A 56018-nucleotide genomic window follows, 5' to 3' on the forward strand; every position below is an offset into this window, starting at 1 on the left:
GGGTGGTCCGGGACGCGGGCCCGGGCGCGCCGCTGCTGGTCGCGGTGGGTCCGGTGCTGGACGCGGCGCTGTCGGCGGTGGCCGGCCTTCAGGTGACGGTGGCCTACACCCACCGGCCGCGGCCGTTCGACACTGCGGGGCTGCGGGCGCTGGCCGGCGACACGGTGATCCTGGTCGAGCCCTACCTGGCCGGGACGTCGGCCCGGGTGGTGTCTGCGGCGCTGGCAGACCGACCGCACCGGCTGCTGGCGCTCGGGGTGGGACGCGAGGAGTTGCGCCGCTACGGCTCGGCCGAGGACCACACGCGCTGGCACGGGCTGGACGCCGCCGGGCTGCGCCGGTCGGTCGCTGGGTTCCTGGAGCCGGTGCTGGTGCCAGCCGGCCGCTGAGTCTCGCCCGCACGTCGACCGCATCGACGTGCGGGCGGGCGCGAGGGGTCGCGCCGTCGGGCGGCGCGGGAGGGATCAGCGGGTCGGGGCGCCGAGGGGGCGGCGGCGGGTGCGCTCGCGGCCGAGAATCCAGAGCGCCTCGACGCCGTCCTTCCAGGTGATCTTCTTGCCCTCTTCGCGGCCCCGGGCGCGGTAGCTGATCGGGACCTCGTACGGGCGGATGCGACGGCGCAGCAGCTTGCCGGTGACCTCGGCTTCCATGCCGAAGCCGCGCGAGCGGATGTCGAGCGAGCGGTAGAGCGCGACCGGCATCAGCTTGAAGCAGGTCTCCAGGTCGCCGATGTAGGAGTTGAACAGGACGTTCGCGGCCATCGTGACGCCCCTGTTGCCCATCACGTACCAGAAGCTGTAGGCGCTGTGGCTGCCGAAGGTGCGGTTGCCGTAGACCACCGTGGCCCGCCCGTCGAGCACCGGGTCGAGCAGCTTGGGGATGTCCAGCGGGTCGTACTCCAGGTCGGCGTCGAGGATGACCATGTAGTCGCCCTCGGCCTTGTCGACCGCCGTCCTGATGGCCGCGCCCTTGCCCGCGTTGCGCAGGTGGGTGATGACCCGCAGGCGCGTGTCGTCGGCCCGACCGAGGATCTCACCGGTGCCGTCCCGGCTGCCGTCGTCGACCACGACCAGCTCGATCTCACACGGGTAGTCGACCGCCAACGCCTGCTTGAGGGCATCCGCGATGCGTTCTTCCTCGTTGTAGACCGGCATGAGGATCGAGAGCTTCACGGAAATCTCCACGGTGGCGACGATATGTCGGCCCTAGCCTAGCCTGGCTGGCAGCGACGTAATGCTCAGCAATGCGGGCAGCGGGCGCGGCAACCTCAGGTTCATGGTGTTTACTGCCGCCATGTCGGCAGTCGGCTACCTGCTCGCCCTGGCGCCGGTCGCCGCCATCGGACTGCTCGCCGTCGCGCTCCGGCCGGTCGCGGCCGGGGCCGTGGCGGGGCGGCGCCTCGCGGTGGTCCGGGCGGCTCTGGTCACCGGCGCGTTCGCGGTGCTCACGGTGGAACTGCTCGGCGCGCTGCGGCTGCTCACCCTGCCGGCGTTCGCCGTGGCCTGGCTGTCCTTCCTCGCGGGCGCGGGCGCCGCCGCCAGCTGGCGACGCCGCCGGGACGCCGCTCGCCGCACGGTCCAGGTCGTCGCCGCGCACCGCGCGGTCGAGGTCGTCGCCGCGCCGGAGCCGGCGCTGGTCGGCGCGACGGCCGGCCCGACCGCCGGCACTCCGGCCCCTCCACCGCGGCCGGACAGCGCCGCGCCGCGCGCCGGCTCCCGCCGCGCCGGCTGGCCGACCCGACTGGCGGACGCCTGGCGTACGGCGGGTCGGGGCGAGCGGCTGCTGGCCGGCACGATCGGCGGACTGCTGCTGGTCGAGTTCCTGATCGCCCTGCTGGCCGAGCCGAACAACTTCGACTCGCAGACCTACCACCTGCCCAAGGTGGAGCACTGGGTGGCCCAGGGCGGCCTGGGCTTCTGGCCCACCGCCATCCACCGGCAGGTGACCATCCCGCCCGGCGCCGAGTACCTGCTGCTGCACCTGCGCCTGTTCACCGGCGGGGACGCGCTGCACAACCTGGTGCAGTGGGCGGCCGGCGTCGGCGTACTGCTGGCGGCCACCCGGATCACCGCGCAGCTCGGCGGGGGGCGGCGGGCCCAGTTGTTCACCGCGTTCGTGCTCGCCACCACCCCGATGGTGGCGCTCCAGGCGACCAGCACGCAGACCGACCTGGTCTGCGCCGCGTGGGCGGCCTGCGCGGCCACGCTGGCGCTCGACGGGCTGCGCCGGCGCGCCGGTTTCGGCGAGATGCTGGCGTTGGGGGCGGCCACCGGGCTGACCGCGCTGACCAAGACCAGCGGCCTGGTCGCGGTCGGGCCGATGCTGCTGCTCTGGGGGCTGGCCCAGCTCCGGCTGGCCCGGGCCGGCTCCGCTCCGGAGCCCGCCGGGCCGCCCGGCCGGGGCACCGAATCCCCCGACGGGTCCGAGCCCGACGCCGGCCGGACCGACACCGACCGGACCGGAGCGTCCCGGACCGGCGCGTCCCGGCCGTGGCGCCAGGTGCGCCGGACGGTCGCCGGTTCGGCGCTGATCCTGCTGGTCGCCGCAGTGGTGATCGGTCCGTTCCTGGCCCGGGTGACCGCCGAGTTCGGGCATCCGCTCGGGCCGCCCCGGCTGCGCGAGTCCATCCCGATGGAACGGCACGATCCGGCGTCTGTGCTGGTCAACGCGCTGCGGATCGCGCACACCGCGTTCGACACGCCGCTCGCGCCGCTGCGCCAGGCGGGTGCCGAGGCGATCGTCAACGGCGCCGGGGTGATCGGGGTGGACCCGCAGGACCGGGCCATCACCTTCGGACGGGAGCGGTTCCCGGTGCCGTCCTGGTATCCGGACGAGGACCGGGTGGCCTTTCCGCTGGCCGGGGCGCTGGCGGTGATCGGGGCGGTATTCGCGCTGACCCGGCCGGGCCGGATCAGCCCGACCCGGGCGGGGCCGCTGCGCGCGTACGCGGTGGTCGTGGTGACGGCCGTGCTGCTGCACACCGCCATGATCAAGTGGCAGCCGTGGGGCAACCGCCTGCTGCTCTACGCGCTGGTGTTGGCCGTACCGCTGGCGGGGCTCTGGCTGGACGCGCTGTTGCGACGCCGGGCCGGCGGGGCGGGAGGACGGCGGTCGGTGGCGGCCGGGCTCGCGGTGAGCGTGCTGGCCACCTGCGCGCTGGCCGGGGTGCTTGCCGTGTCGTACGGCTTCCCGCGCCGCCTCGTCGGCGCGGGATCGGTCTTCACCACCTCCGACTGGGACACCCGGTTCCTGCGGCGTCCCCAGTGGGCGGAGGAGTTCCGCTGGGCGGCCGACGCGGTACGCGCGACGGAGGCCCGCCGGATCGGCCTGGTGCAGCAGAACGACAACTGGGAGTACCCCTGGTGGCTGCTGCTACGGGACGCGGACGGGCGCCCGCCGGAACTGGTGGCGCTCCAGTCGGTGCTGCCCGGGCGACCGCCGGCCGACCCGGCATCGGTGGACGCCGTCGTCTGCACCGGCAGCCGGCCGGCGTGCACGGCGTTGGTGCCGGCGGGCTGGCAGGTGCAGTTCCGGAGCTACGTGGGTTACGCCCTCCCGCCGGAAGGCTGACCCGCCCGGCGAGCCCGGCCGACTGACCGTCGGGGAGCCCCGACCGATCTCTCCGCCGCCCCGCGTGCCGCGGCTTTCGCCCGGTTCGCCCGGTTCTGCACTCTGTGCGCAACGATTCCGAGACGCATTCACATACCTCGAAGCCGACGCTACCGTCTGGTAACTCGATCGACGTCCCGCGATCGACCCGAAAGGAGTGCGTCGATGCTTGGTTTCCCCGCCAGGCGCGAACGCGCGACCCGACGACGGGCCCTCACCGTCGTCGCCGCCGCCGCTCTCGTCCTGCCGATGCTCGCCGGAACGGCCTCTCCCGCCACCGCGGCCGACCGCCCGGCCGTCCAGCCGCTCCCCGCCAACCTGGAGGCGATCCGCGCCACCGAGGCCACCGCGCTCTACGGCGCGCCCGGCATCCGCCCGATCGAACAACGCCGCACCGCGCTGATCACCATGGGCGACAGCGAGATCTCGGGCGAGGGGGTCGGCAACTACGTCCCCGGCACCCACCAGCCCGGCAACTGGTGTGACCGCTCGTACGACCAGGCGGTGTTCCGCACCGGCATCACCGCCGACGAGAAATACAACATCGCCTGCTCCGGGGCGACCCCGTGGAACCTGATCCGGGGCGGACCGACCCAGCACAACGAGCTGAACCAGGGTGACCACCTGGCCATCAAGGCACGCAACACGCACATCAAGCTGATCTGGGTGGTGGTCGGCGCCAACGGCGACGGCACGATCCAGTTCGGCCCGGTCGCCACCGACTGCGCCGTCCGCCGGGTCTTCCTCCAGGGCGCCTGCTACCCCACCTACACCGACCAGTGGGCCATCCGCACCGATGGCAGCCGGCAGGCGGTCGAGGACGCGCTCGGCGACATCCGGCAGACGATGACCGGCGCCGGCTACCTGCGGTCGGACTACGAACTGGTACTGATGTCGTATCCGAGCCCCGGCAGCCCGGACGTGGAGGACAACCCGAACTTCCCCGGCTGGTACGGCGGCGGCTGCCTGCTCTACCTGGCCGACGCCGCGTTCGCACGCAACAAGGCGGTGCCGATGTTCGAGTCGGCGCTACGGGCGGCGGCGGCCAACACGGGCACCCGCTACCTGGACGCCAGCCGGCTCTTCCACGGCCGCGAGGTGTGCACGGACAGCACCGCGGTACGCGGGCTCCACATCGAGATCGGCATCTGGGACGAGAACGCGGCCCGGCAGTCGTTCCACCCGAACAAGCAGGGGCACGGGATGTTCGCCCAGTGCGTCACCCAGTTCTGGAACTCCGGGCAGCAGCGGGCGACCTGCGTGGACCCGGCCAGCACCGGCAACGGCGTGCTCTACAACGGGCTGTTCGAGTTCAAGCAGCTGCGCAACGCCGCGACCGGCACCTGCCTCGACGGCAAGGGCTACGACTCACGCAACAACACCCCCCAGCAGTCGTACGGCTGCCACGGTGGGCGCAACCAGGGCTTCTGGTACGACCCGACCCGCCAGTCGCTGCACTCGGAGCTCTCCCACGACCGCTGCCTGGACGTCTCGGGCGGGTCGCTGAGCGCCGGCACGGCGGTGAACATCTACAACTGCCACGGTGGCACCAACCAGAAGTTCGTCCTCGCCGGCAACCAGCTCAAGGCGGCCGGCAACAGCAACCTCTGCCTGGCGTTCGACAGCCCGGGATCGGGCGCCCCCAGGCTGCGCCTGGCGACCTGCTCCACCAGCACCCGCCAGCAGTGGTCCTTCGAGTCCCGCAACTTCGCCAACCCGGTGGGCTACGGGCACGACGACTTCATCGGTTCCCGCGTCTACTGAGATCGGCCCTCGCACGCGAGCGGTGCCACCCTCCCCGGGCGGCACCGCTCGCGCCGACGGGCACGGTCTGCCCGCCGTCGCCGGCGGGCAGACCGGTCAGCGCACCACGGCGGGACGGAAGGCGGCGGGCCGCGCTGCTGCCGGCACCTCGCCGATGGTGGCGACGAGGCGCTCCCGGGGCGTCCGCAGCCGGGTCCGGAAGGCGTGGTTGAGCAGCGCGTCGAACTGCCACACCTGCTTCGGGTGGCGGGTGCGGATGAGGAACCGCTCGCGGATCCCGTCGATCGCGGTGGCGGCCAACTCGACCGAGTGCAGGCGCGGGTCGGGGCTCCAGGTGACGTTGCTGAGCTCCCGCAACTCCGTGTTGAGGTGCAGGCGCAGCCGGTGCAGCACGCGGGTCTGCTGGGTGACGACCAGCCGTCGGTGGGTCAGCAGGAGGAGGTACTCACCGGCCGGGCGGTCCGGCCGGACACACCGGGTGACGAGGATGGTGGCGTCGCCGGAACCGACACAGCGGCGGAACACCGGCATGTGCCGGGTGACGGTCTGCGCCGCCAGCCCGGCCTCGGAGGCCGCCGGGAGGAACGTTCGGGAGAAGACGTCCATGCCCTGCCCAACGAGGCGCGACCTGGAGTGACATGGGTCACGCAGGAATTCTGGAACTTCCACGCGGGCGCGTCGCACCGCCTGTCCGACTTCCCGCCGCCGCCGACGAGTCGCCCGACCGGCATCCGGCCGCGCCGGCTCAGACCGGATCCGGCGCGAACAACTCCTGCAACCAGCCGGGCACCGCGGCCGCGTACTCCGCGCGGGCCGGGTCGGGGGTCTCAAGGGCGCGGCGCCAGGAGAGCGCCCGGCTGACCCGGGTGACGCGGATGGCCAGGCGGGCCGCCTCGCGTAGCGCCCCCGGATCGTGCCCGGCCGACCACGGCTCCAGGTAGGCGTCGCGCAGCCGCGCCAGCGCCGGGTCGCCGTCGGGCAGCCCGAACGCGTCCGCGACCGAGTTCAGCGTCACCAGCAGGGTGCCGAACGGATGGGCCACCGAGGCGTCGCCCCAGTCGAAGAAGCGGTACCCGTCTCCGGCCACGAAGACGTTGCCGTCGTGCAGGTCGTCGTGCTGGATGGTCGGCGCGACACCCGAACCGGCCAGCCGCCGGCAGTCCTCGGCGAACCCGGCCCGGTGGGCGCGCAACCGCTCGTACGCCTCGACGGTGAGCCCGTCCTCCGCCCCGAACAGCAGCGCCTCCTCGTCGTCCAGCAGCGCCTCGAACAGCTCCGGCAGCGCCTCCGGCCGGTGGTCGGGCACGCCGAGGGCGAGCAGTTCGCCGGCCCGGGGCGCGACGGCACGCTGAAGGTCGGCGTACTCCGACAGGACCCGCTCCCAGCGGGTCAGCAGGCTCCGGTCGCCACCCGACGCGTCGCGCAGCGTTTGGCCGCCGTCCGGCAGCAGGGACCAGCCACGGTCGGCGTCCACGGCGAGCGGATCGAGCACCCGGCCGGGGGCGAGCCGGGCCAGCTCGGCCAGCAGCGCGGCCTCGTGCCGGGTGCCGGGGTTGTTCGCCTTGAACCAGACGTCCCCGGCGTCGGTGGGCACCCGCCAGACCAGCGACCAGGGCCGGAGCCGGGGCTCGACCGGCCCGACGACGCGCCGGCCGTGCCGGCCGAGCCGGTCGCCGATCCAGTCGAGGGCGGCATCCTGCCAGTGCGGGTCGACCCAGTCGGTGCGCGGGGTGGCGGCGGCGTCAGTCACGCCCGGCAACCTAGCCGCCACCCCGCCCACCGGGCCAGGAATTTTCCTCGGCCGGCTACAGCAGCTCGACGATGGTGGCGTTGGCCATGCCACCGCCCTCGCACATCGTCTGGAGGCCGTAGCGGATGTCGTTGTCCCGCATGTGGGCGAGCATGGTGGTCATGATCCGGGCGCCGGAGCCGCCGAGCGGGTGGCCGAGGGCGATCGCACCGCCCCGCGGGTTGAGTCGCTCCGGGTCCGCCTCGGTCTCCGCCAGCCACGCCAGCGGCACCGGCGCGAACGCCTCGTTCACCTCGTACACCCCGATCTCCTCGATTCCCAGCCCCGCGCGGCGCAGCGCCTTCGCGGTGGCCGGGATGGGCGCGGTGAGCATGGTGACGGGGTCGTCGGCGGCGACAACGGCGGTGTGCACCCGGGCCAGCGGGCGCAGGCCGTGCCGGCTGGCCCACTCGCTGGTGGTGACGGCGAGCGCCGCCGCGCCGTCCGAGATCTGCGACGCGGAGCCGGCGGTGACGACCCCGTCGGGGCGGAACGGGGTGGCCAGTTCGCCGAGCTTCTCCAGCGAGGTGTCCCGCCGGATGCCCTCGTCGGCGGTGAACTTGCCGCCGTCGGCCAGGGCGACCGGGGCGATCTCGGCGTCGAAGGCGCCGGCGTCCTGCGCGGCGGCGGCCTTCTCGTGGCTGGCCAGGGCGAACTCGTCGAGCTGTGCGCGGGAGAAGCGCCAGCGCTCGGCGATCAGCTCCGCCCCGACGCCCTGGTTGAACGGCAGCGGCGCGTCGTCGGCGAAGCCCTCGACACCCCGGTAGCGGTCGCGCAACTGGTCGCTGAAGGGTGATCCGCCGGCCACGCTGGAGCCCATCGCGACCCGGGTCATCGACTCGACGCCGCCGGCCACGACCAGGTCGGCCTGGCCGGAGAGGACGGTGGCGGCGGCGAAGTGCAGGGCCTGCTGGCTGGAGCCGCACTGCCGGTCGAGCGTGGTGCCGGGCACCGACTCGGGCCAGCCGGCGGCGAGCACGGCGTTGCGGGCGACGTTCCACGACTGGTCGCCGACCTGGGAGACGCAGCCCCAGACCACGTCGTCGACCTGCGCCGGATCGATGCCGGTGCGCTCGGTGAGGGCGCGCAGCACGTGCGCCGAGAGGTCGACCGGGTGCACGGCGGCCAGGCTGCCCTTGCGCCGCCCGACCGGGGTGCGTACCGCGCCGACGATGACTGCGTCACTCATGACTACTCCCCGGTAACTTAGGCTGGCCCCGATCCTACGTCGTCGGCGGGCCGGGCGTCCTCCCCCGACGCCCTGGCATGCTGAACGGATGCGTCCACACCCGGCCCCGGCCCGGCAGTGGCGGGTGCCGCCCGCCCTCCCGGCGCTCAAGCTGACCGGCGCGGTCGCGCTGCTCGCGCTGGCCCTGCTCCTCGACGGGAGCGACCGGGTCCGGCTGGCGCTGGCCGTGCTCACGGCCGCCGCGCTCGCCGGCTGGGCGACGCGCGACCTGATCGCGCCGGTCCGGCTCGCGGTCGACCCGGACGGGATCACCGTCATCCAGGGCTTCGCGGGGCACCGGCGGCTGCCCTGGTCGGCCGTCGAAAAGGTGACCGTGGACCGCCGCGCGCGGCGGGGCCTGGCCAGCGAAATGCTGGAAATCGACGCGGGCGAGTCGCTGCACCTCTTCGGCCGCCACGACCTCGGCGCGGATCCCGTCGAGGTGGCCGAGGCCCTGCACGAGGCCCGCCCGCGCTGAGCGGGGCCACGCTCATGCGTGCGGTCAGCCGCCGAGGATGGCCGCGGTGCGGATCAGGGCCAGGCCGAGCAGCGCCACCACGATCACCGCGCCGCCCGCGAACTGCACCAGCGTCCGCCGCGACCGGGGGGCGTACGCGAACACGAGCGCCAGCAGCCCCCCGACCACCAGGCCGCCCAGGTGCCCGGGAATCGAGATGCCCGGCACGGTGAACGTGAAGACCAGGTTGATCACCAGGACGGGGAGCACCTGGGAGATGTCCCGCCCCATCCTCCGCTCGATGACCACCAGCGCGGCGAACAAGCCGAAGATCGACGTGGAGGCGCCGGCGGTGAGCTGGTTCTGCGCGCTGAACAGGTAGGCGGCGACGTTCCCGCCCAGCCCTGCGACCAGATAGAGCGCTCCGAAACGCAGCGGGCCGAGGCTGGCCTCCAGCGACCGGCCGAGCACCCACAGTGCCCACATGTTCAGCAGCAGGTGCACCACGCCGTAGTGCAGGAACATCGCGGTGACCAGGCGGTACCACTCGCCCTCGGCGATGCCCCCGACCGTGCCGTCCGGGAAGAGCGCGCCGCCGAGCACCGAGCCCCAGTCGGTCAGCGGGGTGCTGCCGCCCATCAGGCCACCGAAGCCGGAGCCGCCGACCGCCGCGTCCCCACCCCGGTCGGAGGCGATGGAGAGCAGCATCATCAGCACGTTCAGCGCGAGCAGCGCCCTGGTGACGTAGCCGTGCCGACCGGCGGCACCACCACCGAAGGCGGTACGCGCCGGCCGCACGCTACGACGTCCCTCCGCCACACACTCCGGGCACTGGAACCCGACCGATGCCTCCCGCATGCAGTCCGGGCAGATCGACCGGTCACAGCGGGTGCACCGCACATACGTCTCCCGGCCAGGGTGCCGGAAACAGACCGGGGTGGTGGGCGGAGACTCGCTCACCGCACCAGCCCGCCGTCACCGGCCGCGCGGCCCACCAACCGGTCCCGACCCTCGGAGCGCTCAGTCATGTCGGCAAAGGTACCTCGCGGACCGCTCAGGCAGCGGACCGCTCGATCTCGACCCGCTCGATGACGACGTCCTGCAACGGCCGGTCGTTCGGCCCGGTCGGGGTGTTCGCGATCGCGTCGACGACCTTCGCGGACTGCTCGTCGGCCACCTGACCGAAGATGGTGTGCCGGTTGTTCAGGTGCGGCGTCGGCGACACGGTGATGAAGAACTGCGAGCCGTTGGTGCCCGGCCCGGCGTTCGCCATCGCCAGCAGGTACGGCCGGTCGAAGCGCAGCTCCGGGTGGAACTCGTCACCGAACTTGTAGCCCGGGCCGCCACGACCGGTGCCCGTCGGGTCACCCATCTGGACCATGAAACCGCTGATCACCCGGTGCGAGATGGTGCCGTCGTAGTACGGCCCGTTGCCCGGCTGGTTCGTACGCGGGTCGGTGTATTCGCGGGTGCCCTCGGCCAGCTCGACGAAGTTCTTCACGGTCTTCGGGGCGTGGTTGCCGAAGAGCTCCAGCCGGATCGGGCCGGCGTTGGTGTGCAGGGTGGCGTAGACAGCCTCGGCCACGGGTACTCCTCACTCGTTGGTCAGTTCCATGCGGATCCTCCCATGTGCCCGATCTGGCAGTGCGGAGGCATCCGAAGGTGGAGGATGACGAAGGAACAACTCCCAGGAGGTGGGACCGTGTTTGGAATCGGGCGGCGTAAGACCCAGGGGCAGCTGGCCAAGGTGGAGCTGAACCAGGGCCTCGGTCACCTGAGGCAGGCGGCGACGTACGCCGCGAAGGGCGCCGGCGCCACCGTCGGCCCGCGGGTCCAGGCGGCCCGGGGCGCCGTCGCGCCGACCGCCGTCCTGGTGCGCGACCGCGCGTCCAGCGGCCTCGCGTCCACGGTCGCCGCGCTCGCGCCCCTGGCCCTGGCCGTCCGCAAGGCGCAGGCCGAGGCGGCGGAGAAGGCCGTCACCGGCAGGAAGGCCGTCGCAGCCAAGCAGGCCGCGGCCACCAGGAAGGTCAAGGCGAAGAACATGAAGGCTGGCCGGAAGAAGAACTCCCGCCGGGGCGGGTCCATGATGACGGGCCTGCTCGCGGCCGGCGCGGTGGCCGGGGTCGCCGCCATCGCGATGCGGCGTCGCCGGGAGCAGCAGGAGTGGGCCGAGTACGACCCGACCCGCAGCAAGCTGGAGCCGATGCGTGACGAGGTCGACAGCATCGAGATCAAGACCCCGTCGGTGACCAAGGCCTCGACGATGTCGAGCGGTACTGGCGTGGCCGGCGGCCCGACCGGCGCCGGCGGCTCGGCGATGGCCGGCGGCTCGACTACGGCTGGTGGCTCGGCGGTCGCAGGTGGCTCGGCGGTCGCAGGTGGCTCGGCGGTCGCAGGTGGCGACAGCGCCTCCACCGCCCCCGGCAAGCAGCCGACGGTGCACGCGACGGACAAGGTCCCGTCGGTGGCCGAGGGCGCGAAGGACACCTCGGGCCGCCCGGCGGCCGACCTCACCGAGGCTCTCGGCAAGAGCGGCGCCAAGACCAACGGCCGCCGCTGACCCCCGGTCAGTCCCGGAAAGCGCCGGCGCAGGCGGCTCCCCGCCTCCCGCCGGCGCTTCCGCCTGCCCCCGCCTTTCCCGCGCGCCCTCCCCGCCCCCGCCCTGCCCAGCCGGCCCGGCCCTGCCCACCCGGCCCAGCCGGGCTGGGCCGGGCCGGGCTGGGCTGGCTGGGCTGGCCCGGATCCCGCGATCTTGCACTTCCTGCCCCTGCGGCGCCCTATTAGTCCCTTATACCCGGGCACAAACTGCAAGATCGCGTGGCGTGGCGTGGTGGGCGCGAGGCAGGGTGGCGCGAGGCGCTAGGCAGGGCGGGGCGCGTGGCGTGGCGTGGTGGGCGCGAGGCAGCGCGGGGCGGGGCGCTAGGCAGGGCAGGGCGGGGTGGGAGGGCTTGTGCGGGGTGGGGGGTGCGGGGTGCAGGGGCGGTCGGGGTGGGAACGGGGCGCGGGTCTACGGGGTCAGAGCCAGCCGTTGCGGCGGAACCAGCGGTACAGGGCCAGCGAGATCGCGAGCATCAGGGCGAGAACGACCGGATAGCCGTACGTCATCCCCAGTTCCGGCATGACGTCGAAGTTCATTCCGTAGATGCCGGCGATGGCGGTCCAGACGGCGGCGATGGCGGCCCACGCGGCGATCTTGCGCATGTCGTTGTTCTGGTCGACCGTGACCTGTGCCAACCGCGCCTGGAGGATGGAGTTGAGCAGGTCGTCGTAGGAGTTGACCTGCTCGACGGTGCGGCTGAGGTGATCCTGCACGTCGCGGAAGTAGCGGCGGATCTCCTTCGGCACGTCGCGGTTCATCTGCGCGGTGAGCGTCATCAGGGGGCGTTGCAGGGGCATCACCGCCCGCTTGAACTCCACCAGTTCCCGCTTCATCTGGTAGATCCGCTGGATCCGGCCGCTGGACTGGCGGTCGAACACGTCGGCCTCCAGCGTGTCGAGGTCGTCTTCCAGCCGGTCGGCGACCTCCAGGTAGAGGTCCACCACCCGGTCGGTGACCGCGTACGCCACCGCCCAGGGTCCCTGGAGCAGCAGGTCCTGCTTCGTCTCCAGGTCGGCCCGGACGGGAGCCAGCCGGCAGGCGTCCCCGTGCCGGACGCTGATCAGGAAGTTCGGGCCGATGAAGAGCATCACCTGGCCGGTCTCGACGACCTCGGAGTGCTCGGTCAGCTCGGCGTGCTCGCAGTAGCGGGCGGTCCGCAGCACCAGGAAGCTGACCTCACCGAACTGCTCCAGCTTGGGGCGCTGCTGCGCCTTGACGGCGTCCTCGACGGCCAGTTCGTGCAGCCCGTACGTGGCGGCGATGGCGGTCATCTCGTCCAGCTCGGGCTCGTGCAGGCCGAGCCAGACGAAGCCGTGCTCCTCTCGGCGGGCCGCGGCGAGGGCCTCGGCGTACCGGCAGTCGCCGGGCTGCCGTTGGCCGTCGACGTAGAGGGCACAGTCGACGACCGCGCTGCGTTGGGGGCCGGACGGCGCGGGGAGCTGCTGCGGGTTGTCGGAGTTGAGCCGGCGGGTCATCGCCCGCACCGGTGCCACCCAGTCCCGGGGCCTGAGCACCCGTCCGCCGTTCGGCGAGGCCGTCCGCCCCTGCTGTCCCTGGTCCGTCATCACGCCCCCTCCCCACGCGCTGCCGGTGGTAGACAGTACGCCGCCGCCGCCGATCACCGCCGGTGACGATCGACGGGAGGGTGGGGCCGGGCGGGCCGGGTCGCTTCAGGGGGGTGAGGGGACGACTCGGCCCACCCGGCGCCCTTGGGGGCGGGGGTTGTGCTGGTCGCGCCACTCCACGTGCGGCCGGTCGGGCCGAGGCTCGTCGTCGGGCGCGGGCGGGGGCCGGCGCCGGACGGTGAGTTCCGCTACACGTGGTGAGTGACGCTCGCAGCATTGTGGGCCGCCGGCCGCCCCGGCGGGAGACCCGGGACGGCCGCGATCGTCGAACTGTCAGAAATCTGACAGAAATTCAGCCCCGTACGGCTGCCATGGCCTCCGCCAGCCGCCGCACGCCCTCGTCGATCTGGTCGGCGGTGACCGCCGAGTACGCCAGCCGCAGCGCGTGCCGCCCACCGTCGACGACGAAGTCACTGCCCTTGACCACGGCGACCCCGCGCTCGGCGGCGGCCGGCGCGAGCCTGTCGACCTCCACGTCCTCGGGCAGCTCGACCCAGAGGAAGTAGCCGCCGTCCGGCTCCACGAAACGGGCCTCCGGGATGTGCCGGCGCAGCGACTCGGCCAGCACCCGCGCCCGCTCGCCGAGCGCGGCGCGCACGGTCCCGATGGAACGCTCGATGTCGCCGGAGACGCAGAACTGGTGCACGATCGCCTCGGAGACCATGCCCGGCGAGATGTAGAGGCTGGTCGCCTTCTTCGCGATGTCGCCGATCAGGTCCGCCGGACCGACCAGGTAGCCGACCCGTACGCCCGGGCAGACCGTCTTGGTGAAGCTGGAGGCGTGCACCACGACGTCGCGGGTGTCCAGCGAGAGCATCGACGGCAGCGCCTCGCCCCGGAACCGGATGTCGGCGTACGGGTCGTCCTCGAAGATCGTGAACTCGTACTCGGCGGCGAGGTCGAGCAGCTCGCGGCGCTTCTCCAGGCTGAGGGTCACACCGGCCGGGTTCTGGTAGTTCGGGATCACGTGCGCCAGCCGGGGGCGCACTCCCGACTCCAGCAGCTTGCGCAGCTCTGCGGTGTCGAGCCCGTCCGGCTGGATGGAGACGCCGTGCAGCTCGCTGCCCATCCGCTGGAGGTTGAGCAGGGTCCGGTCGTACGTCGGGCGCTCCACCACCACCGCGTCGCCGGGGCGTACCAGGTGGTCGAAGAGGAACGCGTCCGCCTGCAACGACCCGTTGGTGATCAGCACCTGGTCGGCGGCGACCCCGTGCTTCTCGGCGATCCACTTCCGCAGCGGAAGGTAGCCGACGGAGGTGCCGTACGCCGTCACCCCGGCGGGGTCGGCGTCGAACGCGCGGACGGCGGCGGCCTTGAGCCCCTCGACATCGACGATGTCCAGCGAGGGAGCGCCACGGGCGAAGGAGATCAGCTGCTGGGCGGTCATGGCTGTTCAGCGTACGGAAGGCGACGGGGTGCGTGCGGACGGCACGGCGATGTCCGCATCCTGAGCCACCGGGACGGGTGACCGGCGTCGGCCGGTCGGCGGAAGATCAGACCGGAAGGCCGAGCGGGTCGTGCTGCGCTTCCCGGGAAAGCCCGTCCACGTGCAGGCCGAGCGTCGCGATCAGCTGCCCCCAGTCGAAGTACGACCGCCAGGCCGCGATCCGGCCACGCCGGACCCGCACGACGTCCACCACGTCCCAGCTCACCACCCGGCCGGTCGGCGCGACGGTGCCGAACGGGGTGTGCAGCACCCCGGTGTGGGTGCCGGTCAGCCGCTGCTCGACGGCCGCGCCACCGGCCGTCTGCACCGACCCGATCGGGTCGACGACCAGGTCCGGGAAGGCCCCGGTCCAGGTGCGCAACAGGGCGGGCAACTCGATCGGGCGCACCGTGACGCCGGGCATGGAGTAGAAGGCGTCGGTCGCGTAGAGGTCCGGCAGCCGGGCCACGTCCCGCCGCAGGAGCATCGCGTACTGCTGCTCGACCAGCCGATCCGCGCCACGCATGAGGACCTCCGTCGCGGGTCGCGGCCCGTCCGCGCCCGCACCGGATCCTTACCCGTCGATCGGCGCGCCACACCTTGCGACGGAGTCGCCGCTCAGGGCGCCTCGACCATCCGGCTGGCCGCCCAGACCCGCATGATGTCCCGTACGGAGATCACCCCGGCCACCTCGCGCCCGTCGAGCACCACCAGGTGCCGGAAGCCGCCCCGGGCCATGGCCGCGGCTGCCTCCTCCACCGTCCACTCCGGCGCGGCGTAGACCACGTCCCACGTGAGGTGGGCGGACGTCCGCTCGACGTCGCAGTCCAGGTCGGCCCCGATGGCCTTGAGCACGTCACGTTCGGTCATGATGCCGACCCCCTCGGAATCGGGGTCGATCACGACCGCCGACCCGACACCACGGGCCGACATCATCCGGGCCGCCTGACGGAGCGTGTGCTCCGGGCCGACCACGAGAACCTCGCTGGACATCGCTTCCCGAACCTGCATCACGCATCACCCCTGTGGGACGGTGGCACCCGGTAGGGGACATGGTGCGCCCGTGCGGTGCCCCGGACAAGACCGGGCATCGCCGAAACGCCCGAGCGCTCGCTACTGTCGTGGCGTGTCCACCGAGCCTCTGCGCTGCGCCGGCGCGCTGATCGTCGGCGACGACGGTCGAATCTTCATCCAGCGACGGTCCGCCCAACGGCGCATTTTTCCCAACTGCTGGGACATCGCCGGCGGCCACCTGGAGCCGGGCGAGGACTGGATGGACGCGCTGCGCCGGGAGGTGACCGAGGAGACCGGCTGGACGGTGTCGCACGTGCTCGGCCACGTCGGCGACTACCGCTACGTCGCCGACGACGGCCTGGCGCGGATCGAGCGCGACTGGCTGGTCCGGGTGGACGGCGACCTGGCCCGGCCGAGGCTGGAGGTGGACAGGCACACCGAGTTCCGGTGGCTCGCCGCCGACGAGCTCGACCTGCTCGACGAGCACCGCGACGTCAACGACGGGCTCATCCGGCGGATCGTGGCCGAAGGCTTCGCCGCCCTGCGCTCGATCGGTCTGTGAACGACACCGTCGAGCTGGCGCCGCACCGGTTCGCCGGCCTGGTCGCCCCGGCGGTCGACCGGGCGTTCGTCGCCGGCATCCTCGCCGGCCGCGACGGCGGCGGCGCCGAGCTGAGCCAGCGGTACGGCGGGCCGGCCGCCACCGGCTTCCTGCTGGAGTTCCGCACCCGCCTCGCGGCGCCGGGCGGGACGGTCGACGAGGCCGGATTCGCGGCGGTCACCCGCTACCGGGACCCGGTCGACTGCCGGCGGGCCCTGGACAAACAGGTGGCGTACGGGATGATCCACCGCAGCCCCGAGGGCGAACTCTCCGCCACCGAACGCGGCCTGGCCTTCCTCGCCGAGATCTGGCAGGTGCACGCGGAGGTGACCGAGGAACTCTGGGCGGGGCACGACGACCGGGTGGTGCGGCTGGTGGAGGCGTTCGGCCGGGTGCTCGCGTACGCGCTGGTGCTCACCGACGAGGAGGGCGCCGACGCTGGTGCGGCCTTCGCCGCGACGGCGCCGCCGTACGAGCCGGACGGCACCCCGCCCGGCGTGCTGCTGCTGAACCGGCTCGGCACGATGCGCTACCACCGGGCCGACGCGCACGCCGCCGCGTGGACCGCCGCCGGACACGACGCGACGAGCGCCGCCGCCCTGCCGCCCGGCCCGGAGCTGCTCGCCATCGAACTGGAGACCGACCGGCGGGCCGCCGGCCCGTACGCCGTGCTGACCGCCGAGGAGCGGCTGGCGGTGCTGGCGGACCTGGCGGCGCTGCCCGGCTGACCCGGTTGGCCACAGCGCCGCGGGCACGCGGGGCTATCCTCCAGCGGTGACCGGGAGTCGTACGAGGGAGGACGCCTCAATGATCGGGATGGTGCTCGCAGCCGGGGCGGGGCGTCGGCTGCGCCCGTACACCGACACCCTGCCCAAGGCGCTGGTGCCGGTGGACGGTGACACCACCATCCTGGACATCTCGCTGCGCAACCTGGCCGAGGTGGGGCTCACCGACGTCGTGATCGTGGTCGGCTACGCCGCCGACGCGGTCGTCTCCCGCCAGGCGGAACTGGAGAAGAAGTACGGCGTCACGATCACCCTCGTGCACAACGACAAGGCCGAGGAGTGGAACAACGCCTACTCCCTCTGGCTGGCCAGGGAGTACTTCGCCCGGGGCGTGCTGCTGGTCAACGGCGACACCGTGCACCCGGTGAGCGTGGAGAAGACCCTGCTGGCCGAGCGCGGCCCGGGCATCCTGCTCGCCGTCGACACCATCAAGCCGCTGGCCGAGGAGGAGATGAAGACCACCTTCGACGCCGCCGGCCAGCTCACCCGGATCACCAAGATCATGGACCCGGGCGACGCGTACGGGGAGTACATCGGCGCGACGCTGATCGAACCGCAGGTGGCCGACGCCCTCGCCGACGCCCTGGAGGCGACGTGGCGGCGCGACCCGAACCTCTACTACGAGGACGGCTACCAGGAGTTCGCCGACCGGGGTGGCGAGGTTCGGGCGGCGCCGATCGGCGACGTCTCCTGGGTCGAGGTCGACAACCACGCCGACCTGGCCCGGGCACGGGAGATCGCGTGCCGCTACTAGCCCGTAGCGTGCTGACCCCGCTGCACATCGACGTGCGCCGGGGGGCGGTGGCCGACCTCGGCGCGATCCTGGCCGACGGGCGGATCTCCGCCGGCGGTGACGTGGCGGTGGTGGTCGGTCCCGGGCAGGGGGAGAAGGTCGCCGACCTGATTCGGCCGTCGCTCCGGTCGGCCGACCTGTTCACCGTCACCGGGGGCAGCCTCGACGCCGCAGACGACCTGGGCGGCAAGCTCCGCGCCCGCTCGTACGACGCGGTGATCGGCATCGGCGGTGGCAAGACCATCGACGTGGCCAAGTACGCGGCGACCCGGCGGGGCCTGCCGATGGTCTCGGTCGCCACCAGCCTGGCCAACGACGGCATCGCCTCCCCCGTGGCGAGCTTGATCACCGACGGGATCAAGGGCTCCTACGGGGTGCACATCCCGATCGCCGTGATCGTCGATCTGGATTTCGTGGAGAGCGGTCCGGACCGGCACAACCGGGCCGGCATCGGGGACGTGGTGAGCAACATCAGCGCGCTGGCCGACTGGGAGTTGTCCCGGCAGGTACGCGGAGAACCGTTCGACGGGCTCGCCGCCTCGCTCTCCCGGGCGGGCGCCGAAGCGGTGCTCAACCACCCGGGCGACATGAGCGACGACGCCTTCGTCACCGTGCTGGCCGAGGCGTTGATCTCCAGCGGCCTGGCCATGGCGATCGAGGGCACCAGCCGCCCGTGCAGCGGCGGCTGCCACGAGATCATGCACGCGGTGGACGCGCTCTTCCCGGGTACCGCCTCGCACGGCGAGCTGGCCGGGCTGGGCGCGCTCTTCTGCACCTGGTTGCGGGGCGACCTGCGCCGGTTCCGGGACATGTCGGCCTGCCTGGCCCGGCACGGCCTGCCCCGGCTCCCCGCTGACGTGGGGCTCAGCGACGACCAGTTCGTGGAGGCGGTGCAGTTCGCGCCCCGGACCCGGCCGGACCGCTACACCATCCTCGAACACCTGGCGCTGTCGCCTACCGAGACGCGCAAGCGGCTGGCAGACTACGCCGGTGCAATCCGCGACCACCTTGGCTGAGTCCCGCCCCACCGTCGCCGACTTCCACCGGGTGAACCGGGGTGGCGGCCTGTTCAGCGAATCGATCAGCCAGTGGCTGGGCGCGGTCTTCGCGCTCGTCGCCCAGCGTCTCGGGCTGCGCCCGACCGCGCTGACCATCGCCAACCTGGTGCTCGGCCTGGCCACCTCGGTCACCGTGGTCGGGCTCGCCGGGCCGGTGGCCGCCGGCGACGTGCCGGCCTGGGCGGTCGGGCTGCTCGCCCTGGTCGGCTGGCAGGTGGCGTACTGCCTGGACTGCGCCGACGGCCAGCTGGCCCGGGTGACGGGGCAGGGCAGCGCCGCCGGGGCCCGGGTCGACGTGCTCTGCGACGTGGCCGCCCAGATCGCCCTGGTCGCCGCCCTGTCCGCGACGGCGGTGGCGCAGGAGCCGTCGACGCCGAGCTGGCTGGTCGCGACCTTCGCCGGCACCTGGATGGTCAACCTGGTCACGTCGGTGATGCAGGCCGGCCCGAACGCCGCCAGCATGGTCACCTCGACCTCGCTGCCCGTACGCCTCGTGAAGCTGGTCCGCGACTACGGTGCGGTGATCTTCGCCGCCGGCCTGGTGCTGGCCATCGCCCCCGCCCTCGTCCTCTGGGTGATGGTCGCGTTCACGGTCGTCAACGGTGGCTTCCTGCTGGCCAGCATCGCCTTCTCCGCCCGCGCCTCCCTGCGCTGAGCTACTGCCCGGCCGCCCTGCACCGCTCCGACCTGCCGCTCCGCCCCCTGTCGAGCTGCCCCACCTGTGCGACCGACTGATCAGCCCCACCCAACGGGCTGATCATGAAGTTAGCGGCACTGTTCGCGATCAACATCGCCGCCAACTTCATGATCAACGCATTGGGCGGGGGTGGGCGAGGGTTTTGGCGCTCTAACCATTGAGCTTTTGCAGCACGGCCAGGCGAGAGCGCCCGGCGGCGGTCAACGGTCCGGAAAGCCACTCGCTCCGGGGCATGGTGAAGGCAATCATGTCGGCGTGAAGCAGTACCGGAACCTTGTTCCCCCGCTCGACGGCGCCGATGTCGTACTCGTTGCGGGCTGTCGCTACCGCCCCAAGATCGTTTGTCGTTTACCCGGGTCCCGCCTGCGTACAGGGCCGGGTGAGCAGCAAACGATCGAGGCGCAGCCCACAGTCAAGGGACAGCCGGAGGGGGCGCGAGGTGGCTCAGCGGGGCGTGGCGGTGGCCGAGACGCCCGCGTACACGTCGATCAACTGGCGGGTGACCACGTCCGGGTGGAACGTGCGCTCGTAGCGGGCGCGCGCCGCCGGGGCGAGACGCGCCGCGCCGGCCCGGGCCACCGGCAGGGCGTCGGCCATCGCGGCCGGCTCCGGGGGCACCACCCAGCCCGCCTCGCCCGCCTGCACGCCGGTGGGCAGCGCGACGCGGCCCTCCCCCGGCGCGGCCGTGGCGACGGCGGCCGGGCCGGTGCCGGCGGGCTCGCGCGGGGCGTCCGCGCCGAGCAGGTACGGGATGCCGCCGAGGGCGGTGCCGAGCACCGGCCGGCCGCTGGCCAGCGCCTCGATGATCACCGTGGGCAGCACGTCGTGCCAGGTGGAGGCAGCGATGACGACCGCGCTGGCCTCGATCGCGGCGCGTACTCCGGCGCGGTCCAGCGGCCCGAGGTAGGTCACGTCGGCACGCTCCGCGGCGGCGGCCTCGGCCAGCGGGCGCAGTTCGCCGTCCCCGGCGATGCGCAGCGGGCCGAGCGCGCCGTCCGGGTGTCGCCGCCAGGCGTCCAGCAGCAGGGCCAGCCCCTTCTCCGGGGAGAGCCGGGCCATGTAGAGGAAGCCGTCGCCGAGCGGCGCGGGCGCCCCCGGGTCAGGAATACCGTTCGGCTTGACCACGATCCGCTCCGCCGGGATGCCGTAGTCGCGCAGGTGGTCGGCGACCGCCGAGGTGAGCGCGATGAACCGGTCCACCGACCGCCAGGTGCCCCGGTGCACGGCGAGCGTGGTCGCCATCAGGGCGCTCTGCGCCCGGGAGCCCCGGTAGCAGCGGTGCACGATCGCCGGCACGCCCAGGGCGCGGCCCCGGCAGTCCTGGCAGATCATCCCGTCCCGGAAGTAGAGCCCGGAGGAGCAGACCTGACGGTAGTTGTGCACCGTCTGCACCACCGGCACGCCGTGCCGGTGCGCGGTCCGCACGATCCACGGGGAGATCAGGGGGTACGGGTTGTGCAGGTGCAGCACGTCCGGCCGGTGCTCGCTGATGAGCCGGCTCAGGTCCTCCTGAGCGCGGGGCGCCCAGATCGGGGAGATCGGCAGCAGCGCCTTGGCCGACTTCGGCATCGTCGGGATCTCGTCCGAGCTGCGGATGAACGGCAGCACCTCGACGCCGGCCGCGGTGAGCTGGGCCATCTCCACGTCGACGATGGTGTTCTCGCCGGAGGGCTGAGCCTCCCGGTACCGGTTGTGCGCCACCACGATTCTCACTGAGCTCGCCTTTCGTTCGCGACTGCGGGACTCGCAAGCTCATTCCTCGCGCTCACGGGAAAGAAGGCTACCGTTGGCTGGTGCCCGAACTACCGGAGGTTGAGGCGCTCGCGGGCTACCTGCGTGAGCGCGCGGTGGGGCGGCGCGTCGACCGGTTGGAGGTCGCCGCGATCAGCGCCCTGAAGACGTACGATCCGGCGCCGACCGCCGCCGCCGGACGGGTGGTGACCGACGCCCGCCGGCACGGCAAGTTCCTCGACGTGGTGCTCGACGGCGACCTGCACGTGGTGGTCCACCTGGCCCGGGCAGGCTGGCTGCACTACCGGGAGGCGTTCGGATCCGCCGCCCCGCTGCGGCCCGGCAAGGGCCCGGTCGCGCTGCGGGTACGCCTCGACGACGGCTCCGGCTTCGACCTGACCGAGGCCGGCACCCAGAAGAGCCTCGCCGTCTACCTGGTCACCGACCCTCGGGCGGTGCCCGGGGTGGCCCGGCTGGGCCCGGACGCCCTCGCCGCCGACCTGGCCACCTTCGCCGAGCGGATGCGTAGCCGTAAGGGCCAGGTCAAGGGCGTGCTCACCGACCAGACGGTGCTGGCCGGGGTCGGCAACGCGTACTCCGACGAGATCCTGCACGCGGCGAAGCTGTCGCCGTTCGCGCTGACCAACCGGTTGACCGACGACCAGCTCGCGACCCTGCACGTGGCGACGCGGGAGGTGCTCGGCGACGCGGTGCGCCGGTCGGTCGGGCAGAAGGCCGCCGAACTGAAGGGCGAGAAGCGCTCGGGTCTGAGGGTGCACGCCCGTACGGGGCAGCCCTGCCCGGTGTGCGGGGACACCGTCCGTCAGGTCTCGTTCGCCGATTCCAGCCTCCAGTACTGCGCCACCTGCCAGACCGGCGGCAAGCCTCTCGCTGACCGAAGGCTGTCGCGACTTGTACGGTGAGTGACAACACTGCCGGCTACAGAACGGATTCGGCCATCCCGCGCCGAAGGTCGGAGTTGTGGCTCTACCCGGCCCGTCATCCATCGGTATAGTGGCTCGGTCCCCGGCTCCTGAATGGCGTGGAGCCGGCCAGACGCCCGGCGGCTTCCACACCGGCGCGTTGTCCCTCGGGTCAGCGCGCGGGTCGGTTCCCGCGTGGGAGACTGGAACGGTGGGCGACCCGGGCCCTCACGGCGAGTGAGCGGCCCGTGTCATGCGGGAGGACATGGATGAGGTGACGACAAGCCTCCAGCGCCCGGAGACCAACACAGGCCGGAGCAAACTCGTGCGGCACGTCGACAGCTTCGAGATCCAGCCGCCGGCGGCGCCCCACAACGGCGTACCCCGGTCCGCGTGGGCTCGGGCCCGCCGTCGGGTGTCGCGCTGGCACCGCCCCTACATCGCCCTCCTGCTGCTGCTCGACTTCGCAGCCGCCGCGGTCGCCAGCATGATCGCCATCGAGACGTTCGACCAGTCGCGGGCGGGCTTCTACAACGCCGAGCAGGACCCGACGTGGTTCCACACGGTGGCGTTCGTGCTGCTGCCGCTCGGCTGGGTGGTCAGCCTCTGGGCCAACCGCTCGTACGACCGGCGCTACCTCGGCCTCGGTCCCGACGAGTACAAGCGGGTGATCCGGGCCGGCGTCGCCGTCACCGCGACGGTGTCCTTCCTCGCCTTCGCCACCAAGACCGACCTGTCCCGGTACACGGTCGGCACCGCCCTGCTCGCGGCGCTGCTGCTGATCCTGTTGAACCGGATCCTCTGCCGCTTCGTGCTGCACGTGGTCCGGCGCAACATCGGCCAGGCCGGTCACCGGATGGTGCTGGTCGGCACCCTGCCGGAGTGCCTGGAGGTCTACACCGCGGTCACCCGCAACCCGTCCGCCGGGCTGGTGCCGGTCGCCATCCACGTCACCGACGGCTACGCCGCCGCCAAGGGCATCGAGACCCCGGTCCCGGTGTACGCGGGCCGCGACGTCCTCGCCCTGGTCCGGGAGGTCGGCGGCGACACGATCGCGGTCTGCGGCTCGGCGAGCGCGGAGCCGGGCGAGCTGCGCCGGCTGGCCTGGCAGTTGGAGGGCTCGGGCGTCGACCTGGTCGTCGCCCCGCAGCTGACCGACATCGCCGGTCCCCGGGTGCACATCCGGCCGATCGAGGGCCTGCCGCTGCTGCACGTCGAGGAGCCGACCCTCTCCGGGCCGGCGCTGCTCGCCAAGAACCTGATGGACCGGGTCGCCGCCGGGCTCGGCCTGCTGATGCTGACCCCGGTCTTCCTGTTCATCGCGATCGCGATCCGGGTCTCCGACCCCGGCCCGGTCTTCTTCCGCCAGCCCAGGGTCGGCCACGAGGGCCGCACCTTCCGGGTCTGGAAGTTCCGCACCATGTACGTGGACGCGGAGGACCGGCTGGCGAGCCTCGTCGACCGCAACGAGACCGACGGCATGCTGTTCAAGATGAAGGAGGACCCGCGGGTCTTCCCGGTGGGCCGCTTCCTGCGCGCCTCCTCGCTGGACGAGCTGCCGCAGTTGATCAACGTGCTGAAGGGCGAGATGTCGCTGGTCGGGCCGCGCCCGCTGCCCGCCGACGACGGCGACTTCCTCGGTGACGTCCGCCGTCGGCTGCTGGTCCGGCCGGGCATGACCGGGCTGTGGCAGGTCTCCGGCCGCTCCGACCTGTCCTGGGACGAGGCGGTCCGGCTCGACCTCTACTACGTCGACAACTGGTCGCTGGCGTACGACCTGAGCATTCTGTGGCGCACCGTCGGGGTGGTGCTCGCCCGCAAGGGCGCGTACTGACCCTTGGCGTCCGGGCCGGCAGGGGCCAGGATCGCTGCGTGGGTGGCAACCTCTCGGGCTTGTTCGGCGTCGTCTCGCTGGTCGCCGCATTGGGCGCGGCCCTGTTCGCCGTGATCCGGTTGCGCGCGCGGCGGGGCATCGCCACGGCCACCCAGCGGGCCACGTACGAGGTGCTGCACACCGCCGGGCTGGCCGCCGAGCCGCTGCGCGCCGGCCTGAGTGCCGCGAACGCGGCGAAGGCCGTACGCCATCTGCGGACGCTGGTGGGGGCGGCCGGGCTGGCGCTGACCGACCGGGAGGAGCTGCTCGCCCTGGACGGGCGGGGCGGGCACCATCACGCGCAACTGGTCGCGGCGGCCCGGCGGGCCGTGGCGTCGGGCCGCTCGACGGTCCTCGGCGACTCCGAGCTGCACTGCGACCGGGTCGACTGCCCGGTGCGCGGCGCGGTGGTGGCCCCGCTGACCGGCGCCGACGGGCGCAGGGTAGGTGCGCTGGTCGCGGTGGCCGACGGCCAGCCGGCGCCCGGCCTGGTGCAGGCCACCCTGGAGACGGCGCACTGGGCGGGCAACCAGCTCGCCCTGGCCGAGCTGGACTCCTCCCGGGAGCGGCTGGCCCGCGCCGAGGTACGCGCCCTGCGTGCCCAGATCAGCCCGCACTTCATCTACAACGCGCTGACCGCGATCGGCTCCTTCGTCCGCACCGACCCGGACCGGGCGCGGGAGCTGATCCTGGAGTTCGCCGAGTTCACCCGGTACTCGTTCCGGGCGCACGGCGAGTTCACCACGCTGGCCGAGGAGCTGCGCTCGATCGACCGCTACCTGACGATCGAGCGGGCGCGGTTCGGTGACCGGCTCCAGGTGCGCCTCCAGATCGCCCCCGAGGTGCTGCCGGTGACGCTGCCCTTCCTCTGCCTGCAACCGCTGGTGGAGAACGCCGTCCGGCACGGGTTGTCCCGCAAGCCGGGCACGGGCATGGTGAGCATCGAGGCCCGGGACGCGGGCACCGAGTGCCACATCACCGTGGAGGACGACGGAGTGGGGATGGATCCGACCACGCTGACCGCCGGCATCGCCGAGCTGGCCGGCGCCGCCGGGGACCCGGGCGACGACCCGGGCCAGCACGTCGGGCTCTCCAACGTCGACGAGCGGCTCCGGTCGGTCTTCGGCGACGGCTTCGGCCTCGTCGTCGAGACGGGCCTCAATTCGGGTACGAAGGTGAGCATGCGGGTGCCGAAGTTCCACCCCGGCGTACGGGCCGGCTCGTGACCGAGCGTGGCGACCGGGCCGACCGGATCGGCGCGGTGAGCGCGTCCGGGTTCCTCCGGGTGCTGGCGGTCGACGACGAGCCGCCGGCGCTGGACGAGTTGGCGTACCACCTGCGGGCCGATCCCCGGGTGGCCCGGCTGCACACGGCGGGGGACGCGACGGAGGCGCTGCGGTTGCTCCGCGACGGCGACGTGGACGTGGTCTTCCTCGACATCCGGATGCCCGGGCTGGACGGCATGGAGCTGGCCCGGGTACTGCGCCGGTTCGCCCGGCCACCGGCGATCGTCTTCGTCACCGCGTACGACGACGGGGCGGTCGACGCGTTCGACCTGGGCGCCACCGACTACGTCCGCAAGCCCGTACGCGCCGAACGGCTCGCCGAGTCGCTGCGCCGGGTGATCGGCTCCCGGGTGGTGCCGTCGCACCCGGCGGCGCTGGCCCGCGCGGAGGAGGACCCGACCATCCCGATCGAGCTGGCCGGCACCACCCGGATGCTGCCCCGCTCGGCGGTGCGCTGGGTGGAGGCGCAGGGCGACTACGCCCGGCTGCACACCGCCGACGGCTCGCACCTGGTGCGGGTGTCGCTGGCGACCCTCGCGGAACGCTGGGCGGATGCCGGTTTCGTCCGGATCCACCGGTCCTACCTGGTGCAGCTCAAGCTGATCGCCGAGCTGCGGCTGGTCAACTCCGGCTACGTGGTGGTGATCGACTCGGCGGAGCTGCCGGTCAGCCGCCGGCACACCCGCGAGTTGAAGGACAAGCTGGTCCGCGCAGCAAAGCAGGACTGGAACCGCTGACCCGTCCCGCGCGCCGCCGACGGTCAGGACGCGAGCCGGGCGACGACGTGCAGGGCCACCGCCCTGGCCTCCTCCATCAGCAGCGGGGAGTCCGACAGCTCCGACCGGGCCCGGGCGTCGTTGGCGACGTCCAGCCGGAGCCGGCCGGCATTCCGCAACTCGACGTCGACCAGGTGCCGGACCGACCCATCCGCGCCGACGCTCGTCTGGGCCCTGGTCCGCGCGCCGGCGGGCGCATCCGACGCCTCGCACATGACGCTTCCGCCCCGGCCCACAGCCTTGCAGGACCAGTCGAACGGGGCGGACGGCCCGGACCCGCCGAGGGTCAGCGCCACCGTCAGGACGCCCTGACGCCCTTGGTGCCGCAGGGTCGAGCCGACCTGGACGGTGACCGGGCCGTTGCGCGCCGTCCGGTCGTGCACCTGGGCCCGGCTCGGCCGGCGGATCCACGCCGCACCGGGCGCCTCCGCATGCAGGGCCTGGTCCACCGCCGCGACCAGCCGTCGCGCCGTGGCCCCGGGCGGTTCCCCGCGCCGATCGGAAGCCCGCCGCACGCCGACCTCGCCGGGTGTCGGGTCGAGGCGGCGCGACCTGTCGGGGGCAACCTCCCGAATGCTGGTCCCGGACGGGTACGCGGCCCACATGGTGACACGTCGGTCGTCCGCCCCCCGGTCGATCGCGACGACCGCGCCGGCCCCGACCAGACCCAGCACGAGAGCGAGCGGTACGCCGAGCCGTCTCCCAGTGATCTGCACGCCCCTCACCACGGATTTCTCCCCGGAAGGTTGCATCAGGACTTGACCCGCCCCTCCAGGTACCACGCGATGGCGGTCACCTGTTCCTGGGACAGCGGGGATTCCGGCTGCGCCGGCACCACCGACTCGTCGACCCCGACCATGTTCGTGATGCTCACCTCGAGCCTCCGCTTGTCGGGCAACTCAACGATGATCAGGTGCTGCACGCTCAACTGCCGTCGACCCGTGTAGGTCTGGGTCTGGGTCTTCGTCCGGCCGCCGCTCGGGGACCTCCCCTCCGCGCACACCCAGCGGTACCGGCTGTCCTCCTGGATGCCCGGCGGAAGCCGGCACGGCCAGTGAAATCCGGCGTCGTCCTGGCTGCGGAGGTCCGCTGAGATGGAGATGCCCAGCGCCCCCCTCCGCCCCTGGTAGCTCACCCCGGAGTTGCCCACGACCAGGTCGGTGGTGCCGTTGTGGATGAACGTCGGCGGCTGCCCGTCGGGCTTGCGTTCCTCGCCGACGTACTCCGGCATCCAGAACCACGTCGCACCGGGCGCCACCTCTTGCAGCGCCCGGTCCAGTTCCTGGCTGAGCCGCCGGGCGGTGACGTCGGCCGACTCCGAGGTGTCGAAGAGCAGCCGAAACCGGGTGTCCGGGGCGGCCGCGACCGGCGGCGGGCCGGACTGCTGCCCGGGTACGGCAACGGCGACGCCGCCGGCCAGCACCAGCACGGCGGCCAGCGAGCCGCCGAGTCGCCGGGCGGCCCGGCCGCGCCGTTCCCGCCGGACGATGCCCGGCACGTCCACCCGGACCGGCGGCGGCGTGCCGATCAACTCGTCGAACAACTGGTGACTCATCGGGTTGCCTCCCGCTCAGAAGTGGCCGCTGACGGCGGTACGCAGGTTTGCCAGTCCGCGTGCCGACTGGCTCTTGACGGTGCCGGCGGAGATGCCGAGCATCCGGGCCGTCTCCTCCACCGAGTAGTCGAGGTAGAAACGCAGGACGAGCACCGCCCGCTGTCTCGGGGCGAGCGAGCGCAGCAACGTGGCCAGTCCGTCCCGGTCGGTCACCGTCTCGGGCACCGCGCCGGCCGCTTCCGGCACCGCCGCGCTGGGCTGCTCTCGGTTGTGCCAGGGGCGGCGCCGCTCGTCGAGCCAGCAGCGGGTCAGCACCCGCTGGGCGTACGCGTCCCGGTTGTCCGCCCGACTCACCTTCCGCCAGCTCCGGTAGAGCTTCGCGACGGAGACCGACACGACGTCGTCGGCGGTGTGCCAGTCCTGGCAGAGCAGGTACGCGCTGCGTCGCCAACGATCCATCCGCTCGGCGACGAAGGCGTTGAAGTCCTCCTCGTCGGCTCGCCTCACCGCGGTCTTTCCTCTCCGCTGACCATCACGGCCGTACGACGGAGCGATGTGCCGCGCAGGTTGCATCGGTCCGTCGGGAACAGCAGCGGCATGTCGTACGTTGTACGGTATCCCGTACGACAAAGGAGACCGCCTTGTTCGACGCCGCGACCGAATTCGACCGCCAACTCGACCGGCTGGTGGAGCTTGGCTACCCGGCCCTCGCCGAGCTGACCGAGGACGCCTTCCGGGGCCTGGTGACCCCGCTGCGCGCGGCGGCCGTCGCCGGGTCGGCGGGCCTGCCCGCACCCACCGAGGGGCGGGTGCCGTTCCTGCTGGTGATCACCCGCGACCTGGTGCCGGTGGCGGAGCGCGTCGCCCTGACCACCCTCGCCGGCAAGCGGAAACCGGGGATCGTCGACCGGCACTACGCCGAGGGCGACCTGCCGAAGTTCGACCCGATCAAGGAACTGGAGGTGCCGGCCGGGCCGGCGTACCTGCTCTTCGACGTCGACCGGGGCGCGGAGCACGTGAACCTGGCTCCCGCCGCCGCGATGGAGGTGATCACCGGCCAGGGCCGGCTGCCGCTCACCATCGACGAGGGGCTCGCCTTCGTCACCCTGCACCCCGAGGCGCTCGCCAAGAACAAGTGCTTCTCGCTGGTCGGCTCCCGCTGCGGCGACAAGCGGGTGCCGGCGATCTGGATCAGCCAGAACGCGCCGAAGCTCGGCTGGTGCTGGTACGGCAACCCGCACACCTGGCTCGGCTCCGCCTCCGCCCGCCCCGAGCGCATCGGCCTCGATTGAGCAGCACGCCCGGCGGCCACGGGCGGCGTTTCCACGGAGTTATCCACAGGGGTGAGGTGTTCTCCACAGGTTATGCACAGCCCGGTGTGGACAGCTCCGGGGCGGGTGTGGCGCCGCCGGCCGCTCTTGACAATCGCGGCGATCGGGCGAGACTGCGCAGGTGGCCGCTGCCGACGATTCCGTCCCGGCGCCCCGGGCGGGCCGGCCCGAGGTGTCGGGGCAGACTCCGGCCGCCCAGCCCCGGGCCCGGATCGTGCTGGCCGAGGTGTCCCGCCGGGAGGACCGGGCGGAACGCACCCGCGCCGAGTTGGCCGAGCAGACCCGGGTCGGCGACGCGCTCGTCCGGGGGCTGGTGCGGGCCCAGTTCGCGCTGGCCCTGCGGCTCTCCCTGGTGGTGGCGATCGGGCTCGGCGGGCTGCCGTGGCTCTTCGCCGTCGCGCCCGCCGTCGGCCGGGTCACCGTGCTCGGCGTCAACCTGCCGTGGCTGCTGCTCGGGGTGGCGTCGTTCCCGTTCCTGATCGCGGTCGGCTGGGCGTACGTGCGGCTGGCCGAACGCAACGAACAGGACTTCACCGACCTGGTCCAGCGGCCGGAGCGCTGAGGTGGGCAACGGCTTCGTCGTACCGGCGATCGTGGCGGTCACCCTGGTCACCGTCGGCATCGGCTTCTACGGGCTGCGGCTGGCGCGCACCACCTCCGACTTCCTGGTCGCCTCGCGGGCGGTCAGCCCGACCTGGAACGCCGCCGCGATCGGCGGGGAGTACCTGTCGGCGGCGAGCTTCCTCGGCGTCGCCGGGCTGATCCTCAAGTACGGCGTCGACGTGCTCTGGTACCCCGTCGGCTTCGCCGCCGGCTACCTCGCCCTGCTGCTGTTCGTGGCCGCGCCGCTGCGCCGCTCCGGCGCGTTCACCCTGCCGGACTTCTGCGAGCTGCGCCTCGGGTCACGTCGGCTGCGTACCCTGGCCACCGTCTTCGTGATCTTCATCGGCTGGCTCTACCTGGTGCCGCAGCTCCAGGGGGCGGGGCTGACGCTGGCCACGGTGACCGGCTCGCCGTACCCGTTGGGGGCCCTGCTGGTGGCCGTGGTGGTCACCGCGAACGTCGCGCTCGGCGGCATGCGCGCGATCACCTTCGTGCAGGCCTTCCAGTACTGGCTGAAGCTGACCGCGCTGGCCGTACCGGCGATCTTCCTGGCGTTGCAGTGGCAGGCCGACGCCCGGCCGGCGGTGACCCCGCCCGACGGGCCGACGTTCCGGACCGCGACCACCGTCGTGGTCGAGCACCGCGCGACCCTCACCCTCCCCGACGGTCGGATCCAGGAGGTACGCCCCGGCGACGAACTGTCCTTCGCGGCCGGCGACCCGGTGCCCGAGGTGTCCGGCGTTGCCACCGACGCCGCCGACTGGCTGCTGCCCAGCACCGCCGGGGACGACGACCGGGGCCTGTTCGCCACGTACTCGCTGATCCTGGCGACGTTCCTCGGCACCATGGGATTGCCGCACGTGCTGGTCCGCTTCTACACCAACCCCGACGGCGCCGCCGCCCGGCGCACCACCCTGGTGGTGCTCGCCCTGGTCGGGGCGTTCTACCTGCTGCCCACCATCTACGGGGTGCTCGGCCGGATCTACACCCCGCAACTGCTGGTGACCGGGCAGACCGACGCGGTGGTGGTGCTGCTGCCCGGTGCCGCCCTCGGCGACGGCACCACCGGCCGGCTGCTCGCCGCGCTGGTCGCGGCCGGCGCGTTCGCTGCCTTCCTCTCCACCTCGTCGGGGCTGCTGACCAGCGTCGCAGGGGTGATCTCGACGGACGTGCTGGGGCGGGGCTCCGTACGCGGCTTCCAGCTCGCCACGGTGATCGCCGGGGGCGTGCCGGCGGTCCTCGCGCTCAACCTCGCCGGACTGGACGTGTCCCAGGTCGTCGGGCTGGCCTTCGCGGTCGCCGCCTCCAGCTTCTGCCCGCTGTTGGTGCTCGGCATCTGGTGGCGGGGCCTGACCGACCTCGGCGCCGCCGCCGGGATCCTGGTCGGCGGTGGCGCCGCGGTCGGGGCGGTGCTGGTCACGGTGTTCGGCCCGCCGCTGTCGGGCTGGCCGGCCACGCTCACCGCGCAGCCCGCCGCCTGGACGGTGCCGCTCGCCTTCACCGTGATGGTGGCGGTCTCCGTGGCGACCCGCCGCCGGGCGCCGGCCGACGTCGGTGCCACCATGCTCCGGCTGCACGCCCCGGAGGCGCTCCGGCTGTAAGGAAGGGGCCCCCTGTCAACGCCTCCGGGCAGAGGAAGGGGCCCTTCCTGACGAGCGGGCGGGCCGCTCAGCGGGTGCCGGTGGGTACGCCTCGCGGATGACCGGGGATCATCCTGCGGCCGGACCGACGGCGGGCGCCGGCCGGATACGGTCGACGCATGACTGCTGAGCACCCGGCTCTCTCCCTGCGTGGCCTGGCGAAACAGTTCGACGGCAAGGTCGCCGTGGCCGGTGTCGACCTCGACGTCCCGGCCGGTTCCTTCTACGGCCTGCTCGGCCCGAACGGCGCGGGGAAGACCACCACCCTGTCGATGGCGGTCGGGCTGCTCCGGCCGGACGCCGGCGGCGCCCGGGTGCTCGGTCACGACGTCTGGGCCGACCCGGTTCAGGCGAAGCAGCTGCTCGGCGTGATGCCCGACGGCGTACGGCTCTTCGACCGGCTCAGTGGCGCTGAGCTGCTCGCGTACCACGGTCTGCTGCGGGGGATGGACCCGACGGTGGTCGACCAGCGGGCGGCGGAGCTGCTGGACGTACTCGCGCTCGGCGACGCCGGCCGGACCCTCGTGGTCGACTACTCGGCGGGCATGAAGAAGAAGATCGGCCTGGCCTGCGCGCTGCTGCACGGGCCCCGGCTGCTGGTGCTGGACGAGCCCTTCGAGGCGGTCGACCCGGTCTCGGCCGCGCTGATCCGGGACATCCTGCACCGGTACGTGACCGGAGGCGGGACCGTCGTCTTCTCCAGCCACGTCATGGAGGTCGTCGAGCGGATCTGCTCACACGTGGCGATCCTGGCGGCGGGCACCATCAAGCGGGTCGGCCCCATCGACGAGGTACGCGGTGGCCGTTCCTTGGAGCAGGTCTTCGTCGAGGTCGTCGGCGGCCGTACGGCGACTGGCGAGGAGTTGGCGTGGCTGTCGCGGTGAGTGAACCGACCGTCTCCACCCGGCCCGCCCGGCGGGTCACCGCCCGGCACTTCGTCCGTCTCAAGCTACGGGTGATGGGCAACAACTTCCGGGGCCAGGGCTGGCGGGTCGCCCTCTTCGTGGGCGGCGCCGTGGCCGGGCTCTGGTTCGCCGGCACCGGCTTCTTCCTCTTCGCCGCGCCCGGGCTGGTCGACGAGAGCCGCTACGCGCTGCTGGTCGCCGCCTTCGGTGGTGGCCTGGCGGTGCTCGGCTGGCTGCTGCTGCCGTTGGTCTTCTTCGGGGTGGACGAGACGCTGGACCCGGCCCGTTTCGCGCTGCTGCCGCTGCCCCGTCGCACGCTCGTCACCGGGCTCTTCGCCGCCGCTCTCGTCAGCGTCCCCGCGGTCGCGATGCTGCTGGCCCTCTCCGGTCTGGTGGTCACCGCCGGGGCGATGGGCGGCTGGTTCGCCGCCGTGGTCGCCGCCGTCGGGGTGGTCGCCGGGCTGCTGCTCTGCGTCGCGGCGGCCCGGGCGGTCACCAGCGCGTTCGCCACCGCGCTGCGGTCCCGCCGGGTCCGCGACCTGGCCGCCGTGCTGCTTGCCGTACTCGCCGCGCTGCTCGGGCCGTTGCAGCTGCTGGGCGTCGCCGCCCTCTCCGACGCCGACTGGGACCGGCTCGACGGCGTGGCCGAGGTCGTCGGCTGGACCCCGTTCGGCGCACCCTGGACGGCCGGCATCGACGTGGCCGAGGGTCGCCTCTGGGCCGCGCCGGTGAAGCTGCTGATCACGGCGGCGGCGATCGTGGCGCTACTGACCTGGTGGTCCCGCTCGCTCGAATCCGCGATGGTGGGCGCGGCCAGCGCCGGTCCGGCCCGCGCCCAACGGGGGGTCACCGGCGGAGCGGTCGCCCAACTCTTCCCGAGGGCCGTCGGCTGGGCCCGGCGGGACCGGTTCGGCGCCCTCGTCGCCCGGGAGGCCCGCTACTGGTGGCGGGACGCCCGACGCCGGGCCAACCTGATCACCGTGGCGGTCGTCGGTCTCTTCGTGCCGGTCATGGTCAACCTGGGCGGCTCCGGTTTCACCATCGACGGCGCGCAGGGTTTCACGGCCAGTCCCGACTCGTCCCCGCTGCTGGCCAGCCTGTCGATGCTCTTCGTCGGCCTGCTCGCCGCCGTCACCCTGGCCAACCAGTTCGGCTTCGACGGCAGCGCGTACGCGGCCAACGTGGTCGCGGGCGTACCCGGCCAGCAGGAGTTGCGCGCCCGGATGGCCGCGTTCTCGATCTACGTCGTACCGATGCTGGCGGTGATCTCCGTGGTCGCCGCGGTGGTCATCGGCGAACCCGGCTGGATCGGGTTGCTGGCGGGCACCCTGCTCGCCACCTACGGCGCGGGGCTGGCCGTGAACTGCTTCGTCTCGGTGCTCGGGGCGTACTCGCTGCCGGAGACGAGCAACCCGTTCGCGTTGAACACCGGTGCCGGGGTGGCGAAGAGTTTCCTCACCCTGCTGGCGATGCTCGCCACGATGGTGGCGGCGGTGCCGATGGTGGTGGCCGCCGGGCTGCTCGGCGACGTCTGGCTCTGGCTGGCCCTGCCGCTCGGTGCCGCGTACGGCCTGGGGGCGGCGCTGCTCGGCGCGTACCTGGCCGGCGACGTGCTGGACCGCCGGATGCCGGAGCTGCTCGCCACGGTGACCCCGCGCCGCTGACGGCGGGCCGGGCCGCGACGACGGATTGCCGGGCGGCGGCACAATGGCCTGATGCCTGTCGTCGAAGCGGTGGTGACCGTCCCGGTCCCGCCCGAGCTGGCCTTCGCGGTCTCCCAGACCACCGCGCCCGTTCGCTACCGGTGGGACCCGTTCGTCCGCGAGCAGCACTTCACCGACGGGGCGACCCGGCCCGGCAAGGGGGTGCGCACCTTCACCCGGTCCCGGCACGGCCTGGCGATGGTGAGCGAGTACGTCTCCTGGGCACCGCCGAGCCACGTCGGCATGAAGATGGTGCGCGGGCCCTGGTTCTTCGAGATGTTCGCCGGCGGCTGGCGGTTCGCGCCCGCCCCGGAGCCCGGCCACGCGGTCGCCACCTGGCGATACAGCTTCCGCTGCCGCCCGGCGTTCCTCCGCCCGGTCGCGGACCGGATCGGGGTCTGGCTGCTCGGCCGCGACATCCGCCGCCGCATCGCCGGCTACGCCGCCGGCTGCGCGGACCCGGAGGTGCTGGCCGCCGCCCGGCGGTCACTGGCCGCCGAGGGCGACTGAGCGCGGGGGTACGCCCCGAATCCGATCCGCTGGGCGCTCAGCCGGCTCGGGTCGACCGGAGCACCCCCACGAACGACCGCCAGGCGTCGGGGCGGAAGGCGAGGGTCGGGCCGGAGCGGTCCTTGCTGTCGCGCACCAGCACGGCGCCGGGAAGGTTGTCGGCCACCTCCACGCAGTTGCCGCCGGTGTCGCCGGAGCGGGTCGACGTGCGCCAGCGGGGCTCGGCAGCGGTCATGGCGTCACCTTCAGCTTTCGGATCAGATCCAGCGAGGCGGTCGTGGACAGCGCCTCGCCGAGCACGCTATCCCACTTCCGGTCGATGAGGCGGACCGTCTCGGGGTCGTTCACCACGTGTCCCCGGGCGGCGTTCTCCAGGTAGACCGCCCGCTCGCCATCCGCCAACTCGACCAGCACGAATCCGCCGGTGAGGCCGACGTGCTGGCCGACGCTGAGCGGGACGACGTGCAGCCGGACGTGCGGCAACTCGGCGGCCTCCAGGAGCCGCCCGAGCTGCGCGTCGAGCACGGCCGGGCCGCCGACCGGGCGGCGCACCGCCGTCTCGTCCAGCAGGAAGACGGCCTGCGGTGGAGTCGCCCGGCGCAGCAGTTCCTGGCGTTCCAGCCGGATCGCGACCAGCTCGTCCACTGTCGCCAACGGATGCAGGCCACCGGCCGAGATGACCGCCTGCGCATACTCCTCGGTCTGGAGCAGCCCCGGCACCAGGCAGGGCTCGAAGGCCCGCAGCCGGGTCGCCTCCTGCTCGTAGCCCCGCCAGGGCGCGAACCAGGAGGGGCCGCGTTCGCGGTCGGCCTCCTTGAGCAACTCGGCGAGGAGGCCGCCGGTGTCCAGCGCCTCGTCGGCGGCGACGGCGAACTCCATCGTGGGACGGCGGCGGCCGGTCTCGATGGCGGCGATCAGCGACGGGCTCCACTTGACCAGCGCGGCCAGGCCCTCCTGGGAGACGTCGGCGCCGGCGCGGGCGGCCTTGAGCGCCCGGGTCCACATGTCGAAGTTCATCGCTCACCCACCTGGTAAGTATGCGAACGCGGTCCGTAGTAACCGCTGGCATCCTCCCGTGTCCGGGCCGGCAAGTCCAGGGTGGAGGGCACGCGGCCCGGCCGGTGGAGGCGACGACCCGGCGGCCGGTCCTGCGTCGGGCCGCCCCGGTCAATCCCCCGGCCGGGGCGGCCCCCCGCCTCGGCCGATCCCCGGCCGGGGGCGGCCCCCGACGTGGAGGAGGGCAGCCATGTTCAACCCGTTCCGGAAGTGGACGGCAGCGCGGTCGTACCGCCAGGCGACCCGGACGGCACCGACCGAGGTGCCGGGGCCGACGGCGCCGAACCGGGCCCCGGCGCGGCCGGCTGCACCACCGGCCCGGGCCGTGTGGCCGATGGCGGTGGCACCGGCCCGGGCAGCGCGACCGACTGCACCACCGGCCTGGGCAGCGTGGCCGACGGTGGCGGCACCGCGACCGGGTCGGGCCGGCTGGCTGACCCCGGCGCAGACCTGGCGGGCAAACGGCGGTCGCTGGTGACCGGAGTTCCTGTTTCCGCCGCCCCCGCTCGCAACCGAGATCTTGGAAGGAAGCGGCCCCTGGAGGGGCCGGGAACGTCCAAGATCTCAGGTGACGGTCCCACCCGGCGCGGGGGGAGGCGTCGGTGAGCCGATTCGTTCCGCACGTGCCGATGCGGCCGCTCTGGCGGTGCCGAGCCTGCGGCGCGCTCTGGCCATGCCAGCCCGCCCGGCTCGCGCTGTTGGCGCAGTACCGGTCGGACCGCCCGGCGCTGATGATCTACCTTGGCACGTTGCTGACCGAGGCGGCCGGCCAGCTTGCCCAGCTCAACGGGCATGCCCCGCCAGCCGACCTACACGACCGCTTCCTCGGCTGGGCACGCGCCCGGGCACCCGGAGACGAGTGGGGTGGGCCTTCGAAAAGCGTCAGCCACGACGCACAACGAGCCGGACGCGGTGAAGCTGAGAAGAGCGGCCAGGACGCGGTCCGAGCCCGTCGGGGCGGGGCAGGCCCCACAATGTTTCACGTGAATCATGAGCCGGGCGCCGAGATCCACCACACCGACCCGTTCGCCGTGCCCGCCGAGCACCGCTCCCCCGTACGCCGGCTGCGGGGTCGGCTGGCGTCGCCGGTGACGCTCTGGACGGCGCCCGAGCCGGCGGGCCTGACGGTGTCGTCCACGCTGGTCGCGGAGGGCGAGCCGGACCGGCTGCTCGGCCTGGTCGACCCGGAGTCCGACCTGTGGGCGGCGGCGGAGTCGGCCGGCCGTTTCGCGGTGGCCCCGCTGAACCCGTCGCACCGGCAGCTCGCCGACCGGTTCGCGGGCCTCTTCCCGTCTCCCGGAGGCCTGTTCGCGACCGGCGAGTGGACCGACACCCCCTACGGTCCGGTGCCGGCCGACGCCGGCGGCTGGGCGGGGTGCCGGCTCGACACCGCCCGCGAGTACGGCTGGGGCCTGCTGGTGGAGGCCACCATCGAGGCCGTCGAGCTGGCCGGCGAGACGGACCCGCTGCTGCACTACCGGGGCCGGTACCGCGAGCTGACCTGACGACCGGCCCACGTGCCCGCCCGGCCGGCCGCACGTCGCGTCCGGCGGACCGTTCAACGGAGTGAGCTGCGTCACTCGGCGCAGCCACCGTGCCGTTCGGCGCAGCCGCCGACCGGCATCGATCTCGCCCTTCCCCGGCGGGGAGCGCGCTTTCTACCGTGCGCGAAACTCCCCCACGCCTGTGAAGGTGGTGATCCACAAATGTCCACGGACACACCCCCGTCCGCGCCCTCCGCCTCGGCGGCGGACCGGTACCTCGCCGTACAACGGTCGGACGAGTTCGCCGGGTTGCGGCGTACTCTGCGCGGCTTCATCTTCCCGATGACCGTCGCGTTCTTCCTGTGGTACGCGCTCTACGTGATCCTGTCCGCGTACGCGCGGGACTTCATGGGCACGAAGCTCTTCGGCAGCAACATCAACGTCGCCCTCGTCTTCGGCCTGCTCCAGTTCGTCTCCACCTTCCTCATCGCCTGGCTCTACTCCCGGTTCGCCGACCGGAAGATCGACCCGGTCGCCGACCGGATCCGTGCCGAGATCGGGGAGGTGGGCCATGAACACGGTCCTCGCGGCTGAGGCGGGCAACACCACCGCCCGCAACCTCACCATCACGCTCTTCCTGGTCTTCGTGGCAGTGACCCTGGCCATCACGATCTGGGCCAGCCGGCAGACCAAGACCGCCACCGACTTCTACGCCGGCGGCCGGTCCTTCTCCGGCTTCCAGAACGGCATGGCCATCGGTGGCGACTACATGTCGGCCGCCTCGTTCCTCGGCATCGCCGGCATCATCGCCCTCTACGGCTACGACGGTTTCCTCTACTCGATCGGCTTCCTGGTCGCGTGGCTGGTGGCGCTGCTGCTCGTCGCGGAACTGCTGCGCAACTCCGGCCGGTACACGATGGCCGACGTGCTGGCGTTCCGGATGCGCCAACGCCCGGTGCGGACCGCCGCGGCCGTCTCCACCATCACGGTGTCGATCTTCTACCTGTTGGCGCAGATGGTCGGCGCGGGCGCGCTGGTCGCCCTGCTGCTCGGCATCAAGCCGGGCACGACCTTCCTCGGCATGGACGCCGACACCGCGAAGGTGGCCACGATCATCATGGTCGGCGCCCTGATGATCGTCTACGTCACGGTGGGCGGCATGAAGGGCACCACGTACGTGCAGATCGTCAAGGCGTTCCTGCTGATGGGCGGCGCGCTGGTGATGACCCTGCTGGTGCTGGCGAAGTACAAGTTCAACCTGTCCTCGCTGCTCGGCGACGCCGCCGCCTCCTCGGGCAAGGGCAGTGCCTTCCTCGAACCCGGGCTGCGCTACGGCGTCGAGGTGGCGGGCAACGCGACACAGACCTTCTACAACAAGGTGGATCTGCTGTCGCTCGGCATCGCGCTGGTGCTCGGCACCGCCGGCCTGCCGCACATCCTGATCCGCTTCTACACCGTCCCGACGGCCAAGGCGGCCCGCAAGAGCGTGCTCTGGGCGATCGGCATCATCGGCACCTTCTACCTGCTCACCCTCGCCCTGGGCTTCGGCGCGGCGGCGCTGGTCGGCGGCGAGGCGATCACCGCGCAGGACAAGGCCGGCAACACGGCCGCGCCACAGCTCGCCGAGGCGCTCGGCGTCGACTTCCTCGGCGGCGACCTCGGCGGCGCCACCCTGCTCGCGATCATCGCGGCGGTCGCCTTCGCCACGATCCTGGCCGTGGTGGCCGGCCTGACCCTGGCCTCCTCGTCCAGCCTGGCGCACGACTTCTACGCCAACGTGATCAAGGACGGGACGGCGTCCGAGCGGCAGGAGGTCAGGGTCGCCCGGGTCTCCGCCCTGGTGATCGGCGCGGTCTCGATCGTGCTGTCGATCTACGCGCAGAACCTGAACGTGGCCTTCCTGGTGGCGCTGGCCTTCGCGGTGGCCGCCTCCGGCAACCTGCCGGCGATCCTCTACAGCCTGTTCTGGCGCCGGTTCAACACCTCGGGAGCGGTGTGGGCCATCTACGGCGGCCTGATCTCCGCCGTACTGCTGGTGTTCTTCTCGCCGGTGGTCTCCGGGGCGGCCACCTCGATGTTCCCCGAGCACGACTGGCAGTGGTTCCCGCTGTCCAACCCGGGCATCCTGTCCATCCCGTTCGGCTTCCTGTGCGGCTGGATCGGCACCGTGATCAGCAAGGAGCACGACGAGGAGAAGTACGCGGAACTGGAGGTACGTGCCGTGACCGGCGCCGGCGCCCACTGAGAGGTGCAAGGAAGGGCCCTTGTCAACGCATTGCGTTGACAAGGGCCTTCCTTACGGTGGGGCGGTCCGGGGCAGTGGGTAGGCTGACCGGCATGAACGCTGATGCCCGCTTCGGACCCGGTCACCGCATCCTCGTCACGGGCGGCGCCGGCTTCGTACCGTCACATCTGGTGGATTCCCTGATCGCCCGCGGCTGCACGGTGGTCGCGCTCGACAACTTCATCACCGGGTCGAAGGAGAACGTCGCCCACCTGCTGGACGAGCCGAGGTTCACGCTGATCGAGGCCGACATCTCCGACGGCCTGCCGAACCACCACCCGGCGATGGCCGAGCGGTTCGACGCCATCCTGCACATGGCCTCGCCGGCGAGCCCGACCGACTTCGAGAAGCTGCCGGTGGAGATCCTCCGCGTCGGCTCGGTGGCCACCCTGCACCTGCTGGACCGCGCGGTCGCGGACGGCGCCCGGTTCCTGATGGCCTCCACCTCCGAGGCGTACGGGGACCCGAAGGAGCACCCGCAGCGCGAGTCGTACTGGGGCAACGTCAACCCGATCGGCATCCGCAGCGTCTACGACGAGGCGAAGCGCTTCGCCGAGGCGGCCACCATGGCCTACCACCGCAGCCGGGGGCTGGACACGGCCATCGTCCGGATCTTCAACACGTACGGCCCGCGGATGCGCCCGGACGACGGCCGGGCCATCCCGACGTTCATCTCGCAGGCGCTGCGCGGCGAGCCGATCACCGTGCACGGCACCGGCAATCAGACCCGCTCGATCTGCTACGTCTCCGACCTGGTGCACGGCATCCTGCTGCTCCTCGACTCCCGCGAGACGGGGCCGGTCAACTGCGGCACCGAGCACGAGATGAGCATGCGGCAGTTGGCCGAGACGATCGTGTCGCTCACCGGCAGCAAGTCCGAGGTGACATACGTCACCCGCAGCGCCGACGACCCGGAGATGCGCCGCCCCGATCTCACCCGCGCCCGCGAGCTGCTCGGATACGAGCCGGCCGTGACGCCCGAGGACGGCCTCCGACGCACGATCGAGCACTTCCGCGAGCGGGTGGTATAGCCGCTCCGCACCGACGCCGCCACAGACGTCGGCGGCGCTTCAGGGCGGTGGTGGCCGCACGTACGTACCCTGAGTTACATGTCAGCGACCACGCCCGCCGGAGTTCCACTCCCCCATCTGCACCGCAGCGCCGGGCGCGCCTCGGTGCCCGGCTCCGGCCGGGACGCCGGACGCGCCCGGCCGGCCGAGGCCCGCTGGTCCCCGTCGCCGGACGAGCCGAGGGCCGGAGGGCCGGGCGGTCCCGCCGGGCCGGGAGGCCCCGGCGGACCGGCCGGGCCGGGGCGGCCGGGCCGGCGCGGCGTACGCCCCCGGTGGGGCCGGATCGCCCTGGTGGCCGGTGTGGCGGTGCTGGTGCTCGCGCTGCTCGGCGGGGCGGGCGCCTGGTTCTACGCCCGCGGCCTCAACGAGGACCTGGCCCGCACCGACCCGTTCTCGGAGATCACCGGAGGCCGCCCGGCCAAGGCGGTGGACGGTGCGCTGAACATCCTGCTGGTCGGCAGCGACTCCCGGGACCCGGACGCCCCGGTGGACAAGTCCAGCAAGTGGCGGGCCGACACGATCATCGTGATGCACATCCCGTCCGACCACCAACGGGCCTACCTGGTCTCCATCCCGCGCGACCTCTACGTGCCGATCCCGGAGAGCGCCAACGCGGACTGCGGCTCCGGGCAGCGTGGGAAGATCAACGCCGCCTTCGCCTTCGGCGGGCTGCCGCTGGCCGTCCGGACGGTGGAGTGTTTCACCGACGTACGGCTCGACCACGTGATGGCGATCGACTTCGCCGGCTTCAAACAGGTCACCGACGCCCTCGGCGGCGTCGAGCTGAAGGTCGAGCGGACCATCACCTCGATCCACAAGCCGTACCGGACGTTCACCAAGGGCACCAACCACATGGACGGCGCCGAGGCGCTGGACTGGATCCGGCAGCGCAAGCAGTTCCCGGACGGCGACTTCGCCCGGATGCGGCACCAGCAGGAGTTCCTCCGCGCCCTGATGGACAAGGCGGCGAGCACGGGCACGCTGACCAATCCGAAGAAGCTGAACGACTTCCTCAAGTCGGTCACCGCCGCGGTCACCGTCGACAAGAGCTTCTCACTGGTCGACATGGCGGTCCAGTTCCGCAACCTGCGCGGCGAGAACCTCATCTTCGTGACCAGCCCGCACGTCGGCAGCCAGACCATCGGTGGCGAGTCGGTGGTGGTGTCGGACAAGGAGAAGGCGCTGGCGATGTACAAGGCGATGTCGGCCGACACCATGACGGCCTGGGTCGAGGCCAATCAGAAGAAGGACGGCACCGGAAACTGACCAGCTCCACCGGCCGGCCCTCTCGTGATCGACAGACGTCGTCACGGATCGGAGGGCCGGCCGCCCGCTTCCTGTGAGCCAACCGCCGACCGGTCGTATCGATCTGGCCGTTCGGTCAGTTTCCCTGGATAGCGGCCGCGCGAACCGCATTTGACAGCCGGACGACCTCGCCAGGACGGGAAAGCGTCCGTAAAGTGATCCCGCCCCCCATGAAAACGCGAGCTGGAGCACCCATGCCGGTTCAGACCAGCCGTCGCCCTCCGGCGGTCGACTCCCCACGCGGCCCGGTCCGGGCCTCCACGAGCACTCCGAGGCAGCCCGTCAAGGGCGGACGTTCGGGTAAGTCCGCGAAGAAGCGGGCGCGCCGCAAGGACCCGCTCTGGGCCCGGGTCACCCTGATCTTCGGTGCCGTCCTGATGGTGGCCAGCGGCGCCGCCGTCGTCGGCAGCAAGGTGTTGATCAGCCAGGCCACCGGCAGCATCGCCCAGCGCAACCTGCTCGGCGACGCGGGCAAGTCGGACGCCGAGGGCGGCAACAGCCTGGACGGCCCGATCGACATGCTGCTGCTCGGCGTGGACGCCCGCGAGAAGTCGTCGCCGGACGACATCCGCGCGGACAGCATCATCGTGCTGCACATCCCGGCGACCCACGACCAGGCGTACCTGATCTCGATCCCCCGGGACACCGAGGCGCACATCCCGGCCTTCAAGAAGACCGGGTGGGAGGGCGGCACCGACAAGATCAACGCAGCGTTCCAGGTCGGCGCCCGCAACGGCGGCGGCTGGGAGGGCGGCGCCCAGTCGATGGCGCAGACCATCAAGAAGATGACCGGGATCAGCTTCGACGGCGCGGCGATCATCAACTTCGGCGGCTTCAAGCGAGTCATCGACACCCTCGGCTCGGTGCGCATCTGCGTGAAGCAGGAGGTCACGTCGATGCACATGGTGTTCGTCGACGGCAAGCCGATGTGGAACGCGGAGGCGAAGAAGACCGGCAAGCGCATGACGCCCGTCGTACACAAGAAGGGTTGCCGCGAGATGGAGGGCTGGGCGGCGCTGGACTACTCCCGGCAGCGCAAGACCCTCAAGAACGGCGACTACGACCGGCAGCAGAACCAGCAGCAGCTGATCAAGGCGATGGCCAAGAAGGCCACCCAGGACGGGACGCTGACCAACCCGATCAAGCTGAACCAGCTGACCAATGCGGCCGGCGAGGCCCTGATCCTGGACACCGGCGGCGTGCCCATCGCCGACTTCGTCTTCACCATGCGGGGCGTGACGGGCAACGACCTGGTGATGCTGAAGACGAACGGCGGCACCTTCCACAGCGACGGCACCCGGGAGACGCTGAGCGCGCAGACGCTGGACATGTTCCGCGCGGCGAAACAGGACAAGCTGGCCGAGTTCGTCTTCGCCAACCCCGAGGTGATCTCCAGCCGCGACTAGGCGGGGGCTGTTTCGGGCGCCAGCCGAGCAGAGCCGGCCGCGCGGGCCGGCGAAGCAGGCCGGGCGATTCCGACGAAGCGGCCCGGACCGCCGGGTCGACTCGTAGCCTGACGTGAGAAGGATTCACGTACAGGTCGCGGGGGAGGCGTCACGTCCAGATCGGTGGGCGACGGCCGGGGCCGGGCCGGGGCCGACGCCCGGCCCGCCCGGCCGCGCCGCGTCCGCTGGCCCCGGCTGCTGGTCGGCATCGGGCTGGCCCTGGTGCTGCTGGCCGGGCTCGCCGTGGTCGGCCTCGAGGTGCTGAGCGACCGGTACAAGCGCAGCGTCGTCCGGGAGCAACTGCTCGACCCCACCGCCCGCCAGAAACGCACCGATCCCGACGGGCCACTGAACTACCTGCTGGTGGGGACCGACCGTTGGCAGAGCGGCAGTGCGGCGAACCGGCGGTCGGACACCATCCTCATCGTGCACGTCCCCGCCGGCGGGCGCGAGGCGTACCTGGTCTCCGTACCCCGGGACCTGCTCGTCGCCATCCCGGCCGGCAACGGCTACGGCGGCGGCCAGGACAAGATCAATGCGGCGTACGAGCACGGCGGCGGCGGCCAGCCGGGCACCCGGCTGCTCTCGGCCACCCTGTCCCGGTTGACCGGCATCCGATTCGACGGCGCGGCCCTGATCGACTTCTCCGGCTTCCGCAAGGTCATCGACCTGCTGGGCGGGGTACGCATGTGCGTGGACACCGAGGTCCGCTCGATCCACACCGGCCGGGTCTTCCCTCCCGGCTGCCAGCAGATGGACGGCGGCCAGGCGCTGGACTACGTCCGCCAGCGCTACGACCTGCCGGGCGGCGACTACGACCGGCAGACCCACCAGCAGCAACTGCTCCGGGCCGTGCTGGAACGCACCAGCGAGACGTCGCTACGGACCAACCCGGTCAAGCTCGACCAGGTGATCCGCGCCGTGGGCGGCTCGCTGACCGTGGACACCAACGGCGTACCGCTGGAGGAACTGGTCCTCGCGCTGCGCGACCTGCCGGCCGACGCGCTGCGCGGCGTGCAGGTCCCCTCCCACCCCCAGACCATCGACCAGGTCTCGTACGTGGTCCTCGACAACGGCGGAAACGGCCTGTTCGAGGCGGTACGCGACACCCACGTGCCGGACTGGGCGCGGGCCAACCCGCGCTGGATCACCCGGCTCTGACACCGGGGCCCGGCTCGCACCGGCCGGCCCGGCGAGCATCTAGGCTTGGCCCGTGTTCGGATCCCAGGTTCCCACCGTGACCGTGACCGAGATCGCCGACGACGCGTACCTGCTCGACGTCCGGGAGGACGACGAGTGGAACGCCGGCCACGCCCCCGGCGCGCACCACCTGCCGATGATGGAGCTGCCGGCCCGGATCGCCGAGGTGCCGACCGACCGCGACGTCGCCGTCATCTGCCGTTCCGGCGGGCGCTCCGCGCAGGTCGTCACCTACCTGATGCGCAACGGTTGGGACCAGGTGCGCAACGTCGAGGGCGGAATGGGCGAGTGGGCCGCCGCCGGCCGACCGGTGGTCGGCGAGGACGGACAGCCCGGCCGGGTCGTCTAGGACGGGTGGGATGGGCGACCCCCTGGTCTACGCGCACCGCGGCTCCTCCCACGACCTGCCCGAACACACTCTCGCGGCCTATCTGAGGGCCCTCGACGAGGGTGCCGACGGGCTGGAGTGCGACGTCCGGCTGACCCGGGACGGGCACCTGGTCTGCGTACACGACCGCCGGCTCGACCGGACCAGCAACGGCCACGGCCTGGTCAGCGCGCGCACCCTCGCGGAGCTGGAGACGCTGAACTTCGGCTCGTGGCACCCCGGCTGCGTGCCCGCCGACACCGACGAGGTGCCGGACGGGTCGCACACCCGGCTGCTCACCCTGGAGCGGCTGCTGGACGCGGTGCTGGCCGCCGGTCGGCCGGTGCGGCTGCTGGTGGAGACCAAGCACCCCGTCCGCCACGGCGGCAACGTCGAGCGCCGGCTCGTCGCGCTGCTGCGCCGGTACGGCCTGGCCGAACCGGAACCGGACGATCCGGTACGGGTCACCGTCATGTCGTTCTCCCCGCTGGCCGTACGCCGGATCCGGGAGTTGGCCCCCGAGCTGCCCACGGTGCTGCTGCTGGACGTGCTGCCGCGCTGGCTGCCGAGGGGGCGGCTGCCGTTCGGCACCCGGATCGCCGGGCCCGGCGTCGCGCTGGTGCGGGCCCGTCCGCAGTTGGTGCCCGCGCTGCGGGCGGCGGGCAACCAGGTCTACGTGTGGACCGTCAACGAGCCGGCCGACCTGGATCTCGTCCTGGCCGCCGGGGTGGACGGCATCATCACCGACCGGCCGGCACACGCGCTGGCCCGCCTGGGCCGCTGATGTGCCGACCGGCACCCTGGGGCCGGTCACGGGGGCGGTGCCGGTGGGCGACCCCGGTTCGGACGAGCAGGGGTGTCCCGAGACCGGCCGGCGGGGCACACTCGGGGCATGCCGGAGCGCACCGACCTCTCCGCTCTCATCGCCGGCCACACCACGGTGGTCGAAATGATCAACTCTGGTGACACCGGCCTTCCGGTGCTCACCCATCTGCTCCGCGTGGCCCAGTCGGCGCTCGGTGCGGCGGGCACGGCGTTCGTCGAGTTCGCGCCGACCGGTGGCCGGGTGATCGCCGCGACCGGTGCCGCCGAGTGGGCCGTCGGCCGTCCCGTACCGGCCGACGACCCCGCCACCGTCTGCCTGCTCTCCGGCGCCCGCGTGCGTCAGGTCCGGACGGACGGCCTCACCGGTCGGCTCGCCGGCGAGCTCGCCGAGCGGGGCCTGCTCCGGATGGTGGTCTCCCGCGCGGAGATCGGCGGGCTGACGGTCGGCAGCCTGCACGTGCTCCATCCCGACGGCAACGACCTGCCGGGCGTCGGGCAGCAGGCCGTCGTGGGCTACGTGGCGTCCTGCATCGCCCACATGTACGGCGACCAGAGCGGGCTGCCCGTGCACGGTGACGGCCCGGTGGTGGCGGCGCTGGCGGACGGCCTGGCCGTGGTCGACCGGGACGATCACGTCCGGCTCTGGAACCCGGCCGCCGCCCAGGTCACCGGCCGGTCCACGGCCCAGGCGCTCAACCGACCGCTGCCCTTCCCGCTGCCCGCACCCGGTCAGGTGCTCGACCACCGGCTGCCGGACGGCCGCTGGCTCAAGATCACGTCCGGTGAGCTGCCCGGCCCGGGCACCCTGCGGGTGGTCACCTTCCGGGACATCACCGACCAGCAGCGCCGCGACCACGACCGGGATCTCTTCGTCGCGGTGACCAGCCACGAGCTGCGTACGCCGGTGACGGTGATCAAGGGCTACGCGGACACGCTCACCGACCACTGGGAGTCGCTGACCGAGACCGATCGACGGCAGGCCGCCCGCGTGATCGGGCAGCGCGCCAACGAGCTGGCCCGACTCGTCGACCGGCTGCTCTCCTCCGCCGCCGAGGCGGGGCCGGGCGACGAGCCACCCGCCCCGTACGACCTCGGCGCCGCACTGCGCACGGCGGCGGCCGACCTCCCGGCGGAGCTGCGGCAGCGGCTCGTCCTCCGGCTCCCCGCCGACCTGCCCAAGGTGCTCGGCCACCGGCCGAGCCTGGCCACCGTGCTCACCGAGTTGTGCACGAACGCCGGTAAGTACTCCCCGCCGGACTCGCCCATCGAGATCACCGCCGGGGCGAACGGGTCGACGGTCTCCTTCCAGGTCGTCGACCGGGGCATCGGCATCCGGCCGGAGCACGCGGAGCGCGCCTTCGACCGGTTCTGGCAGGGCGAGTCGGGCGACCGGCGCCGCTACCCCGGCGCCGGACTCGGCCTCTATCTCGTCCGTCGGATCGTTGAACAGCAGGAAGGATGGGTATCCCTACGTCCGAGGGCCGGTGGCGGTACGGTCGCAGAGGTGCGGCTGCCCCGCGGGTGACCGGCGGCGGGCAACGGGGCGTAAAGGGGCGAAGGTGTCGACGGGAGCTGCCGATCGGGCATGGTGCGTGGTGGTTCCCCACCACGCCGCTGGGGCACGGCTGGCGCGGCGACGGCTCGCCGAGGAGCTGACGGACGTCGTACCCTCTCCGCTCCTGGCCGACCTCGTCGCGGTCCTGGCCGAACTGGTCGGCAACGCGGTCCGGCACGCCGATCCCCTGCCCGGCGGAGTGGTCCGGGTGGCCTGGCGGCTGCGCGACTCGGCCGGCGGGCAGCAGGTGCAGCTCCGGGTCACCGACGGCGGCGCCGCCGCGGGTCCCGCGATGCGGGTCGCCGACATCGACGCCGTGGACGGCCGGGGGCTGCACATCGTCTCGGGGCTGGCCGACCGCTGGGGCGTCGAGCGGGACGGCCTGGGCCAGAGCGTGTGGGCCGAGTTCGACCCGGCAGAGGTCACCCGGTCGGACCTGGCCGTCGCCGGCTGACCGCGCGTCGTCCCGGCGCCGACCGGCTCCGCCTCCCGGTCCGCCCGACCGCGAGGGCGGGTCCTGCCCCCGCCGGGTGGCCGGGGCCTCTAGGCTGTGTCGCCGTGAGCAAGCGTCGAAAGAGCCAGCGGGCCGCCGAAGCCACCCCCAAGCGGGAGAAGGTACGGGACATCTTCGTGCCCCGACCGTTCGAGGGGCTGACCGACGAGCCGGAGTGGATCGCCCTGCGGGAACTGGTGCCGGCCGCCTCGGCGCCGCTGCGGCTCGCCCCCGCACTGGTCGAGGAGTTCGGCGACCGGGAGGTCACCCTGGCCACCGTGCTGCCGATGGCCGCCCCGGCCATGACCAAACCGGACGGGCGGGTCCTCATCGGGCTCCAGCGTCACCTCCAGTCGGGCGACGTCTCCCGGGACCTGGCCGAGGCACTGCTCTGCGCGCTGCGGGCCGAGCCGGGCCGCCCGGTGCCCGTGCCGCCGCTGCCCGGCCCCGGCCCCCGGTTGCAGGACGTCCTGGTCGACGGCCCGCTGGAGATCAGCATGCACGACGGCTTCGAGTTCTGGCTCGACCCGGGGGCCGGCGACGACCCCAACGTGCAGGCGTCCCTGGAACGGGCGAACGCCGCGATCTACCCGACCGTACGGCTCGCCGCCGCCCGCGCCGCCTACTGGTGCCAGGTGCCGGAGAAGGCACACGTGCGTTGGGTGCTGCCCGACGACGAGGACGCCGCGCTGGACGCGCTCGCCCGGCTGAGCGTGGCCGGCACGCTGGTCCTCGACGAGAACACCCGGTTCGCGGGCATGTTCCGGGCCCACGGCCGGCTGGTGCCGGTGTGGGACCTGCCGGAGGACGTGCCGGCCGCCGACTGGGAGCAGCCGGTCGCCGACTTCGCCAAGCGGTACGCCGAGGCGCTCGCCGAGCCCGCCCCGCTGGACGCCGCCGGCCGGCGAGCCCGCCACGGACTGCTCGGCCGCCAGCTCACCCTGCGCTGAGCCGGACGCCCCGCTCGCCCTCCAGCCGCGCCCGCCTCGTCCGCCTCCGCCCGCTCCGCGCGGCCGGCTGCGATGTTGGGAAGGGTCCCTTCCTATACCGAATACGTCAGGAAGGGGCCCTTCCGTCCCCGCCGAGCGGTTGGCGGATCAGGGGGCAGGACATGCAGCGCGGCCCGCCCCGGCCCGAGCCCAGCTCCGAGCTGGCGATCGGGATCACCTCGATGCCGGCCCGCTCCAGTTGCGCGTTGGTCTCCGTGTTGCGCTCGTAGCCCACACAGAGCCGGGGTGCGAGGGCCAGCGTGTTGTTGCCGTCGTCCCACTGCTCGCGTTCCGCGGTGACCGGGTCCAGGCCGGTGTCGATCACCCGGAGCTGGTCGAGGTCCATCGCGTCGGCGGCGGCCCGCAGGAAGGGCGCCGGGCCGTCGACCCTCGGGTCCTCCCCGTCCCCGCCGGCGATGACCGTGTACGCCACCAGCGTGTGGGCGATGTTCGGGTACATCAGCACGGCGTCGACGTCCACCATCGTGCAGACGGTGTCCAGGTGCATGGTCGCCCGCTCCTGGGCGATGGGGACGACGAGGATGGTGTGCGCCAGCCCGGCGGCGAAGACCTGCCGGGCGAGACGTTCCGCGCCCGCCGGGGTGGTCCGCTCGCCCACCCCGACGGCCAGCACCCCTGGCGCGAGGAGCAGCACGTCGCCGCCCTCCAGGTGCTCCAGGCCGGGCTCGTAGAGCAGCTGGGTGCCGGCGAAGCGCGGGTGGTGCCGGTAGATGGCGTCGGTCAGCGTGGTCTCCCGCCGCCGCGCCGGCATCGCCAGGCTGGTCACCCCGACCCGGTCGCCGACCCAGAACGAGGAGTCCCGGGTGAACAGCAGGTTGGGCAGCGGGTCGATGACGAAGTCGTGCCGGTCCATCAGGGTGTAGACGAGGCCGCCGGGCCGTTCCCGGCTGACCCTGAGCTCCTCGTGGGCCAGCCCGGCGACGAGCACGTCGGCGAGCGCGACGGGGTCGAGGTACGCGAGGTGGTCGGCGACCCGGGCGCGCAGCGAGTCGCCGAGCCGGGGCGAGCGCAGCACCTTCTCGGTGAGCTCGGCCCGCGCGTCGGCGGCGGCGAGCGTCTCGGCGAGGAGGGTGGCGAGGTAGAGCACCTCGACCCCGCGCTCCCGCAGGGCGGCGGCGAAGGCGTCGTGCTCCTCCTGGGCGCGGCCGACCCAGGGGATGGCGTCGAAGAGGAGCGAGTCGTTGTTGCGAGGGGTGAGCCGCGCGAGCTCCGGGCCGGGGCGGTGCAGCAGCACCGTCCCGAGCCGACCGACTTCGCTGTCCACGTAGTGGGTCACCCTCGCAGCGTAGGGCAGGGTTTGGCGGCATCCGATAAAACAGGGGTGGATGAATATGGCATTCATCCACACTCACTCCGGCGTTCCAACTTGCCGACACGGGGGACTGGCAACGTAGGGTAGTGAGGACATAACTTCGAGGGACCTTTTGCCGGAGGTCGCGATGACTGTCTTTCCCGCTCGTCGAGCCGTACCGTCCGCCCGGGCACTGCCGCCCGCAGCGGTGCCGCACCCCCGCATGGAATCGCCGGGGGTGCTCACACCCGTCCGTCCGTCCCCGTTGGAGTGGGCCCGCCGCCGCAGGGCCGAACGGGGCGCCCGGCGGCTGGAGGCGGCCGGTGCACGGGCGCTCGGCCGGCTCGACCATCTCGGGCCCGCGTGGCACGTCATCGAGTGGCCCCGCACGGACGCCGCCGACCTCCTGCTCGACCACGAACGCGACGAACGCGCAGGCTTCCTCGCCATCGGGCCGAGCGGGCTCTTCGCGGTCACCATCGCCGACCACGGCCGGGCCCGGGTGCTGGTGGCCGGCGACGTGGTCCAGATCAACGGCAAGCGACCGCCCTACGTGGCCGAGGCCCGCCGCGACGCCAAGCGCGCCAGCAAGGCCCTGTCCGAGGCGGTGGGGCTGCCGATCCCGGTGTCGCCGGTGCTGACCTTCGTCGGCTCCGGCGTCATCAGCGTCTACGGCCTGCCGAAGGACTGCATGATGGCCACCCACCGCGAGCTGGACCGCCTGCTCGTGGCCGGGGGCAGCCGGATCAGTCCGGCCACCGCCGAGAAGCTCTCCCGGGTCGCGCAACACCCGGAGACCTGGCTGAACGGCGCGTACCGTCCAGCCGCCGACTACCGGTGGTACGAGGGCGGCCGAACGGCCGCTGACAAGCCGGCCAACCGCCGGTAACGTCACCGGCGACGCCACGCACCCGGGCGCCGGTCGGCGCCCGTCGGTCGCGCCGTCGCCGGCCGCCCGGTCAGGGCACTCCCTCACCCGCCGGCGGTCCGGTGCACCGCGCGGTCGGCGTCACCCACGACGACCGGCTAGCGTGGACGGACCGTCGGTGTACATAGGAGGCGCGGTGGCCCACGTCGAACTCTCGCTCTCTGACGTGTTCGTGCCGGCGGCGGGGACATCGACAGAGCAGGAGTCCGACAGCCTCGACAGCCTCGCCCGGTGGTCGTCGACGGTCTTCCACGCCGACGAGCCGTGCCTGCTGATCGACGCCGGGACGAGAGTCGTCGCCGTCTCCGCCACCGGGTGCGAGCTGCTCTGCCTGGGCGACCCGGAAGACGTGACCGGGCTGCCGCTGCTGGAGGGCGGGCTGCGGCTGCTCGACTTCACCGCCAACCGCTGCGAGCTGACCGAGCCCGAGATCGACAAGATCCCGCCGCTGTTGGCCCTCTCCTCGGGCCGCCTGGCCCGGGGGCTGCTCCGGGTCCAGGGCGCGTCGGCCGACGCGCCGGACTCGACCGTCGACGCGATATCCACCCCGGTGTTCACCGGCGCGACGGTCGTCGGTTCACTCACGTTCTTCTCCCCGGTCTGACCAGCGGCGGGATGTGGCGTTCGCCGCATGCGGCGAAGCTGGGGCAGGCCCACACCAAGGCCGTAAGGTGCCCTCATGCTCGATATCGCTCTGCTGCCGGGGCAGTACGCCGTGTGCCGCCTGGCCGCCGGCTCCGCCCTGCCGCCCGAGTTGTCGGGCGGGCTGGGCGACGGCGACGTGGTCACGGTGAGCTGGACGGCCGACGGGATCTCGTTGATCTGCCCCGCCGACCGGGCGCCCGAGCAGGCCGTCACCGAGACCGCCTGGCGATGTCTGCAGGTCGCCGGGCCGCTCGACCTGGCGGTCAGCGGCACCCTCGCCGCGCTGGTCGACCCGCTCGCCGCGGCCCGGGTCAGCGTGGTCGCCTTCTCCACGTACGACACGGACTACCTGCTGGTTCCCGCGGTGCGGCTCGGCGAGGCGACGGCCGCGCTGGAGCGCGCCGGCCATCGCGTCCTCGGCTGATCTTCACCCGGCAGCCCGTTCCTCCTAGGATGGGCTCGGCCTCCCGGCCACAGTGATACTTCCCGATGTATCGAGGATCGGCCGTGCCGCCCACCCCCTCGCGCCACGACACCCCCGCCCGACCGACCGGCCCCGCCGGCGGGCAGCCCGGAGCGGGTCCGTCGCGCGCCCGGACCGACCGGACGTCGAACCCGTCCCGGCCGGGCGATCCAGTCGGCCTCGCCGGCGTACGTCCGAAGGAGGGCGCAGCCAGCGGCACGGCACGCCCGGCACCGCCCTCGTACGCCCGCCGGCTCGCGGCGGGCGCGCTGCTGGCCGTGCTCCCCCTGGCCGGCTGCGGCACCCCACCGGAACTACGAGATCCCGCCCCGACCGCCGCCCCGACCCGTACCGCCGTCCCCGGCACGCCCAGCACCGCACCGACACCCCCACCCACCACCGGCCTGCCCGGCGCCGGGGCGACCACCCCCACGGCCGACCCCGGTCTCGTCGCGGTGCCGTGCCCCGACGGCCCCTCCGGGGCACGGATCGTCGACCTGGTGCGGGGCCGCGGCGGCGTGGTCCCGAACAGCGTCCGGGTCCGGGTGCGTACCGGGCCGCTCTGCGCTGGCGACTGGCACTACACGGTGCTCGACGTGACGGGGCACGAGGACCTCCAGGTGGTCACCCAGGGTCGGCCGGGGGCCCCGAGGCTGGTCACCGCCGGCACCGACGTCTGCACCGCCGAGGTCCGCGCCGCCGGGCCGCCCGGCATCCGGACGCGCGTCTGCGACGGCGGGTCGCTCGGCGTACCAGGTGCGTAGGCTGTCGCCATGCCGGGAACACCGCCGACGCGCTTCGTCTTCCTCGGACCGGAGGGCACCTTCGCCGAGCAGGCGTTGAACAGCATCCCCGCCGCCGAGCGGGGCAGCCGCACGCCGGCCCGCAGCGTGCCCGAGGCGCTGGAGAGCGTACGGGCCGGGGAGGCGGACGCGGCCCTGGTTCCGCTGGAGAACTCGATCGGCGGCGCGGTCGGGGTGACCCTCGACGAACTCGCCGAGGGCGAACTCCTGGTGATCACCCGCGAGGTGGTCCTGCCGGTCGAGTTCGTGCTCGCCGCGCGGCCCGGCACGACGCTGCCGCAGGTGCGTGCCGTCGCCGCCCACCCGCAGGCGTCCACCCAGTGCCGGGGCTGGTTGCGCGCACACCTGCCCGACGCGGTCGTGGTCGACGTGCTCTCCAACAGCGCCGCAGCCGCCGGAGCCGCCACCGGCGAGTACGACGCGGCGATCTGCGCCCCGATCGGTGCCGGCCGGCACCGGCTCGACGTGCTCGCCGACAAGATCGCCGACCACTCCGACGCGGTGACCCGCTTCGCGCTGGTGTCCCGCCCCGGGCCGCCCCCGCCGCCGACCGGCGACGACGTGACGTCGCTGGCGGTCTACATCGCGCACGACCGGGTGGGCGCGCTGCTGTCGGTGCTGATGGAGCTGGCCGTCCGTGGGGTCAACATGAGTCGCATCGAGTCCCGCCCGACGGGGGAGGCCCTCGGCCGGTACGTCTTCTTCCTCGACTGCACCGGGCACGTGGCGGACGTACGGCTCGGCGAGGCGTTGCAGGGGCTGCGCCGGGTCTGCGCCGACGTGCGTTTCCTGGGCTCGTACCCCCGGCACCGGTTTCCCGGGGCGGGCGACCGCCCGATCCCGGCCCCGCCCGGCCTCTCGGATGCCGACTACGCCGACGCCGCCGCCTGGCTGGCCCGCCTCCGCTCCGGCGACCTCACCTGACTGTGAGCCCGGAGACGGCACCGCCCCCGACCGCATTCGATCCGGCGGGGCCGGTCGGCGCGGGGCGGGGGCGGGGTGGTGCGGGTCAGCTGAGCAGGCCGCCGAGGAGGCCGCCCTGCTGCTCCTGGTTGCCGCTGCCCATGATGGGTGGCTCCTCGGAGGGCTGGACGACGACGAAGCCCTGGCCGGCGAAGCTCATCGTGAACGCCTCGCCGGTGCTGCGGCCGAGCAGCGTGCCGAGGCCGAACTGCTCGGCACGGTGGTAGCCGGTCTGGAGGTTGGCCGACCAGCAGACGGCCGCCTGCGGGTCGACGTAGGTGGGGGCGTCGACGCTGAGCACCACAGGGGTGCCCTTGGTGGTGATGGCGATCCGGCCATGACCGCTGAAGACGCAGTTGAACAGGCCGGACGACGACGCCATGCCGGCCCCGCCGACCATCCGGATGTCGTACTGGAGGGTGGAGTCGAAGGCCAGCACGCTGGAGCCGTTGATGGAGAGGGCGTCGCCCGGCTCCAGGTCGATGATGTGCACGTCCTTGGCGAAGTCGGCGAGGAAGACGTCACCCCGGCCGGAAACCTTCATCAGCGGTACGCCCTCGCCGGTCAGCTTCTGCTTGAGGAACTTGCCGAGCCCGCCGGAGCCGAGCGCCTGGAACTGCACCTGCCCCTGGTAGGCGACCATCGACCCGACCCGGGCCATCGCCTCGCCGTTGAGTTCGATCTTCAACATCTTGGAGTTCTGCAGCCGCATGCCGGGCTGCGCGGACTCCTTCTCCAGGTTCTCCGCCGAGAACAGCTCGCTGCGCATGGAAGTGCCTCCTGAGTTCGTGGTGCCTGGACCGACGGTAGGCGAACCTGGCAAGCACCCACCACTGGCCGACCGGCCGCCCTAACCCCAGCCCAGCTCGTGCAGACGGGCGTCGTCGATGCCGAAGTGGTGGGCGATCTCGTGCACCACCGTCACCGCGACCTCGTCGACGACGTCCTCGTCGTCGTCGCAGATGCGCAGGATGGGGTTGCGGTAGATCAGGATGCGGTCCGGCAGCACGCCGGCATAGTCCCAGCCCCGTTCGGTGAGGGCGTGCCCCTCGTAGAGGCCGAGCAGGTCCTCACCGGGGGGCGGGTCGTCCTCCACCAGGATCACGACGTTGCTCATCAGGGCGAGGAGTTCCTCGGGCACCTCGTCGAGCGCGTCGCCGACCAGCTCCTCGAAGCGCTCGCGACTCATCTCCACCGGCACCCGACCCATTCTGCCCGACGGCACGGCACACCCGCGTGGGTCGGGACCGCCGGGAGGCTGGGCGGCCCTCAGGAGGCAGGGCAGGCGGTCAGGAGGCGAGGCGGGCGGTCAGGCTGATCTGGGCGCCGGGGGCGAGCAGCCGGGAGATCGGGCAGTTCTCCTTGGCGGCCTCCGCGAGCTTGGTGAACTGCGCCTCGTCGATGCCGGGAACCTGGCCGACGGTCTCCAACTCGATCCGGGTCACCGTCATTCCGGCGTCGGTCTTGTCGAGGTGGACCTTGGCGGTGGTTTCCACGGAGGTGGGCGGCGAGCCGGCCTCGGCGAGCGCCTTGGAGAACGCCATCGAGAAGCAGCCGGCGTGGGCCGCGCCGATCAACTCCTCCGGGTTGGTGCCCTCACCCTCCTCGAAGCGGGACTTGAAGGAGTAGTTCCCCTCCAGCCCGCCCTTGCCGGTGCGGATGGTGCCGGCGCCCTCGGTGAGGTTGCCCTGCCACTGTGCGGAAGCGGTACGGATAGGCATGCACCCGACGCTAGCCCAACGGGCACCAACCTGCGACCGTTCACGCTCCGCGTCACCGGGTGCGTACTGTGTCATGATTCGAGCCAGGCCCGCGAACGCGGAAGGGTGGCCGATGTCCCAGGATTCCCCCATTCCCCGGCAGGAACACCGGTCCGACGGTGCGGCCGTCCTGGAGTGGGGCGCGACGGAGCCGGACGCGCCGGGCCGGTTCGGGCGCACGCTCTCCGGCCTCGGCCGGGACCGCCGGCTTCCCGTGCTGCTCGCCGCGCTCGGCGCGGTGGCCGCCCTCGCCTCGATGCTCGGCGAATGGCAGGTGATGACCCTCCCCAACGCCGGTCCGCAGGGCAACACGCCGCTGCGGGTGCCGGGCGGGGTGTCCGACATCGGCGGGTTCGGGGTCGGCTACCTGGTCGGGCTGTTCGCCCTGGTCTGCACGGTGGTGCTCGCGCTGCGCGGCACCCTCCCGGTGCGCCCGAACGCCCGGCTCGCCGGGCTGGCCCTGGCCGGGGCGATGCTGGCGCTGCTGGTCGCGACCGTCGCCTCGCTCGACGAGGCCGGCCAGCGGGTCTTCTACTACTCGACGGACGACGGGTTCCGGGTCGAGTACGGCCGGGGCCTGGTGACGGCGTTCCTGGCCTGTGCCCTCTTCGCGGCGGCGCTGAAGCTGGCCCCGACCGGTGCCCCGCCGCCCGGGGAGGATGCCGGTGGCGGCGAGGAGCCGGTCCGCCGGAGCCGTTGGCGCGGCCCCGGCCGGGACGACGGGGACGACGGCCTGCCCGCCCCGGCCGACCTCACCGTCGGGCCCGCGATCCCCTTCGCCCGGCCCGAG

Annotated in this window: 57 protein-coding genes and 1 pseudogene (2 of these 58 cut by a window edge); 38 read left to right on the forward strand and 20 right to left on the reverse strand. The window is 72.9% G+C overall.

Going from position 1 to position 56018, the window contains the following annotated elements; genetic code table 11:
• On the forward strand, window positions 1-389 hold the 3' end of the coding sequence (locus AB0D32_RS04030) for a transketolase (protein WP_357084560.1). Its footprint begins 514 nt before the window's first position; 389 of the gene's 903 nt are visible here — the last part of the coding sequence; its start codon lies off the left edge, out of view; the stop codon is at window positions 387-389.
• Between the two features lie 75 nt (window positions 390-464).
• Here AB0D32_RS04030 and AB0D32_RS04035 read toward each other — a convergent pair whose 3' ends face one another.
• The gene (locus AB0D32_RS04035; RefSeq protein ID WP_357085637.1) at window positions 465-1172 is read right to left on the reverse strand and encodes a glycosyltransferase family 2 protein; all 708 of its coding nucleotides are present in this window, start codon (window positions 1170-1172) and stop codon (window positions 465-467) included.
• Window positions 1173-1275: 103 nt separating this feature from the next.
• On the opposite strand from AB0D32_RS04035, the gene AB0D32_RS04040 reads away from it, so the two are divergent.
• Together AB0D32_RS04040 and AB0D32_RS04045 are read left to right on the forward strand one after the other, a co-directional pair.
• On the forward strand, window positions 1276-3570 hold the full coding sequence (locus tag AB0D32_RS04040; protein WP_357084563.1) for a hypothetical protein: 2295 nt from the start codon (window positions 1276-1278) through the stop codon (window positions 3568-3570).
• A gap of 204 nt (window positions 3571-3774) precedes the next feature.
• A complete protein-coding gene (locus AB0D32_RS04045) occupies window positions 3775-5373 on the forward strand; it encodes a ricin-type beta-trefoil lectin domain protein (protein WP_357084566.1) in 1599 nt (532 codons plus the stop codon).
• Between the two features lie 96 nt (window positions 5374-5469).
• On the opposite strand, the gene AB0D32_RS04050 is transcribed toward AB0D32_RS04045, so the two are convergent.
• The 3 genes from AB0D32_RS04050 to AB0D32_RS04060 form a co-directional block, all read right to left on the reverse strand.
• Window positions 5470-5979, reverse strand: a complete 510-nt coding sequence (locus tag AB0D32_RS04050) for a hypothetical protein (protein WP_357084569.1) — start codon at window positions 5977-5979, stop codon at window positions 5470-5472.
• 139 nt (window positions 5980-6118) lie between these two features.
• Window positions 6119-7123: a phosphotransferase gene (locus AB0D32_RS04055; RefSeq protein WP_357084572.1), complete on the reverse strand. Its 1005-nt coding sequence runs from the start codon at window positions 7121-7123 to the stop codon at window positions 6119-6121.
• Window positions 7124-7178: 55 nt separating this feature from the next.
• Window positions 7179-8351: an acetyl-CoA C-acyltransferase gene (locus AB0D32_RS04060; protein WP_357084575.1), complete on the reverse strand. Its 1173-nt coding sequence runs from the start codon at window positions 8349-8351 to the stop codon at window positions 7179-7181.
• Between the two features lie 88 nt (window positions 8352-8439).
• Here AB0D32_RS04060 and AB0D32_RS04065 point away from each other — a divergent pair, with 88 nt between their 5' ends.
• Window positions 8440-8868 (forward strand): PH domain-containing protein, encoded by a 429-nt coding sequence (locus tag AB0D32_RS04065; RefSeq protein WP_357084578.1) that lies wholly within the window; start codon window positions 8440-8442, stop codon window positions 8866-8868.
• Between the two features lie 24 nt (window positions 8869-8892).
• On the opposite strand, the gene AB0D32_RS04070 is transcribed toward AB0D32_RS04065, so the two are convergent.
• Window positions 8893-9807 carry a rhomboid family intramembrane serine protease gene (locus AB0D32_RS04070; protein WP_357084581.1) on the reverse strand — a complete coding sequence of 305 codons (915 nt, stop codon included), beginning with the start codon at window positions 9805-9807 and terminating at the stop codon, window positions 8893-8895.
• A 94-nt stretch (window positions 9808-9901) separates the two neighbouring features.
• The gene (locus AB0D32_RS04075) at window positions 9902-10432 is read right to left on the reverse strand and encodes a peptidylprolyl isomerase (protein ID WP_357084584.1); all 531 of its coding nucleotides are present in this window, start codon (window positions 10430-10432) and stop codon (window positions 9902-9904) included.
• A gap of 84 nt (window positions 10433-10516) precedes the next feature.
• Here AB0D32_RS04075 and AB0D32_RS04080 point away from each other — a divergent pair, with 84 nt between their 5' ends.
• Window positions 10517-11407, forward strand: coding sequence for a hypothetical protein (locus AB0D32_RS04080; protein ID WP_357084587.1), 891 nt, complete (start codon window positions 10517-10519; stop codon window positions 11405-11407).
• A gap of 455 nt (window positions 11408-11862) precedes the next feature.
• Here AB0D32_RS04080 and corA read toward each other — a convergent pair whose 3' ends face one another.
• From corA to AB0D32_RS04100, 4 genes are all read right to left on the reverse strand, one after another.
• A complete protein-coding gene (gene corA / locus AB0D32_RS04085; RefSeq protein ID WP_357084590.1) occupies window positions 11863-13011 on the reverse strand; it encodes a magnesium/cobalt transporter CorA in 1149 nt (382 codons plus the stop codon).
• A 352-nt stretch (window positions 13012-13363) separates the two neighbouring features.
• Window positions 13364-14458 (reverse strand): PLP-dependent aminotransferase family protein, encoded by a 1095-nt coding sequence (locus tag AB0D32_RS04090; RefSeq protein WP_357084593.1) that lies wholly within the window; start codon window positions 14456-14458, stop codon window positions 13364-13366.
• Window positions 14459-14564: 106 nt separating this feature from the next.
• Window positions 14565-15023 (reverse strand): ester cyclase, encoded by a 459-nt coding sequence (locus AB0D32_RS04095; RefSeq protein ID WP_357084596.1) that lies wholly within the window; start codon window positions 15021-15023, stop codon window positions 14565-14567.
• A gap of 92 nt (window positions 15024-15115) precedes the next feature.
• Window positions 15116-15508, reverse strand: a complete 393-nt coding sequence (locus AB0D32_RS04100; RefSeq protein WP_357084599.1) for a CBS domain-containing protein — start codon at window positions 15506-15508, stop codon at window positions 15116-15118.
• Window positions 15509-15623: 115 nt separating this feature from the next.
• Between AB0D32_RS04100 and AB0D32_RS04105 the strand changes: the two genes are divergently transcribed.
• The 5 genes from AB0D32_RS04105 (at window position 15624) to AB0D32_RS04125 (ending at window position 19403) form a co-directional block, all read left to right on the forward strand.
• Window positions 15624-16073 (forward strand): NUDIX domain-containing protein, encoded by a 450-nt coding sequence (locus AB0D32_RS04105; RefSeq protein WP_357084603.1) that lies wholly within the window; start codon window positions 15624-15626, stop codon window positions 16071-16073.
• Window positions 16070-16840 (forward strand): hypothetical protein, encoded by a 771-nt coding sequence (locus AB0D32_RS04110; RefSeq protein ID WP_357084606.1) that lies wholly within the window; start codon window positions 16070-16072, stop codon window positions 16838-16840. Before AB0D32_RS04105 ends, AB0D32_RS04110 begins: the two co-directional genes overlap by 4 nt.
• Window positions 16841-16919: 79 nt before the next feature.
• The gene (locus AB0D32_RS04115; RefSeq protein WP_357085639.1) at window positions 16920-17651 is read left to right on the forward strand and encodes a phosphocholine cytidylyltransferase family protein; all 732 of its coding nucleotides are present in this window, start codon (window positions 16920-16922) and stop codon (window positions 17649-17651) included.
• Window positions 17639-18706: an iron-containing alcohol dehydrogenase family protein gene (locus AB0D32_RS04120; protein ID WP_357084609.1), complete on the forward strand. Its 1068-nt coding sequence runs from the start codon at window positions 17639-17641 to the stop codon at window positions 18704-18706. Before AB0D32_RS04115 ends, AB0D32_RS04120 begins: the two co-directional genes overlap by 13 nt.
• On the forward strand, window positions 18681-19403 hold the full coding sequence (locus AB0D32_RS04125; RefSeq protein ID WP_357084612.1) for a CDP-alcohol phosphatidyltransferase family protein: 723 nt from the start codon (window positions 18681-18683) through the stop codon (window positions 19401-19403). The genes AB0D32_RS04120 and AB0D32_RS04125 overlap by 26 nt, the downstream gene beginning before the upstream one ends.
• Window positions 19404-19889: 486 nt before the next feature.
• Here the strand turns inward: AB0D32_RS04125 and AB0D32_RS04130 are convergent, their stop codons facing one another.
• Window positions 19890-21158, reverse strand: a complete 1269-nt coding sequence (locus AB0D32_RS04130) for a glycosyltransferase family 4 protein (protein WP_357084615.1) — start codon at window positions 21156-21158, stop codon at window positions 19890-19892.
• Window positions 21159-21238: 80 nt separating this feature from the next.
• Here AB0D32_RS04130 and AB0D32_RS04135 point away from each other — a divergent pair, with 80 nt between their 5' ends.
• From AB0D32_RS04135 to AB0D32_RS04150, 4 genes are all read left to right on the forward strand, one after another.
• Window positions 21239-22099: a DNA-formamidopyrimidine glycosylase family protein gene (locus tag AB0D32_RS04135; RefSeq protein WP_357084618.1), complete on the forward strand. Its 861-nt coding sequence runs from the start codon at window positions 21239-21241 to the stop codon at window positions 22097-22099.
• Window positions 22100-22364: 265 nt separating this feature from the next.
• Window positions 22365-23933, forward strand: coding sequence for a sugar transferase (locus tag AB0D32_RS04140; RefSeq protein WP_357085642.1), 1569 nt, complete (start codon window positions 22365-22367; stop codon window positions 23931-23933).
• A gap of 38 nt (window positions 23934-23971) precedes the next feature.
• Window positions 23972-25198 carry a histidine kinase gene (locus tag AB0D32_RS04145; protein WP_357084621.1) on the forward strand — a complete coding sequence of 409 codons (1227 nt, stop codon included), beginning with the start codon at window positions 23972-23974 and terminating at the stop codon, window positions 25196-25198.
• Between the two features lie 35 nt (window positions 25199-25233).
• Entirely contained in the window at window positions 25234-25995 is a 762-nt protein-coding gene (locus AB0D32_RS04150) for a LytTR family DNA-binding domain-containing protein (protein ID WP_357085644.1), read from the forward strand.
• Between the two features lie 23 nt (window positions 25996-26018).
• On the opposite strand, the gene AB0D32_RS04155 is transcribed toward AB0D32_RS04150, so the two are convergent.
• From AB0D32_RS04155 to AB0D32_RS04165, 3 genes are read right to left on the reverse strand one after another with little or no spacing between them, the layout of a single operon-like run.
• Window positions 26019-26750 carry a hypothetical protein gene (locus tag AB0D32_RS04155; protein WP_357084624.1) on the reverse strand — a complete coding sequence of 244 codons (732 nt, stop codon included), beginning with the start codon at window positions 26748-26750 and terminating at the stop codon, window positions 26019-26021.
• A gap of 35 nt (window positions 26751-26785) precedes the next feature.
• Complete coding sequence (locus tag AB0D32_RS04160; RefSeq protein WP_357084627.1) at window positions 26786-27589, reverse strand: hypothetical protein; 804 nt, start codon at window positions 27587-27589, stop codon at window positions 26786-26788.
• Between the two features lie 15 nt (window positions 27590-27604).
• On the reverse strand, window positions 27605-28096 hold the full coding sequence (locus AB0D32_RS04165; RefSeq protein WP_357084630.1) for a SigE family RNA polymerase sigma factor: 492 nt from the start codon (window positions 28094-28096) through the stop codon (window positions 27605-27607).
• A gap of 134 nt (window positions 28097-28230) precedes the next feature.
• Here AB0D32_RS04165 and AB0D32_RS04170 point away from each other — a divergent pair, with 134 nt between their 5' ends.
• The 6 genes from AB0D32_RS04170 (at window position 28231) to AB0D32_RS04195 (ending at window position 34281) form a co-directional block, all read left to right on the forward strand.
• On the forward strand, window positions 28231-28881 hold the full coding sequence (locus tag AB0D32_RS04170; RefSeq protein WP_357084633.1) for a DUF5701 family protein: 651 nt from the start codon (window positions 28231-28233) through the stop codon (window positions 28879-28881).
• Window positions 28882-29092: 211 nt separating this feature from the next.
• Window positions 29093-29482, forward strand: a complete 390-nt coding sequence (locus AB0D32_RS04175) for a hypothetical protein (protein ID WP_357085647.1) — start codon at window positions 29093-29095, stop codon at window positions 29480-29482.
• A gap of 1 nt (window position 29483) precedes the next feature.
• Entirely contained in the window at window positions 29484-31124 is a 1641-nt protein-coding gene (locus AB0D32_RS04180; protein ID WP_357084637.1) for a cation acetate symporter, read from the forward strand.
• Between the two features lie 158 nt (window positions 31125-31282).
• Window positions 31283-32047, forward strand: a complete 765-nt coding sequence (locus AB0D32_RS04185) for an ABC transporter ATP-binding protein (protein WP_357084640.1) — start codon at window positions 31283-31285, stop codon at window positions 32045-32047.
• Window positions 32032-33732 (forward strand): ABC transporter permease, encoded by a 1701-nt coding sequence (locus AB0D32_RS04190; protein ID WP_357084643.1) that lies wholly within the window; start codon window positions 32032-32034, stop codon window positions 33730-33732. The genes AB0D32_RS04185 and AB0D32_RS04190 overlap by 16 nt, the downstream gene beginning before the upstream one ends.
• Window positions 33733-33783: 51 nt before the next feature.
• Window positions 33784-34281 (forward strand): SRPBCC family protein, encoded by a 498-nt coding sequence (locus AB0D32_RS04195; protein WP_357084646.1) that lies wholly within the window; start codon window positions 33784-33786, stop codon window positions 34279-34281.
• A gap of 37 nt (window positions 34282-34318) precedes the next feature.
• Here the strand turns inward: AB0D32_RS04195 and AB0D32_RS04200 are convergent, their stop codons facing one another.
• Together AB0D32_RS04200 and AB0D32_RS04205 are read right to left on the reverse strand one after the other, a co-directional pair.
• Window positions 34319-34516, reverse strand: coding sequence for a DUF397 domain-containing protein (locus AB0D32_RS04200; protein WP_357084649.1), 198 nt, complete (start codon window positions 34514-34516; stop codon window positions 34319-34321).
• Window positions 34513-35298 (reverse strand): helix-turn-helix transcriptional regulator, encoded by a 786-nt coding sequence (locus AB0D32_RS04205; protein WP_357084652.1) that lies wholly within the window; start codon window positions 35296-35298, stop codon window positions 34513-34515. The genes AB0D32_RS04200 and AB0D32_RS04205 overlap by 4 nt, the downstream gene beginning before the upstream one ends.
• Window positions 35299-36311: 1013 nt before the next feature.
• On the opposite strand from AB0D32_RS04205, the pseudogene AB0D32_RS04210 reads away from it, so the two are divergent.
• From AB0D32_RS04210 to AB0D32_RS04265, 12 genes and pseudogenes are all read left to right on the forward strand, one after another.
• Window positions 36312-36842, forward strand: a pseudogene (locus AB0D32_RS04210) (flavin reductase family protein); the annotation flags it as partial.
• Between the two features lie 201 nt (window positions 36843-37043).
• Window positions 37044-37415: a DUF485 domain-containing protein gene (locus tag AB0D32_RS04215; RefSeq protein WP_357084655.1), complete on the forward strand. Its 372-nt coding sequence runs from the start codon at window positions 37044-37046 to the stop codon at window positions 37413-37415.
• Window positions 37393-39066, forward strand: coding sequence for a cation acetate symporter (locus tag AB0D32_RS04220; RefSeq protein WP_357084658.1), 1674 nt, complete (start codon window positions 37393-37395; stop codon window positions 39064-39066). Before AB0D32_RS04215 ends, AB0D32_RS04220 begins: the two co-directional genes overlap by 23 nt.
• Window positions 39067-39158: 92 nt before the next feature.
• Window positions 39159-40136, forward strand: coding sequence for a UDP-glucuronic acid decarboxylase family protein (locus tag AB0D32_RS04225; RefSeq protein WP_357084661.1), 978 nt, complete (start codon window positions 39159-39161; stop codon window positions 40134-40136).
• A 78-nt stretch (window positions 40137-40214) separates the two neighbouring features.
• Entirely contained in the window at window positions 40215-41441 is a 1227-nt protein-coding gene (locus AB0D32_RS04230; protein WP_357084665.1) for an LCP family protein, read from the forward strand.
• Between the two features lie 233 nt (window positions 41442-41674).
• Entirely contained in the window at window positions 41675-42886 is a 1212-nt protein-coding gene (locus AB0D32_RS04235; protein WP_357084668.1) for an LCP family protein, read from the forward strand.
• 261 nt (window positions 42887-43147) lie between these two features.
• Window positions 43148-44086, forward strand: a complete 939-nt coding sequence (locus tag AB0D32_RS04240; RefSeq protein ID WP_357085649.1) for an LCP family protein — start codon at window positions 43148-43150, stop codon at window positions 44084-44086.
• A gap of 52 nt (window positions 44087-44138) precedes the next feature.
• Entirely contained in the window at window positions 44139-44474 is a 336-nt protein-coding gene (locus AB0D32_RS04245; protein ID WP_357084671.1) for a rhodanese-like domain-containing protein, read from the forward strand.
• A gap of 10 nt (window positions 44475-44484) precedes the next feature.
• Window positions 44485-45276 (forward strand): glycerophosphodiester phosphodiesterase family protein, encoded by a 792-nt coding sequence (locus tag AB0D32_RS04250; RefSeq protein WP_357084674.1) that lies wholly within the window; start codon window positions 44485-44487, stop codon window positions 45274-45276.
• Window positions 45277-45384: 108 nt separating this feature from the next.
• The gene (locus AB0D32_RS04255) at window positions 45385-46842 is read left to right on the forward strand and encodes an ATP-binding protein (protein ID WP_357084677.1); all 1458 of its coding nucleotides are present in this window, start codon (window positions 45385-45387) and stop codon (window positions 46840-46842) included.
• Window positions 46843-46909: 67 nt separating this feature from the next.
• A complete protein-coding gene (locus AB0D32_RS04260; RefSeq protein WP_357085651.1) occupies window positions 46910-47326 on the forward strand; it encodes an ATP-binding protein in 417 nt (138 codons plus the stop codon).
• A 104-nt stretch (window positions 47327-47430) separates the two neighbouring features.
• Complete coding sequence (locus AB0D32_RS04265) at window positions 47431-48315, forward strand: DUF5926 family protein (RefSeq protein WP_357084680.1); 885 nt, start codon at window positions 47431-47433, stop codon at window positions 48313-48315.
• Between the two features lie 106 nt (window positions 48316-48421).
• Here the strand turns inward: AB0D32_RS04265 and AB0D32_RS04270 are convergent, their stop codons facing one another.
• Window positions 48422-49651, reverse strand: coding sequence for an arginine deiminase (locus AB0D32_RS04270; RefSeq protein WP_357084683.1), 1230 nt, complete (start codon window positions 49649-49651; stop codon window positions 48422-48424).
• A gap of 163 nt (window positions 49652-49814) precedes the next feature.
• Here AB0D32_RS04270 and AB0D32_RS04275 point away from each other — a divergent pair, with 163 nt between their 5' ends.
• From AB0D32_RS04275 to pheA, 5 genes are all read left to right on the forward strand, one after another.
• Window positions 49815-50555: a hypothetical protein gene (locus tag AB0D32_RS04275; RefSeq protein WP_357084686.1), complete on the forward strand. Its 741-nt coding sequence runs from the start codon at window positions 49815-49817 to the stop codon at window positions 50553-50555.
• Window positions 50556-50730: 175 nt separating this feature from the next.
• Window positions 50731-51198, forward strand: a complete 468-nt coding sequence (locus AB0D32_RS04280; RefSeq protein WP_357084690.1) for a hypothetical protein — start codon at window positions 50731-50733, stop codon at window positions 51196-51198.
• A gap of 75 nt (window positions 51199-51273) precedes the next feature.
• The gene (locus tag AB0D32_RS04285) at window positions 51274-51663 is read left to right on the forward strand and encodes an ACT domain-containing protein (protein WP_357084693.1); all 390 of its coding nucleotides are present in this window, start codon (window positions 51274-51276) and stop codon (window positions 51661-51663) included.
• Between the two features lie 308 nt (window positions 51664-51971).
• Entirely contained in the window at window positions 51972-52466 is a 495-nt protein-coding gene (locus AB0D32_RS04290; RefSeq protein ID WP_357085653.1) for a hypothetical protein, read from the forward strand.
• Window positions 52467-52475: 9 nt separating this feature from the next.
• Entirely contained in the window at window positions 52476-53429 is a 954-nt protein-coding gene (gene pheA / locus AB0D32_RS04295) for a prephenate dehydratase (RefSeq protein ID WP_357084696.1), read from the forward strand.
• An 85-nt stretch (window positions 53430-53514) separates the two neighbouring features.
• Here pheA and AB0D32_RS04300 read toward each other — a convergent pair whose 3' ends face one another.
• The 3 genes from AB0D32_RS04300 to AB0D32_RS04310 all read right to left on the reverse strand — a co-directional run bounded on the left by AB0D32_RS04300 (window position 53515) and on the right by AB0D32_RS04310 (window position 55189).
• Window positions 53515-54237, reverse strand: a complete 723-nt coding sequence (locus tag AB0D32_RS04300) for an AIM24 family protein (RefSeq protein ID WP_357084699.1) — start codon at window positions 54235-54237, stop codon at window positions 53515-53517.
• An 81-nt stretch (window positions 54238-54318) separates the two neighbouring features.
• Window positions 54319-54663, reverse strand: a complete 345-nt coding sequence (locus AB0D32_RS04305; RefSeq protein ID WP_172896728.1) for a metallopeptidase family protein — start codon at window positions 54661-54663, stop codon at window positions 54319-54321.
• A 94-nt stretch (window positions 54664-54757) separates the two neighbouring features.
• Entirely contained in the window at window positions 54758-55189 is a 432-nt protein-coding gene (locus AB0D32_RS04310) for an OsmC family protein (RefSeq protein WP_357084702.1), read from the reverse strand.
• Between the two features lie 112 nt (window positions 55190-55301).
• On the opposite strand from AB0D32_RS04310, the gene AB0D32_RS04315 reads away from it, so the two are divergent.
• Window positions 55302-56018: the 5' portion of a hypothetical protein gene (locus tag AB0D32_RS04315; protein ID WP_357084705.1), read on the forward strand. 12 nt of this gene lie beyond the right edge of the window; 717 of the gene's 729 nt are visible here — the first part of the coding sequence; the start codon lies at window positions 55302-55304; its stop codon lies beyond the right edge, outside the window.

The organism is Micromonospora sp. NPDC048170, from assembly GCF_040652795.1.
Classification (GTDB): domain Bacteria; phylum Actinomycetota; class Actinomycetes; order Mycobacteriales; family Micromonosporaceae; genus Micromonospora.

What these genes read in the sequence shown, in the direction of transcription:
- AB0D32_RS04275 (WP_357084686.1), top strand. Translation starts at nt 49,815, where the DNA reads ATGACTGTCTTTCCCGCTCGTCGAGCCGTACCGTCCGCCCGGGCACTG.
- AB0D32_RS04195 (WP_357084646.1), top strand. Translation starts at nt 33,784, where the DNA reads ATGCCTGTCGTCGAAGCGGTGGTGACCGTCCCGGTCCCGCCCGAGCTG.
- AB0D32_RS04065 (WP_357084578.1), top strand. Translation starts at nt 8,440, where the DNA reads ATGCGTCCACACCCGGCCCCGGCCCGGCAGTGGCGGGTGCCGCCCGCC.
- AB0D32_RS04200 (WP_357084649.1), bottom strand. Translation starts at nt 34,516, where the DNA reads ATGACCGCTGCCGAGCCCCGCTGGCGCACGTCGACCCGCTCCGGCGAC.
- AB0D32_RS04185 (WP_357084640.1), top strand. Translation starts at nt 31,283, where the DNA reads ATGACTGCTGAGCACCCGGCTCTCTCCCTGCGTGGCCTGGCGAAACAG.
- AB0D32_RS04310 (WP_357084702.1), bottom strand. Translation starts at nt 55,189, where the DNA reads ATGCCTATCCGTACCGCTTCCGCACAGTGGCAGGGCAACCTCACCGAG.
- AB0D32_RS04225 (WP_357084661.1), top strand. Translation starts at nt 39,159, where the DNA reads ATGAACGCTGATGCCCGCTTCGGACCCGGTCACCGCATCCTCGTCACG.
- AB0D32_RS04115 (WP_357085639.1), top strand. Translation starts at nt 16,920, where the DNA reads ATGATCGGGATGGTGCTCGCAGCCGGGGCGGGGCGTCGGCTGCGCCCG.
- AB0D32_RS04215 (WP_357084655.1), top strand. Translation starts at nt 37,044, where the DNA reads ATGTCCACGGACACACCCCCGTCCGCGCCCTCCGCCTCGGCGGCGGAC.
- AB0D32_RS04160 (WP_357084627.1), bottom strand. Translation starts at nt 27,589, where the DNA reads ATGAGTCACCAGTTGTTCGACGAGTTGATCGGCACGCCGCCGCCGGTC.
- AB0D32_RS04040 (WP_357084563.1), top strand. Translation starts at nt 1,276, where the DNA reads ATGGTGTTTACTGCCGCCATGTCGGCAGTCGGCTACCTGCTCGCCCTG.
- AB0D32_RS04045 (WP_357084566.1), top strand. Translation starts at nt 3,775, where the DNA reads ATGCTTGGTTTCCCCGCCAGGCGCGAACGCGCGACCCGACGACGGGCC.
- AB0D32_RS04140 (WP_357085642.1), top strand. Translation starts at nt 22,365, where the DNA reads ATGGATGAGGTGACGACAAGCCTCCAGCGCCCGGAGACCAACACAGGC.
- AB0D32_RS04250 (WP_357084674.1), top strand. Translation starts at nt 44,485, where the DNA reads ATGGGCGACCCCCTGGTCTACGCGCACCGCGGCTCCTCCCACGACCTG.
- AB0D32_RS04230 (WP_357084665.1), top strand. Translation starts at nt 40,215, where the DNA reads ATGTCAGCGACCACGCCCGCCGGAGTTCCACTCCCCCATCTGCACCGC.
- AB0D32_RS04095 (WP_357084596.1), bottom strand. Translation starts at nt 15,023, where the DNA reads ATGCGTGGCGCGGATCGGCTGGTCGAGCAGCAGTACGCGATGCTCCTG.
- pheA (WP_357084696.1), top strand. Translation starts at nt 52,476, where the DNA reads ATGCCGGGAACACCGCCGACGCGCTTCGTCTTCCTCGGACCGGAGGGC.
- AB0D32_RS04050 (WP_357084569.1), bottom strand. Translation starts at nt 5,979, where the DNA reads ATGGACGTCTTCTCCCGAACGTTCCTCCCGGCGGCCTCCGAGGCCGGG.
- AB0D32_RS04205 (WP_357084652.1), bottom strand. Translation starts at nt 35,298, where the DNA reads ATGAACTTCGACATGTGGACCCGGGCGCTCAAGGCCGCCCGCGCCGGC.
- AB0D32_RS04080 (WP_357084587.1), top strand. Translation starts at nt 10,517, where the DNA reads ATGACGAAGGAACAACTCCCAGGAGGTGGGACCGTGTTTGGAATCGGG.
- corA (WP_357084590.1), bottom strand. Translation starts at nt 13,011, where the DNA reads ATGACGGACCAGGGACAGCAGGGGCGGACGGCCTCGCCGAACGGCGGA.
- AB0D32_RS04220 (WP_357084658.1), top strand. Translation starts at nt 37,393, where the DNA reads ATGAACACGGTCCTCGCGGCTGAGGCGGGCAACACCACCGCCCGCAAC.
- AB0D32_RS04060 (WP_357084575.1), bottom strand. Translation starts at nt 8,351, where the DNA reads ATGAGTGACGCAGTCATCGTCGGCGCGGTACGCACCCCGGTCGGGCGG.
- AB0D32_RS04285 (WP_357084693.1), top strand. Translation starts at nt 51,274, where the DNA reads ATGCTCGATATCGCTCTGCTGCCGGGGCAGTACGCCGTGTGCCGCCTG.
- AB0D32_RS04235 (WP_357084668.1), top strand. Translation starts at nt 41,675, where the DNA reads ATGCCGGTTCAGACCAGCCGTCGCCCTCCGGCGGTCGACTCCCCACGC.
- AB0D32_RS04090 (WP_357084593.1), bottom strand. Translation starts at nt 14,458, where the DNA reads ATGACCGCCCAGCAGCTGATCTCCTTCGCCCGTGGCGCTCCCTCGCTG.
- AB0D32_RS04100 (WP_357084599.1), bottom strand. Translation starts at nt 15,508, where the DNA reads ATGCAGGTTCGGGAAGCGATGTCCAGCGAGGTTCTCGTGGTCGGCCCG.
- AB0D32_RS04255 (WP_357084677.1), top strand. Translation starts at nt 45,385, where the DNA reads ATGCCGGAGCGCACCGACCTCTCCGCTCTCATCGCCGGCCACACCACG.
- AB0D32_RS04300 (WP_357084699.1), bottom strand. Translation starts at nt 54,237, where the DNA reads ATGCGCAGCGAGCTGTTCTCGGCGGAGAACCTGGAGAAGGAGTCCGCG.